Source organism: Mucilaginibacter terrae (assembly GCF_042679325.1).
Lineage (GTDB): Bacteria > Bacteroidota > Bacteroidia > Sphingobacteriales > Sphingobacteriaceae > Mucilaginibacter > Mucilaginibacter terrae.
Genome location: NZ_JBHTMJ010000018.1, coordinates 230,687 through 288,357, shown reverse-complemented (window position 1 = coordinate 288,357; position 57,671 = coordinate 230,687). Strand labels below are relative to the sequence as shown.

General features: G+C 44.0%; 47 protein-coding genes and 1 tRNA gene (2 of these 48 running past the window's edge). 9 read left to right on the top strand and 39 right to left on the bottom strand.

Annotation, left to right across the window (positions count from 1 at the left end):
• Nucleotides 1-2,396, top strand: the 3' portion of a protein-coding gene (locus tag ACFQ3S_RS18855) for a DUF5686 and carboxypeptidase regulatory-like domain-containing protein (RefSeq protein ID WP_377167422.1). 55 nt of this gene lie to the left of the window's left edge; 2,396 of the gene's 2,451 nt are visible here — the last part of the coding sequence; its start codon lies beyond the left edge, outside the window; its stop codon occupies nucleotides 2,394-2,396.
• Nucleotides 2,397-2,498: 102 nt separating this feature from the next.
• Nucleotides 2,499-3,380, top strand: coding sequence for a 4-hydroxy-tetrahydrodipicolinate synthase (gene dapA / locus ACFQ3S_RS18850; RefSeq protein WP_377167419.1), 882 nt, complete (start codon nucleotides 2,499-2,501; stop codon nucleotides 3,378-3,380).
• Nucleotides 3,381-3,668: 288 nt separating this feature from the next.
• Here dapA and ACFQ3S_RS18845 read toward each other — a convergent pair whose 3' ends face one another.
• From ACFQ3S_RS18845 to mraZ, 17 genes are all read right to left on the bottom strand, one after another.
• A complete protein-coding gene (locus tag ACFQ3S_RS18845; RefSeq protein ID WP_377167416.1) occupies nucleotides 3,669-3,851 on the bottom strand; it encodes a histone H1 in 183 nt (60 codons plus the stop codon).
• A 366-nt stretch (nucleotides 3,852-4,217) separates the two neighbouring features.
• Nucleotides 4,218-5,462 (bottom strand): aminotransferase class I/II-fold pyridoxal phosphate-dependent enzyme, encoded by a 1,245-nt coding sequence (locus ACFQ3S_RS18840; RefSeq protein WP_377167413.1) that lies wholly within the window; start codon nucleotides 5,460-5,462, stop codon nucleotides 4,218-4,220.
• A 298-nt stretch (nucleotides 5,463-5,760) separates the two neighbouring features.
• Nucleotides 5,761-6,381, bottom strand: a complete 621-nt coding sequence (locus tag ACFQ3S_RS18835) for a DUF3667 domain-containing protein (RefSeq protein WP_377167410.1) — start codon at nucleotides 6,379-6,381, stop codon at nucleotides 5,761-5,763.
• Between the two features lie 128 nt (nucleotides 6,382-6,509).
• The gene (locus tag ACFQ3S_RS18830; RefSeq protein ID WP_377167407.1) at nucleotides 6,510-6,710 is read right to left on the bottom strand and encodes a hypothetical protein; all 201 of its coding nucleotides are present in this window, start codon (nucleotides 6,708-6,710) and stop codon (nucleotides 6,510-6,512) included.
• A 440-nt stretch (nucleotides 6,711-7,150) separates the two neighbouring features.
• Nucleotides 7,151-8,785 carry a cell division protein FtsZ gene (gene ftsZ, locus ACFQ3S_RS18825; protein WP_377167404.1) on the bottom strand — a complete coding sequence of 545 codons (1,635 nt, stop codon included), beginning with the start codon at nucleotides 8,783-8,785 and terminating at the stop codon, nucleotides 7,151-7,153.
• A gap of 223 nt (nucleotides 8,786-9,008) precedes the next feature.
• Entirely contained in the window at nucleotides 9,009-10,355 is a 1,347-nt protein-coding gene (gene ftsA / locus ACFQ3S_RS18820; RefSeq protein WP_377167401.1) for a cell division protein FtsA, read from the bottom strand.
• A 7-nt stretch (nucleotides 10,356-10,362) separates the two neighbouring features.
• On the bottom strand, nucleotides 10,363-11,241 hold the full coding sequence (locus ACFQ3S_RS18815) for a cell division protein FtsQ/DivIB (RefSeq protein WP_377167398.1): 879 nt from the start codon (nucleotides 11,239-11,241) through the stop codon (nucleotides 10,363-10,365).
• Nucleotides 11,231-12,595: a UDP-N-acetylmuramate--L-alanine ligase gene (murC, locus tag ACFQ3S_RS18810; protein ID WP_377167449.1), complete on the bottom strand. Its 1,365-nt coding sequence runs from the start codon at nucleotides 12,593-12,595 to the stop codon at nucleotides 11,231-11,233. Before murC ends, ACFQ3S_RS18815 begins: the two co-directional genes overlap by 11 nt.
• 63 nt (nucleotides 12,596-12,658) lie before the next feature.
• On the bottom strand, nucleotides 12,659-13,834 hold the full coding sequence (murG, locus tag ACFQ3S_RS18805; RefSeq protein WP_377167395.1) for an undecaprenyldiphospho-muramoylpentapeptide beta-N-acetylglucosaminyltransferase: 1,176 nt from the start codon (nucleotides 13,832-13,834) through the stop codon (nucleotides 12,659-12,661).
• A gap of 91 nt (nucleotides 13,835-13,925) precedes the next feature.
• Nucleotides 13,926-15,089 (bottom strand): FtsW/RodA/SpoVE family cell cycle protein, encoded by a 1,164-nt coding sequence (locus ACFQ3S_RS18800; RefSeq protein ID WP_377167392.1) that lies wholly within the window; start codon nucleotides 15,087-15,089, stop codon nucleotides 13,926-13,928.
• A gap of 145 nt (nucleotides 15,090-15,234) precedes the next feature.
• Nucleotides 15,235-16,629 (bottom strand): UDP-N-acetylmuramoyl-L-alanine--D-glutamate ligase, encoded by a 1,395-nt coding sequence (gene murD / locus ACFQ3S_RS18795; protein ID WP_377167389.1) that lies wholly within the window; start codon nucleotides 16,627-16,629, stop codon nucleotides 15,235-15,237.
• 67 nt (nucleotides 16,630-16,696) lie between these two features.
• Nucleotides 16,697-17,938, bottom strand: a complete 1,242-nt coding sequence (mraY, locus tag ACFQ3S_RS18790; RefSeq protein ID WP_377167386.1) for a phospho-N-acetylmuramoyl-pentapeptide-transferase — start codon at nucleotides 17,936-17,938, stop codon at nucleotides 16,697-16,699.
• A gap of 153 nt (nucleotides 17,939-18,091) precedes the next feature.
• Nucleotides 18,092-19,555 carry a UDP-N-acetylmuramoyl-L-alanyl-D-glutamate--2,6-diaminopimelate ligase gene (locus tag ACFQ3S_RS18785; protein WP_377167383.1) on the bottom strand — a complete coding sequence of 488 codons (1,464 nt, stop codon included), beginning with the start codon at nucleotides 19,553-19,555 and terminating at the stop codon, nucleotides 18,092-18,094.
• Complete coding sequence (locus ACFQ3S_RS18780; protein ID WP_377167380.1) at nucleotides 19,555-21,648, bottom strand: penicillin-binding protein; 2,094 nt, start codon at nucleotides 21,646-21,648, stop codon at nucleotides 19,555-19,557. The genes ACFQ3S_RS18785 and ACFQ3S_RS18780 overlap by 1 nt, the downstream gene beginning before the upstream one ends.
• Entirely contained in the window at nucleotides 21,645-22,049 is a 405-nt protein-coding gene (locus ACFQ3S_RS18775; protein WP_377167377.1) for an FtsL-like putative cell division protein, read from the bottom strand. Before ACFQ3S_RS18775 ends, ACFQ3S_RS18780 begins: the two co-directional genes overlap by 4 nt.
• Nucleotides 22,046-22,948, bottom strand: a complete 903-nt coding sequence (gene rsmH / locus ACFQ3S_RS18770; RefSeq protein WP_377167374.1) for a 16S rRNA (cytosine(1402)-N(4))-methyltransferase RsmH — start codon at nucleotides 22,946-22,948, stop codon at nucleotides 22,046-22,048. Before rsmH ends, ACFQ3S_RS18775 begins: the two co-directional genes overlap by 4 nt.
• The gene (gene mraZ / locus ACFQ3S_RS18765) at nucleotides 22,941-23,405 is read right to left on the bottom strand and encodes a division/cell wall cluster transcriptional repressor MraZ (RefSeq protein ID WP_377167371.1); all 465 of its coding nucleotides are present in this window, start codon (nucleotides 23,403-23,405) and stop codon (nucleotides 22,941-22,943) included. The genes rsmH and mraZ overlap by 8 nt, the downstream gene beginning before the upstream one ends.
• Nucleotides 23,406-23,842: 437 nt before the next feature.
• Here mraZ and purU point away from each other — a divergent pair, with 437 nt between their 5' ends.
• The 3 genes from purU to ACFQ3S_RS18750 all read left to right on the top strand — a co-directional run bounded on the left by purU (nucleotide 23,843) and on the right by ACFQ3S_RS18750 (nucleotide 25,849).
• Nucleotides 23,843-24,670 carry a formyltetrahydrofolate deformylase gene (gene purU, locus ACFQ3S_RS18760; protein WP_377167368.1) on the top strand — a complete coding sequence of 276 codons (828 nt, stop codon included), beginning with the start codon at nucleotides 23,843-23,845 and terminating at the stop codon, nucleotides 24,668-24,670.
• Nucleotides 24,671-24,736: 66 nt separating this feature from the next.
• Entirely contained in the window at nucleotides 24,737-25,159 is a 423-nt protein-coding gene (locus tag ACFQ3S_RS18755) for a hypothetical protein (protein ID WP_377167365.1), read from the top strand.
• Between the two features lie 27 nt (nucleotides 25,160-25,186).
• Nucleotides 25,187-25,849, top strand: coding sequence for a YceH family protein (locus tag ACFQ3S_RS18750; RefSeq protein ID WP_377167362.1), 663 nt, complete (start codon nucleotides 25,187-25,189; stop codon nucleotides 25,847-25,849).
• A 159-nt stretch (nucleotides 25,850-26,008) separates the two neighbouring features.
• Here the strand turns inward: ACFQ3S_RS18750 and ACFQ3S_RS18745 are convergent, their stop codons facing one another.
• The 8 genes from ACFQ3S_RS18745 to ACFQ3S_RS18710 all read right to left on the bottom strand — a co-directional run bounded on the left by ACFQ3S_RS18745 (nucleotide 26,009) and on the right by ACFQ3S_RS18710 (nucleotide 34,074).
• On the bottom strand, nucleotides 26,009-27,052 hold the full coding sequence (locus ACFQ3S_RS18745) for a hypothetical protein (protein WP_377167359.1): 1,044 nt from the start codon (nucleotides 27,050-27,052) through the stop codon (nucleotides 26,009-26,011).
• An 801-nt stretch (nucleotides 27,053-27,853) separates the two neighbouring features.
• Entirely contained in the window at nucleotides 27,854-28,315 is a 462-nt protein-coding gene (locus tag ACFQ3S_RS18740) for a carboxypeptidase-like regulatory domain-containing protein (protein WP_377167356.1), read from the bottom strand.
• A 170-nt stretch (nucleotides 28,316-28,485) separates the two neighbouring features.
• Nucleotides 28,486-28,920: a hypothetical protein gene (locus ACFQ3S_RS18735; RefSeq protein ID WP_377167353.1), complete on the bottom strand. Its 435-nt coding sequence runs from the start codon at nucleotides 28,918-28,920 to the stop codon at nucleotides 28,486-28,488.
• Between the two features lie 69 nt (nucleotides 28,921-28,989).
• A complete protein-coding gene (locus ACFQ3S_RS18730) occupies nucleotides 28,990-30,849 on the bottom strand; it encodes a CocE/NonD family hydrolase (protein ID WP_377167350.1) in 1,860 nt (619 codons plus the stop codon).
• A gap of 74 nt (nucleotides 30,850-30,923) precedes the next feature.
• Nucleotides 30,924-32,120, bottom strand: a complete 1,197-nt coding sequence (locus ACFQ3S_RS18725; RefSeq protein WP_377167347.1) for a DUF2264 domain-containing protein — start codon at nucleotides 32,118-32,120, stop codon at nucleotides 30,924-30,926.
• Between the two features lie 15 nt (nucleotides 32,121-32,135).
• Nucleotides 32,136-32,537 (bottom strand): type II toxin-antitoxin system VapC family toxin, encoded by a 402-nt coding sequence (locus ACFQ3S_RS18720; RefSeq protein WP_377167344.1) that lies wholly within the window; start codon nucleotides 32,535-32,537, stop codon nucleotides 32,136-32,138.
• Nucleotides 32,519-32,797, bottom strand: coding sequence for a hypothetical protein (locus tag ACFQ3S_RS18715; protein ID WP_377167341.1), 279 nt, complete (start codon nucleotides 32,795-32,797; stop codon nucleotides 32,519-32,521). The genes ACFQ3S_RS18720 and ACFQ3S_RS18715 overlap by 19 nt, the downstream gene beginning before the upstream one ends.
• Before the next feature lie 86 nt (nucleotides 32,798-32,883).
• The gene (locus ACFQ3S_RS18710) at nucleotides 32,884-34,074 is read right to left on the bottom strand and encodes a phosphoglycerate kinase (protein WP_377167338.1); all 1,191 of its coding nucleotides are present in this window, start codon (nucleotides 34,072-34,074) and stop codon (nucleotides 32,884-32,886) included.
• Between the two features lie 328 nt (nucleotides 34,075-34,402).
• Between ACFQ3S_RS18710 and ACFQ3S_RS18705 the strand changes: the two genes are divergently transcribed.
• Nucleotides 34,403-34,909, top strand: coding sequence for a glycine zipper domain-containing protein (locus ACFQ3S_RS18705; protein WP_377167336.1), 507 nt, complete (start codon nucleotides 34,403-34,405; stop codon nucleotides 34,907-34,909).
• A gap of 113 nt (nucleotides 34,910-35,022) precedes the next feature.
• Here ACFQ3S_RS18705 and ACFQ3S_RS18700 read toward each other — a convergent pair whose 3' ends face one another.
• Together ACFQ3S_RS18700 and gap are read right to left on the bottom strand one after the other, a co-directional pair.
• Entirely contained in the window at nucleotides 35,023-35,457 is a 435-nt protein-coding gene (locus ACFQ3S_RS18700; protein WP_377167334.1) for a GNAT family N-acetyltransferase, read from the bottom strand.
• Between the two features lie 177 nt (nucleotides 35,458-35,634).
• Entirely contained in the window at nucleotides 35,635-36,633 is a 999-nt protein-coding gene (gene gap / locus ACFQ3S_RS18695; protein ID WP_377167332.1) for a type I glyceraldehyde-3-phosphate dehydrogenase, read from the bottom strand.
• Between the two features lie 136 nt (nucleotides 36,634-36,769).
• Here gap and ACFQ3S_RS18690 point away from each other — a divergent pair, with 136 nt between their 5' ends.
• Entirely contained in the window at nucleotides 36,770-38,344 is a 1,575-nt protein-coding gene (locus tag ACFQ3S_RS18690) for a hypothetical protein (RefSeq protein WP_377167330.1), read from the top strand.
• 239 nt (nucleotides 38,345-38,583) lie between these two features.
• Here the strand turns inward: ACFQ3S_RS18690 and obgE are convergent, their stop codons facing one another.
• The 12 genes from obgE to ACFQ3S_RS18630 form a co-directional block, all read right to left on the bottom strand.
• Nucleotides 38,584-39,588 carry a GTPase ObgE gene (obgE, locus tag ACFQ3S_RS18685; protein ID WP_377167328.1) on the bottom strand — a complete coding sequence of 335 codons (1,005 nt, stop codon included), beginning with the start codon at nucleotides 39,586-39,588 and terminating at the stop codon, nucleotides 38,584-38,586.
• 260 nt (nucleotides 39,589-39,848) lie between these two features.
• A complete protein-coding gene (locus ACFQ3S_RS18680; protein ID WP_377167326.1) occupies nucleotides 39,849-40,421 on the bottom strand; it encodes an adenylate kinase in 573 nt (190 codons plus the stop codon).
• Between the two features lie 70 nt (nucleotides 40,422-40,491).
• Nucleotides 40,492-40,565: transfer RNA gene (locus ACFQ3S_RS18675), tRNA-Arg, on the bottom strand.
• A 299-nt stretch (nucleotides 40,566-40,864) separates the two neighbouring features.
• A complete protein-coding gene (locus ACFQ3S_RS18670) occupies nucleotides 40,865-41,881 on the bottom strand; it encodes a PorP/SprF family type IX secretion system membrane protein (RefSeq protein WP_377167324.1) in 1,017 nt (338 codons plus the stop codon).
• A gap of 7 nt (nucleotides 41,882-41,888) precedes the next feature.
• Nucleotides 41,889-45,464, bottom strand: coding sequence for a gliding motility-associated C-terminal domain-containing protein (locus ACFQ3S_RS18665; protein WP_377167322.1), 3,576 nt, complete (start codon nucleotides 45,462-45,464; stop codon nucleotides 41,889-41,891).
• Nucleotides 45,465-45,739: 275 nt separating this feature from the next.
• On the bottom strand, nucleotides 45,740-46,897 hold the full coding sequence (locus tag ACFQ3S_RS18660; protein WP_377167320.1) for an efflux RND transporter periplasmic adaptor subunit: 1,158 nt from the start codon (nucleotides 46,895-46,897) through the stop codon (nucleotides 45,740-45,742).
• Nucleotides 46,898-47,174: 277 nt separating this feature from the next.
• Nucleotides 47,175-50,420: an efflux RND transporter permease subunit gene (locus ACFQ3S_RS18655; RefSeq protein ID WP_377167318.1), complete on the bottom strand. Its 3,246-nt coding sequence runs from the start codon at nucleotides 50,418-50,420 to the stop codon at nucleotides 47,175-47,177.
• A gap of 23 nt (nucleotides 50,421-50,443) precedes the next feature.
• A complete protein-coding gene (locus ACFQ3S_RS18650) occupies nucleotides 50,444-51,766 on the bottom strand; it encodes a TolC family protein (RefSeq protein ID WP_377167316.1) in 1,323 nt (440 codons plus the stop codon).
• Nucleotides 51,767-52,060: 294 nt separating this feature from the next.
• On the bottom strand, nucleotides 52,061-53,368 hold the full coding sequence (locus tag ACFQ3S_RS18645) for a flavin monoamine oxidase family protein (protein WP_377167314.1): 1,308 nt from the start codon (nucleotides 53,366-53,368) through the stop codon (nucleotides 52,061-52,063).
• Nucleotides 53,369-53,584: 216 nt separating this feature from the next.
• Entirely contained in the window at nucleotides 53,585-53,857 is a 273-nt protein-coding gene (locus tag ACFQ3S_RS18640) for a hypothetical protein (RefSeq protein WP_377167312.1), read from the bottom strand.
• 69 nt (nucleotides 53,858-53,926) lie between these two features.
• Nucleotides 53,927-54,688, bottom strand: a complete 762-nt coding sequence (locus tag ACFQ3S_RS18635) for an MBL fold metallo-hydrolase (RefSeq protein ID WP_377167310.1) — start codon at nucleotides 54,686-54,688, stop codon at nucleotides 53,927-53,929.
• Nucleotides 54,685-54,957, bottom strand: coding sequence for a hypothetical protein (locus ACFQ3S_RS18630; protein WP_377167308.1), 273 nt, complete (start codon nucleotides 54,955-54,957; stop codon nucleotides 54,685-54,687). The genes ACFQ3S_RS18635 and ACFQ3S_RS18630 overlap by 4 nt, the downstream gene beginning before the upstream one ends.
• A gap of 136 nt (nucleotides 54,958-55,093) precedes the next feature.
• On the opposite strand from ACFQ3S_RS18630, the gene ACFQ3S_RS18625 reads away from it, so the two are divergent.
• The gene (locus ACFQ3S_RS18625) at nucleotides 55,094-55,978 is read left to right on the top strand and encodes a TraB/GumN family protein (RefSeq protein WP_377167306.1); all 885 of its coding nucleotides are present in this window, start codon (nucleotides 55,094-55,096) and stop codon (nucleotides 55,976-55,978) included.
• A 159-nt stretch (nucleotides 55,979-56,137) separates the two neighbouring features.
• On the top strand, nucleotides 56,138-57,671 hold the 5' portion of the coding sequence (locus ACFQ3S_RS18620; RefSeq protein ID WP_377167304.1) for an ABC transporter permease. Its footprint extends 920 nt past the window's final position; 1,534 of the gene's 2,454 nt are visible here — the first part of the coding sequence; it begins with the start codon at nucleotides 56,138-56,140; the stop codon falls past the right edge of the window.

Genomic DNA, 57,671 nt, shown 5'->3' with positions numbered 1-57,671 from the left:
CGCAAACTTATACGCTGAGTGGTACCGTTAAAGATAACACCGGCAATCCTATTCCGTTTGCTACTATAATGGTTAAAAACACCAGCAAGGGTTCGTCGGCTAATAGTGATGGGCAGTATAGTTTATCGGTGGCCTCAGGCTCGTATGATATCCTGTTTAAAGCTATTGGCTACAAGCAGGAAACACGACAAGTGAACCTCAAAACCAATCAGGTACTCAACATCCAACTGGCTCCCGAATCGTACCAGCTGCAAAACGTAGTGATTAGGGCCGGGCGTGAAGATCCGGCTTACGAGATTATCCGTAACGCCATCCGCAAGCGTAAAACCTACCTTAACGAGGTTAAAAGCTATACAGCCGATACTTATATAAAGGGATTACAAAAATTACTGGCCGCCCCCAAAAAGTTTATGGGCCGCGATATTAATCAAATTGGCCGCGAACTGGGCCTCGACTCCAACCGTAAAGGTATCCTCTACCTATCCGAATCAGAGTCGAAACTGAGCTACATGCAGCCTAACCTATACCACGAGGAAATGATCTCCTCCAAGGTATCGGGCAGTAACCGGGCGTTCAGCTTCAACCGGGCATCCGATCTGCGAGTAGACCTGTACCAGAACCTGCAAAACTGGGAGGGTTTGGGTAATCGCCCGCTGATATCCCCTATTGCCGACAATGCCTTATCGTACTATAATTACAAGTTTATGGGCCTCACCAACGAAAACGGTGAAACCATCAACCGCATTCGTGTAACCCCCAAACGCCAGTATGAGCCAACATTTGAGGGCTACATCTATATTTTAGATGACAGCTGGCGCATACATAGCATCGACCTGTTTCTAACCAAATCATCTGGCATTAATTTTCTGGATACCATAGCTATTAAGCAACAATACATCCCCTTAAATAATAAAACCTGGATGCCTTCATTGCTTAAGTTTGAGTTTAACGGCGGCTTTTTTGGCTTTAAGTTTGGCGGTTACTTTGTGGCGGTTTACAAAAACTACGATACCGATCCTCAACTCAATAAAAAGAGTTTTATGGAAGTAATGAAAGTGACAGCCGGTGTTAACAAAAAAGATTCGACCTACTGGGAACAGGCCCGCCCTATCCCGCTAACAGATGAAGAAAAGATAGACTATCAAAAGAAGGCCGTGCTGGCTAAAAAGCGGGAATCAAAACCTTATTTAGACTCTATTGATAAGGTTTTTAATAAGGTTACGCTTACTAAATTCTTAATGTCGGGCATTACTATCCGTAACAGGTACGAGAAATCATACCTGCGTGCCGAATCCGTTTTAGGATCGGTTTTATATAATACGGTTGAAGGTTTCGCCATTAATTATGGTGTTACTTATGCTAAACAAATTGATAGCCTTAATAATAAGTACCTGCGTTTAGGTGGTAGGGTACGCTATGGTTTTAGTAATAAATTATTGCATGGCAGCGTAAGTGCTACTATACCCGTTAAAGATTTCACCTTTGGTTTTAATGCCGGTTCGGATGTGGTTGACCTTAACAACCTGCAGCCCATGACTAATTTTTCCAACACTACATCCAGTTTGTTTTTCAGACGTAATTTCCAAAAGCTGTACGATAAACATTTTGTTTCGGCCTCCGTTGCGCACCGTATAGCCGGTGGCTGGACGGCCTCCGTAAGTGCCGAAGTTGCCGACCGTAAATGGCTCGATAACACTTCCTACTTCAGCTTTTTCAATAAACAACGCAGCTATACCTCTAACAACCCCTTTGTACCAGGTGCCGATGTGCCAATATTTGCCAACAACCAATCATTTAAAATCAATGTACGTACCACCTATAATTTCAGCAATAAATACGTAACCTACCCCAGCGGGCGTTATTACCTGCCATCGGCGTATCCGCGTTTAGATGTAGGGTACACTAAAGGTATCAAAAGCGCATTCGGATCTGACGTAGATTACGATTTGCTCACGGCTAGTTTATTTAAAGATGATATAAGCTTAGGCTTGTACGGAACGCTATCTTTCCACGTTGGGGCAGGTAAGTTTCTGAACAACAATAAAGTGTTTTACACCGATTATAAGCACTTTTTAGGTAACGAGACCATTTTGTATAATAGGGCTTTAAATGCTTTTTTAATGCTCGATTATTACGATGCCAGCACAGGTAACCAATACCTGGAGGGTCACCTCGAACACAATTTTGGCGGAGTATTGCTAAGTAAAGTTCCCCTGATACGCAAGTTTAAACTACAGGAACTGCTGGAAGTAAATTACCTGACTACCCCCGCCATGAAAAATTACACCGAACTGGGTGTCGGCTTTAAATACCTGGCCTTTAGGGTACTGTATGGCTGGTCGTTTAATAATGCTAACAATTCCAAATCAGCATTCAGGATAGATATTGGCTTTTAGTGATATGGCTTTGATGTGTTCCTAATGTTATTATTATGTGAATTTATTTAATCCATGATAGCTACTAAAATATTATCTTAGCAACCCTTTTAAAAAGATAAGATGGATATGTTTCACGGAACCGGAGTTGCTATGGTTACCCCGTTTGATGCCCAGGGCCAGGTTGACTACGCCGGACTGGAAAATTTGATTAACTACCTGATAAATAATGGTGTAAATTACCTGGTATCATTAGGTACAACCGGCGAGAGCGCAACCTTAAATAAGGAAGAGAAGAAAAAGGTATGGGCATTTACCGCACAGGTAGTAAACAAACGTGTGAACCTGGTTGCCGGCATTGGCGGCAACAACACTTACGAAGTAGTAGAAGCCGTAAAAGAGTTTGACACTATCGGCTACGATGCTATTTTATCGGCCAGCCCTCATTATAATAAACCTATACAAGAGGGCATATACCAGCACTACAAGGCCATTGCCGAAGCATCAACACTACCTATTATCCTCTACAATGTTCCAGGCCGTACCGGTAGTAACATGAGTGCCGAAACAACCGTTAGGCTGGCGCATGATTTTAAGAATATTATTGGCATTAAGGAAGCATCGGGCAACTTCGACCAGTTTAACCAGATCATGCGCGATAAGCCAGCCGGTTTCCTCTTTATATCGGGCGATGACCCAGTTACCCTGCCTATGATGGCGCTGGGTGCTGTAGGTGTAATTTCGGTAGTGGGCAATGCTGTACCACGCCAATTTTCCAATATGATAAACACCTGCCTCACAGGCAACTTTAAAGCAGCCCAACAAGCCCATTACCAACTCATTGAATTTACCCGTTTAATGTTTGCTGAAGGAAGCCCGGGGGGTGTTAAAACCGCTTTAAAGCAATTAGGTATTTGCGGCGATAAACTGCGTTTGCCTTTAGTACAAGTGAGTACTCCAATAGCCGATAAAATTATGGAGGAATTAAAAAATATCGTAGAATAATTCTTTCTATTAATTTTAGATATGGATTAAGCAACTTGCCGTTCTCACCGGCTGCTTGCTTAATTTCTATACTTTTCTATGCTTTTTAAATCCGTCATATTTCAAACCAGTTAAAAAAAGCATCTACAACTTCGCATTTTAAGTTAAGTATTTTATGGTAAGGGGTTATAGATATGCATTGCGCCAAACACTGAAAATACAGTAAGCATAGTACTGGTGTAAAATGCTTTACAAAAAAAGCTCTGATCAGTTGGACCGGAGCTTTTTTTATAGAATACAAAGTAGAAATTATTTCTCTTCTTTGTTTTTAGATTCCTGAACTTCTAAACGGATAGCCTGCGCTAAGTTTTTCAGATCTTGCATACCTTTACGTACACGGGTTCCGGCAGCACTATTGCCTTTAACATAAAATTTGTCAGCATCGCTTTCTAATGATGCAATAAGTTCTTTTACCTGGTTAAATTTTTCCATTTTAATTTACTCCTTTAAAGATTAAGGTTTATTGTTAACTATGGCTAATCTAACGGCTTTTTTTGAATAAAAAAAAAATTAAATCCCAAAATATGTGTTTAAAGCTCTTTTTAAGCACTTTTTCATTGATGTGTTCAATTTTATTTAATTATAATATTTATTATAGCATATAAATTAAAATTTGATAACAATACAATTTATCAATTACTATATTTTTGTTGTTTAAAATCTTTTATCGGGTGTCAAAACAGCTATTTAAAGCATATTAAAGCCATTTACAGCATATTATACTTTAAAACTAAATAAGGCATAAAAAAACCTCTTGCTTTATATGTCAAAAGGTTTTTTATTGGTAGTACTATTAATTTAGGCCAAAGCCAGGTTATTTTCTTTATATACGCCTTCTTTGAGTTTCTGGGCTACTTCGCTATAAGCATCCAGCGTGCGCTGCACGTCTGCTAATGAGTGTGTTGCAGTTGGTATTAACCGTAGTACAATCAACCCTTTAGGAATAACCGGGTACACTACTATAGAACAAAATATACTGTAATTCTCGCGCAGGTCGCGTGTTAGGCTGGTGGCTTCGTACAAATCGCCCTTTAAAAACACCGGTGTAACCATGGTATTGGTTACACCAATATCAAAACCACGCTCTTTTAAACCAGCTTGCAAAGTACGGGCAATAGTCCATAATTTTTCGCGAAGCTCGGGTTGAGCTTTCAGCAGTTCAAAGCGTTTGTGCAAACCCATTACCATGGGCATAGGCAAAGCCTTTGCAAAGGTTTGCGAACGCATGTTATAACGTAAGTACGCCACAATATTGGTTTTGGCAGCCACAAAAGCACCTATACCAGCCATTGATTTGGCAAATGTGCCGAAATAAACGTCCACCCCTTCAATGCAATCCTGCTCTTCGTGCGTACCGGCACCGGTTGAGCCCATGGTACCAAAACCATGCGCATCGTCTATCAATAAACGAAAGTTGTATTTATCTTTTAAAGCTACTATTTGTTTTAATTTACCTTGCGCCCCCGACATGCCGAACACGCCTTCGGTAATTACCAGGATACCGCCTCCGGTTTGCTCGGTTAGCTTGGTAGCACGCTCCAGTTGTTTTTCAAAGCTTACCATATCATTATGCTGATACACGTAGCGCTTGCCCATGTGCAGGCGTACCCCATCAATAATGCAAGCGTGCGATTCGGCATCGTACACAATTACATCGTTACGGTCTACCAGCGTGTCAATAATGCTTACCATACCCTGGTAGCCATAGTTCAGCAAAAAGCCGGCTTCCATGCCTACAAACTCGGCCAGGCCTTGCTCTAAAGACTCATGGTGTTTGGTATTGCCCGACATCATACGGGCACCCATAGGGTAGGCCATACCGTAATCGGCAGCGGCCTGGGCATCGGCTTTACGCACCTCGGGGTGGTTAGCTAATCCCAAATAGTTGTTCAGGCTCCAAACCAAATGTTCTTTGCCGTTAAACATCATGTGCGCCGAAATTTCCCCTTCCAGTCTTGGAAAAGAAAAATAACCATGCGACCATTTCTGGTGCTGACCCAAAGGTCCACCTAAGTTCTTCGATATCTTGTCAAATAAATCCAATGTGCTTCTAATCTTTAAATATCTACACAAATATAGTGCTAAAACCGTACTCTAACAATCAGTATAACTTTTTATGATAGCTTATAACAGCGTTTGTAAAGGTAAGGGGGTTAAACCATTCGCGTTAATTATATTATCAGCAATATATTTAAATAAGCCATTGTTGTACTGTTGCTCACTTACACGCAACTACCATTACGCCAAAACTGTCCTAACTCGGAAGTTAATATAAAAAGAGGTAACAAGATGCTTTACTGTAGTTAATTCGGCATTATTGCATAAGCAATAAATTAATTCCTTAGTGCTTAACAATATTTACAATTCCCACAATTATACCTATTATTAAAGAAAGCAGCCAAATAGACATGGTTGCCATTATACTTTTAACAATAAGAGAAACTTTGGAAAATGCGGATTTTGAAAAGAACTGGTAGTAAAACCAAAAACCATATACAATCATAATGAGTTGCAAACCCAAGTAATAAATGATTGTTAAGCCTTTTATGTTTGTGTAAAAGATGGTGATTACGGAAAACAACAAACCTATTAACAATTCTACCGATGCTTTATAGGAGTTAAGTACCAAATGCTCGGAATAGTTAAACTTTGCTTTTTTGAACCAGATGAAACTGAAGAATGCAGTTATAGGTATTTGAATAAGTAATACAAATTTTGGATATTTTGTAGTGAACTTTTCAAAATCGTTTAACGTATTTTTAGTGCTTTCGGACATCAAATCGCTCACTCTAAAATGAGTGTACTGACTAAGGAGACTGTTTACACCTACTATTAATAATATGAGCGTAATAAAGTTGTAATAGTTGGCTCTTCTACCTTGAACAAATTCCCGAACACTGTTTCCGGGGTTTGTTAACAGTTCTTTTAGTGTAAATAAAATACCTTTGTCTACGTGCCACACACCGTGTATAAAATCGTGCTCAATAAAATGTTTTAATGAATACCGATGAATACTGGAGCTTTGCCCGCAATTTCCGCAATATTTTTCTATAATATGATTTCCGCAGTTTAAACAATTTGCCGACATACTTACTTTAATGTATGGGTATGGTTACGTTTCTTTATTTCGTTATCAATTGCACTTATACTTACAAAACCTGGTAACATGGTAATCGAACTGCCCATGGCTACTGCAATTAAAGCATAGTTTTTAGTCTTTACAGATAGATAAACAAGTGTGAGGCAGGCTATAACCATGGGGATAGCAATGCTTATAACTGTGTTTTTCAACTTCTTTTTTTTCTCCAATAATTCTCCAATTGATTAAGCACTCAGCTCGTCAGTTTTTTTCATGTTTTTGATAATTCACAGCCTTGTTGAACTTTACGGCAAATTACAAAAATTACATTTTGTTTTATTTAATTGAAATAATTTAATTTATGCCCGGGTTGGTATTAGCACTTGTGCGGGTGCGAGCGCAATATCATTAAGTTAAGAATCCAAACCGATATACACTCAATGTTTTAATATAGAATATTGAATGTTAACCTTGTGCTGGCGCAAGCGCGCCGCTCGTGACCTATTCAATTATAACGAGTTTGCACATGTAAATAATCTTATAATAATTTATCACCCAAAAAAAGCCCCTACTCACGTAAGGGCTTCCTTATATATCTACTTACTCAACCTCCGCAAAGCTTGCTTAATGCCTTGCAATGACGTGCGTTAAATTAATCTACATTATCGTGCAAGAACGAATTGTTCTTGCGGATTTCGGTGGTGCCGTCGTTTTCGGACAGGGAGAACTTAGAGATCTGGCTTTCGTTGGAAGCCGGGGTTTGTTGCAGGGAAATTTCCTTGCGTTTGTAGGCCGGCACGTTTTCCAGTTCCTGGATGTTACCGTTACGTAGCTTCATACTCAGATCTTTTAAACGCATAATGCGTTCACGCGATTTACGCAGCTGCTCTTCTATCGACTCGTTGGTTTTGCTATCATCGGCTCCAACAGCGGGCTCCGGCTCGGGTTGTGCCTGGGGAGCTTGCTGGGCCTGTGGTTGCGGTTGTGGCTGCACAGGTGCCGCTTCCCTAAGCGGCTGCTCAAAACTCATTACCGTTTCGGTTACCTTAAACACCAAACCATCCGGTTCCTGTTCTGCTTCCGGCTCAGCTTCGGGCTCCTCCATCATCAGGTTATGCCTAACTACATCGCTATGGGTTTCTTCATCGGCCTGGGCAAGTATATCGAACAAACCATTTTGCTTTTGCTGCGAAGTAACCACTTTAACGGTAATATCTTCTTTAACAGATGGCTTTACAAATTCGTTAACCGGGGTTACCAATGGTACGTTTTCGGGCATCAGCATCGAAACTACCTTCTTATTGTTTTGCTCTTTCTCGCGCTCGTCTTTAGTTTGAAAACCGGTAGCGATGATAGTCACCGATATTTTGTTACCCAGGCTTTCATCAATACAGTTACCCCAAATCAGGTCGGCGGCTAAACCGGCTTCTTCCTGTATATAATCGGTAATAATGCTCACCTCATCCATGGTAACTTCCTGCTCGGTACCCGAGCTGATGTTCAACAGGATATAACGGGCACCCTCAATCTGGTTGTCTTTCAACAACGGAGATGACAAGGCACCTACTACCGCTTTAGCGGCACGGTTATCGCCCTCGGCAGCAAAGCTACCCATAATGGCTACGCCGCTGTCTTTCATAACGGTGCGCACATCCTTAAAGTCAACGTTAATGTAACCCGGATGCGTAATAATTTCGGCAATACCTTTGGCAGCCGTGGTTAAAATATCATCGGCCTGGGCAAATGCCGATCCTAAGGTTAAGTTACCAAATATCTGGCGCATTTTATCGTTAGAGATCACCAGGAACGAATCCACATATTTTTTCAGTTCTTCCAAACCCTCTTCGGCCTGCATTTTACGACGCTTACCCTCAAAAGAGAAGGGCGTAGTAATAATACCTACCGTTAAAATATCCATTTCGCGTGCGGCTTTGGCAATAATAGGGCTTGCACCGGTACCGGTACCACCACCCATACCCGCGGTAATAAAAAGCATTTTGGTATTACTACCCAGCATCAGTTTCACATCCTCAATATTTTCAATGGCCGAGTTTTTACCCACCTCGGGGATAGAACCGGCACCCATACCCTCGGTTAAACTGGCACCCAGTTGTACTTTATTAGGAATAGGGCTAAGCTCAAGAGCTTGCGCGTCTGTGTTGCAAATTATAAAATCAACACCGGTAATTCCTTGCTTGTACATGTGATTTACAGCATTGCCGCCGCCACCTCCAACACCAACTACCTTGATGATGGACGATTTTTCTTTTAACATCTCGAACTGCATGATACTTATTTTCAGGGGTATGTGAATCGATGGATATTTTATTTTCCGCTATGTAATATTAAACTTTTAAAGTTAAACTTTATTAACAATTTACATTTGTTAATAAATAACCTCACCTAAATTCTCTCCGAAGGAAGCCCCCTCAAAAGTCTCCCCCGGGAGGGGAGACTTTTGAATGGTAGCTTTAAAAAGCCCTCCCTCCCGGAGAAGGTTGGGAGGGGCTCTATTTCAAAAAGTCCTCGTCTTTAATGTCGTCTTTAATAAACTTTTTACCGGTTTCTAAAATCTTGCCCAACAGGCCGAATTTACGGTCGTCTGTATATTTAGCTTTCTCTACTTTAGCAGCCGGCTGGTGGCTTACCGCCATGTTATTGTACTCCATTTTTTGAATACCTTTAATGAGCAAACCAATACCGGTGGCATACATCGGGCTTTGCAGTTCTTCGTAAGTAGCCTTGGGCAACACCTCGTTTTTGGCCAGGTGCTCGTTAGGGTAACCAATGCGGCAATCTAACCCGGTTACGTATTCAACCAGTTGCGATAAGTGCTTTAACTGGGCTCCACCACCGGTTATTACAATACCGGCAATCAGTTTCTTTTCGTAACCCGATGATTTGATTTCGTAGTACACGTGCTCAATAATTTCTTCGATACGGGCCTGGATAATGTAAGCCAGGTTTTTTACGGAGATTTCCTTAGCATCGCGGCCACGCAGGCCCGGTACGCAAACAATTTCGTTCTCTTTATTCTCATCGGCCAGGGCCGAACCAAATCTCACCTTCAATTGCTCGGCTATGTTGCGCATTACAGAACAACCCTCGCGAATATCCTCCGTAATGCTGTTACCGCCGAAAGGGATAACCGCAGTATGGCGGATAATACCTTCGTGGAAAATAGCCACATCAGTAGTACCACCACCTATATCAACCAAAACAACACCGGCTTCCTTTTCCTCATCGCTCAAAACCGACTCGGACGAAGCCAATGGCTCCAGTATGAGTTCCTGGCTTTCTAACTGTGCTTTAGTTACGCATTTTACAATATTTTTGATAGCCGTAACCTGGCCCGATATGATATGGAAGTTGGCCTCAAGCCTCACACCCGACATCCCGATCGGATCTTTAATTCCCGGCTCATTATCTACCGTAAACTCCTGTGGTAATACGTGGATGATTTCCTCGCCCGGAGGCATTACCAGGTTATACATGTCCTCAATCAGCTTATCGATATCCTTACGGCCAATTTCGGTATTCAGATCTCTGCGGGTAATTAAACCGCGGTGCTGTAAGCTTTTGATATGCTGACCGGCTATGCCCACGTTCACAATGCGTATTTCTACGTTGGATTGTGAACCGGCTACGTCAACGGCGGCATTAATGCCTTGTACGGTTTTGTCAATGTTCGATACCATCCCACGGGTTACACCGGCCGATTCGGCCTTACCGATACCCAACACTTCTATCTTTCCGTTTTTGCTCCTGCGTCCAACAATGACACAGATCTTGGTTGTACCAATGTCCAATCCAACTACAATTGGCGAACTTTTTTCCTGCGGTATGCTTTTTTCCATAATCTACTTAAAATTGGGATGTTGTATCTTTTAACTGCTGTTGCTTTTTTAATGTTGTATCGGCCTTTGCAGGCTTTGATTTTTTTGCGATAACGCTATCGGGCTGATAACCCTCGGCCTTAATACCTATTACCTGGTTGGCGTATTTGATGTTTATAACCCGGTATTTATCCCAGCCCACTTGCGGCAGGGCCTGTTTGTAAAAAATCTCGAGGTTGTGAAACTTATTGGCCAACGAATCGGCATTGCCCAGTAAGATCTTATGATTGCCCACACGAGGTACCAGTTCAATTTCGTGGCTTTGATTAACGTAGATTTGCGCTATCTGAGCGTTCCATAAGGTATCCCTGCGAATAAAATCGGCGGTTTTAAATACATCTTTAGCCAAACGGGTATGTAGGGTATCTATACGATTCACAAACGTTTCGTCGATATTGCCATTGGCCGCCAAAACCTGTGCGGTAAAGTTATTTGACAAGGGAATTTTAAAGCCATGCTCATCCACGTAATAATCCTGGTCGAAACGGTTCATGATGCGTAGTATGGGATGGCGCTGGGCAACTTCCACCCTAATTAAACCGTCCATATCTGCAAACACTTTCGCCGATTCTATAAATGGGTTCGACTGTAATTTGTTTTCGAGTTCGTGAATATTGATGTTTACCATCTTTCGGCCTACCAGCGTATGACTGCTTACCTGTAAAATGTTATCCACTTCGTTTTGGTCTATAAAATATTCGTTACCCGGAATGTACACCTTAACCCCGGTGCACACTACACCCGATTCCTTTACACCAATAAAACTCATGAGCACAATTAACCCACTTAAGCTGGCTAACCAGCAAAAAGCAATCCCTATCCGTTTCCAGGCAATGTTATTCCACATGTTGCAATGCTTGTTTTAGGGGGTTAACTAATTGGTCAATATCTCCGGCACCTACGGTTAGCAATAGCTGCGGCTGCTGCGCTTGTACGTGTTCTATTACTTGTTGTTTGTTTAACAGGTGTTTATCCTGCAATTTCATGCGGTTTAATATGGTATGGGCATCCACCCCTTCCATAGGCAGCTCGCGTGCCGGGTAAATATCCAGCATCAGCAGTTCATCGGTCATATCCAGTGCTTCGGCAAAACCATCGGCAAAATCGCGCGTACGGCTGTACAAGTGCGGTTGAAATACGGTGGTGAGCTTATGGTTAGGGTACAGTTTTTTTACCGATGCTATGCAGGCTTTCAATTCCTCGGGGTGATGAGCATAATCATCAATATAAACATTACGCTCGTTACGTATCACATACTCAAAACGCCGTTTTACGCCCTGAAAAGAAGCCAAGGCCGCTTTAATAGCATCAGCTTCCACATCCATATACAAGGCTACCTGTATGGCGGCCACCGCATTTTCTATGTTGTGCATACCGGGTATGCCCATTTCAATATTGTTGATGGTTACTTCGCCATTTTCAAAGTCGAAATAGAAACTACCCTCCTGCACCCTCATGTTGTGAGCTATGGCATCGGCAGCTTCGGTATTGATGGTGTAGCTGGTAAACGTGTGCGCTAAAGGCAAGCCTTGTTTAGCGATCAGCTTCCCTCCTGCTTTAACCTGCGAGGCAAACAACTGAAACGATTCGGTTAACTGCTCATGGCTGCCGTATATATCCAAATGATCGGCATCCATAGAGGTGATTACCGCAATATCGGGCTGCAGGGTCAAAAACGAACGGTCATACTCATCGGCTTCTACCACAACAATATTGGAGTTACCGTACAATATATTACTGTTATAGTTAGTGGCTATGCCTCCTAAAAATGCGCTGCAATCTTTACCGGCTTCAGTCAGCACATGCGTAATAAGGCTCGACGTAGTAGTTTTACCATGCGTACCGGCTACGGCCACGGTGAACAAGCTCTCACTGATAATACCCAGCACCTGCGACCGCTTGAAAAGCTCGAACCCGGCTGCCTTAAAATAATTCAGGATAGCCGAATCTTTTGGAATAGCCGGGGTAAAAATGATCAACGTACGCTCGTTAGGCTCAGCAAATAGTGCCGGAATTAATGCGGCATCATCGGCGAAGATCACCTCCATTCCTTCTACCTTCAAGGCATCAGTTAGCGGAGTTTCAGTTTTATCGTAACCGAACACAGCACAGCCTAAGTGATTGAAATAGCGGGCCAGGCCACTCATGCCTATCCCTCCTATACCAACCAGGTAAACCTGTTTTATGCTGTGTAAATTCATCATTATATGTCTAATTCAAGCCCCTCCCCAGCCCTCCCCGGTAGGGAGGGAGTTTTTTATATTTTATTTTCTACTACTATTAATAATATCAATTACATGCTGCGCTATCACCTCATCGGCATTGGGCAAAGCCAATTTGCTAATGTTAGCACTCAATTTAGCTTGTTGTTTCTTATCTTTCAGTAACTCTAATGCTTTGGGTATTAAAGTAATTTCGGCATCCCTATCGGCCACAAAAAAAGCGGCATCGGTTTGCACCAGGGCCAGCGCGTTTTTAGTTTGATGATCTTCGGCCACGTTGGGCGAAGGCACCAGGATAACCGGTTTACCTATAATACACAATTCGGCAATAGTGCCCGCACCGGCACGCGATATAATGATATCGGCAGCTGCATAGGCCAGGTCCATGCGGTTTAAAAACTCCAGTATGCACACATTAGGATGATAATCCATTCCCAGTTTTTCTATAATGCCGGCATAGTAAACTTTGCCGGTTTGCCAAATCAGCTGCACATCGGCAGCTATCAGTTTATCTAAACCAGCCAGTACACTTTGGTTGAGGGTACGTGCACCCAAGCTGCCGCCGGTAACCAAAATGGTCTTTTTATTGGGCGACAGGTTAAACTCCTTTAAAGCTTCATTTAATTTGCCCGCCGTATCAACCGATTGCTTGCGCACCGGGTTACCTGTCTTCACAATTTTATCGGCCGGGAAAAACTTGTCCATTTCATCAAAGGCCACGCATATCTTTTTTGCCTTTTTACTCAGCCACTTGTTGGTGATACCCGCATAAGAGTTTTGCTCTTGTATTAAGGTAGGCACACCTTTTAATGCAGCTGCATACAATAACGGTCCCGAGGCATAGCCGCCCACGCCTACCGCGGCATCGGGTTTAAAATCTTTGATGATACCGGCTGCCTTGTTTAAACTGGCTAACAGTTTAACGGGGAACAGCAGGTTTTTCCATACCGCCTTGCGCTGTATGCCTTGAATATCTAACCCTATAATTTTATAACCGGCCTGTGGAACTTTGTCCATTTCCATACGACCATTAGCACCCACGAACAAGATCTCGATAGCCGGGTCCAGTTTCTTCAGCGCATTGGCAATAGCCACCGCCGGGAAAATATGCCCACCCGTACCACCACCACTAATGATGATGCGTGGTGCGGGCGCAGCCCCCCCCGCCCCCTTAAGGGGGAGCTTTTGATTGGGGTTATTTGCTTGTCCGTTTGGCATCTTGTCTTTATCTCTTATGTCTTGACTCTTGATTCTATACTCTTTATTCTCTTCTACTCCCCCTTCAGGAGGCTGGGGGGCTACCTGCGGCCTATGCTACTTCCAATATCTGTCCTACCACTACTTTCTTAGCCTTGGTAGCCACCTCGTTCTCATCAATATGACGACTAACCGACAGGATAATACCAAAAGCTACACTGGTAAACAAAATTGAAGTACCACCCATACTCACCAATGGCATAGGCACGCCCGTTACCGGACCCAAACCCACAGCCACGGCCATATTAGCAAAAGCCTGTATAGTTAAACTAAAACTTAACCCCGCCGCTAATAACGCACCAAATGCTTTAGGTGCTTTGGTCACTATTTTAATGCATCTATACAATAAAAATAAATACATTACAATGATAAAAGCACCGCCGAACAAGCCATATTCTTCAATTATAGTTGCATACACAAAGTCAGAATATGGATGAGGTAAGAAATTACGCTCGGTACTGTTACCTGGCCCTTTACCAAAGATACCACCGGTTGCAATGGCAATTTTTGAATGATCTGATTGAAAAGATTTATCGCGATCTACTTTTTCTGGGTGCATAAAAGTCTCAACCCGCGATGTCCATGTAGAGCTACGCTTTGCAAAAACCAAAACACAAACTAAAAGTACAGCACCGGCTACACCTACTACCGCTATTTGCTTTACACTAATCCTACCAATAATCAGCAATAAAATGCTTACACCAAAAAGCATTACTGCGGTTGAGAGATTAGCTAAAGCAATTAAAACAAATACAATACAAACCGAACTCATTATTGGCAGAAATGATTGCTTTACATCTTTTATATTTTCCTGCTTACGCGATAGCGTACGTGCCAGGTAAGTAATTAACGCAAGCTTAGCTAAATCGGAAGTTTGAAATGTAAGTCCACCAGGAAGAGCGACCCACCGGCTTGCACCATTAATGTGGCTACCGAAGATGAGTGTGTATAATAACAAAGGTATCGTAACTACCATCAGTAATTTTGATATTCCAGCGTAATAACGGTAGTCTAACTTATGAGATACATACATCAGCACTCCGCCTCCAATCATCATGAAAAAATGCTTTAACAAAATGGATTCATTAGTTACACCACGCTTGTAAGCCAGCGTACCGGTTGAACTGTACACAGCCAACAATGATATGATGGATAGCATAATTACTATCAGCCAAATCCACCTGTCGCCTTTGGTTTTATCTAAAAGTCTGTACATCGTACCGTTGCCGTTGATTAATATTGATTGTATTGATTACGCTGATTTTCTTTGTCTGAATCAGAATTTGCTGAATTATATAATTTTCTGAATTTATGTTTAGCTATATATTATTCCGTTCATTCTTAAATTCAGGAAATTCTGATCACAGTTCCATTACCGCTTTTTTAAATTGCTCGCCGCGCTCTTCGTAATTTTTGAACAGGTCGAAGCTGGCACAGGCCGGTGATAACAAAACGGTATCGCCTTTGGTAGCCAGCTTGTAAGCTGCGTTAACAGCATCGTAAGCCGAGACGGTATCTACCATAGTTTTTACGTCATCTTCAAAAGCACCATGGATGCGGCTATTATCAACACCCATGCAAACAATCGCTTTCACTTTCTTTTTTATCAGGTTGGTTAGTTCGTTATAGTTGTTGCCTTTATCTGTTCCACCCAAAATCAAAACCACTTTACCATCGGGCATACCTTCGAGGGCATACCATGTAGAGTTTACGTTAGTCGCCTTGGAGTCGTTTATAAAGCGGATTCCCGAAATATCGGCCACGTGCTCCAAACGGTGGGCTACGTTCTTAAAGTCGCCCATGCTATCACGGATAGTTTCGTTCCGCAATTCAAGTACTTTCGACACAATTCCAGACGCCATTGAATTGTAGATGTTGTGTTTGCCCTGTAAGGCAAGTTTGGTGATAGTCATTTGGAAATGATTATTATGAGGTGTATTTATGGTTAGTTCTTCACCATTGAGGTAAGCCCCCAGCGGCAATGTTTTTTGTATGGTAAAAGGCAGCAATTGAGCTGCAAAAGTTCGGTCGGCCATCCCTTTTAAGGTTTCAGCATCATCGGCACAGTAAATAAAATAATCGTTGGCCGTTTGGTTCTGCGTAATGCGAAACTTACTGGCGGCATAATTTTCCAGTTTATAATCATACCGGTCTAAATGATCGGGCGTAATATTCAGCAACACGGCAATGTGTGCTTTGAACGTGTACATATCATCCAGCATAAAGCTGCTTAGCTCCAGCACGTAATAATCGAACTTTTGCGTAGCCACCTGGTAAGCGAAACTTTTGCCAATGTTTCCCGCCAAACCCACATTCAACCCTGCATTTTTCAGGATGTGATAAGTTAAACCCGTTGTGGTAGTTTTGCCGTTAGAGCCCGTAATGGCGATGATTTGAGCATCGGTGTAACGTCTGGCAAACTCGATCTCCGAAATAACCGGAATACCTTTTGCACGTAAAACCTTCACTATAGGTGCCTTTTCAGGTATGCCCGGACTCTTTACCACTTCAACCGCGTTCAATATCTCGCTTTCGGTATGCTGTTTTTCTTCAAAGCGGATATTCCAATCCATCAGTTGAGTTTTATATTTATCGACAATAGCTCCAAAATCCGAAACAAACACCTCATACCCCTGCTGCCGGGCCAGGTAAGCCGCACCCACACCGCTTTCGCCGGCGCCTAAAACCACAAGAAGCCCCCCAGCCCCCTGAAGGGGGAGCTTTTGATTGGGGTTATGTGATTGTTCGTTTGGCATGTGCTATTCTTGTATCTTGTTTCTTATCTCTTGTTTCTATTGTCCACCTTTAGGGGGTCGGGGGAGGCTACCTCAATTTCAAAGTAATCACCGTTATAATAGCCAGCAAAATCCCTAAGATCCAAAACCTGGTTACAATTTTGGCTTCGTGGAAACCCCGCTTTTGGTAATGGTGATGCAGCGGCGCCATCAGAAAAACCCGGCGACCATCGCCAAACCGTTTCTTGGTAAACTTAAACCAGCCCACCTGTATAATAACCGACGCGTTTTCTACCACAAATATGCCGCAAAGCAAAGGCAACATCAGTTCTTTACGGATTAGGATAGCGAAAACGGCTATGATACCGCCTATGGCTAAACTGCCCGTATCGCCCATAAATACCTGCGCCGGGAACGAGTTGTACCACAAAAAGCCAACGCAAGCCCCTACAAACGCACCGGCAAAAATCACCAGTTCACCCGAATTAGGCAGGTACATAATGTTCAGGTAATCGGCAATAACGATATTACCCGACACATAAGCCAGCACAGCAAGCGTTACCCCTATAATGGCCGATGTACCCGTAGCAAGTCCGTCTATACCATCGGTTATATTAGCACCGTTGGAAATAAAGGTGATGATCATAATCGTAAAGAACATGAACACCATGAGTGCGTAACGCTCGTAATTACCACCTAAAAACTTCAATACCTTACCGTAATCGAACTCGTTGTTCTTGTAAAAAGGCATGGTGGTCTTAGTAGATTTGATGTCCTGCGTGTAAACCGGCGAACCATTTTTTAAGTGATAACTTACCGGGGCATCATACTTAACCGGCAGCTTTACTTCCTGGCGCATTTTAATATCGCTACTGAAATACATGGTCCACCCTATAATAAGCGCCAAACCAACCTGACCTGTAATTTTGAACCTTCCGGCTAATCCTTCTTTGTTCTTTTTAAATACCTTGATGTAATCATCTAAAAACCCGATAGCACCCAACCAAACGGTGGTCACCAGCATCAGGATGATGTATATATTATCTAACCGGGCAAACAACAAGGTAGGCACCAAAATGCCTAACAAGATAATTAAACCACCCATCGTTGGCGTACCAGCCTTTTGCATTTGACCTTCCAAACCCAGGTTACGTACGGTTTCGCCCACCTGCTTAAAGCGCAAATAATCGATTAGCCTGCGGCCCCAAACGGTAGTCACCAACAACGAAACGATTACCGCCATAGCCATGCGGAACGTCAGATACTGGAACACCCCCGCACCAGGGATATTATAGTTGCGATCCAGAAAGCTAAATAGGTAGTAGAGCATTTGTTAGTTGTTTGGTTATTGAGTTATTGGTTGTTAGTTGTTTTATTTATTAACCCGTCATTGCGAGGTACGAAGCAATCTCTGAACTGATAGAGTCTCTTATGCCTCCGCAGGGATTGCTTCGCTATCGCTCGCAATGACGTTTATAGTTATTTATGCATTCAATTTGCCAAAGGCATTCAACAATTCTTCCTTGTCGTCGAAATGATTCTTTACTCCGTTGATCTCCTGGTATTTTTCGTGCCCCTTTCCTGCCAGTACGATGATGTCACCAGGCTGGGATAAGTGAACTGCGGTTTTAATAGCCTCGCGACGATCTACTATACTAATTGTTTTACGCTGATTCGATGGATCTACACCAGCTTCCATATCGCGGATAATTTGCGCCGGGTCTTCCGTGCGTGGATTATCAGAGGTCAGGATCACCTTGTCGCTCCAATCACACGCGGTTTTAGCCATTATTGGGCGCTTGGTTTTATCGCGGTCGCCGCCACAGCCTATAACGGTAATTACCTTTTCGGTCCCCTTGCGGATGTCATGCACGGTACTCAATACGTTCTGAACGGCATCGGGCGTGTGGGCGTAATCCACAATACCTATTACCTTGTTTGGGGCAATAGTATAATCGAATCGGCCCTCGGCACCGCTTAGTTTGCTCAAGCTGGTTAATACGGCCGACCTTTCCTGACCTAATAATGTGGCAGCCGCATAAACTGCTAACAGGTTATAAGCGTTAAAACTGCCTACCATTTTAAACCAAACTTCTTCGCCATCAACGGTAAGCAACAAGCCGCCAAACTGGTTTTCCAGTATCTTTACCTTAAAATCGGCCATGTTTTTAAGGCCGTAAGTTTTTTTGGTGGCCTTGGTGTTTTGCAGCATCACGTTACCGTTTTTATCGTCGATGTTGGTTAATGCAAATGCACCTTTAGGCAGCGCGTCAAAGAAGCCCTTTTTGGCTTTTAAGTAGCTGTCGAATGTTTTATGATAATCTAAATGATCGTGTGTTAAATTGGAAAAAATACCACCTGCAAAGGTCAGCCCATCAATACGATGCTGGGCGACAGCGTGAGAGCTTACTTCCATAAAGCAATAATCGCAGCCCTTGGCTACCATATCGGCCAGCAATTCATTCAGTGCAACCGGATCGGGTGTGGTATGAGTAGAGGGTATAATTTGTCCGTTAATTTGATTTTCAACCGTAGACAATAAACCACATTTGTAACCCAGATCGCAGAACAATTGATATAATAAGGTAGCCGTGGTAGTTTTACCATTGGTACCAGTTACCCCTACCAGCTTTAGCTGCTGCGATGGATTTCCGTAAAAATTAGCAGCAATAATACCTAAAGCTTCGGCCGAATTTTTAACCATGATGAAATCCGTTTCGCCTACGGTATGGCCGGGCAAATCCTCACATATAATGGCAGCTGCACCATCCTGGGCGGCCTTTTCCATATAATCGTGACCATCGACCATGGTACCGCGTACGGCCACAAAAAGCGACCCCGGCACCACCTTGCGCGAGTCGAAAACCACGCTGGTGATCTCCACATCGGCGCTGCCCTGAAGTTCGGTAAAGGCCAGGCCTTCCAGTAAGTCGCTTAAATATCTCATTATTCCAGTTCTAATGTTATGCGTGAACCCTTAGGTATCAGGCTGCCACCCGTTACCGATTGGCGCGCCACCATGCCGCTGCCGCGCACAGTTGTTTTATAACCGGCGTTACCCATTACATACAGGGCATCGCTTAAACCCATACCGGTAACCGATGGCACCGCACCGCGTTTATATTTTATTTCCTGTGGAGCAATGCCATTGCTCGTATCAACCGAGCGGGGAGCGTTTGAAGCGTATAAAGGCTTTACTCCTAATTTGCTGTACACTTGCTGCAGCGCTTTTACGTTACCGGTTTTAATCTGCGGCATCTGCGTGTTACCTACCAAACGGGTTGGTACGTTTTGCTGCATTTCCAAATCGCTTGAATATACTTTATCAGCAATTTCCCTGAAAACCGGACCAGCAACTGCCGCACCGTAATAACCGTTCTTAGGATCGTTGATAACAACGATTAATGAATACTTGGGCTTATTGGCCGGGAAATAACCCGCGAATGATGCCTGATATTGCCTTTTACCTTTATAACCCTTGTTGGCATCGGCTACCTGTGCCGTACCCGATTTACCTGCAATACGGTATAGCGGATTATAAATGATGTTTTTACCGGTTCCTTCGGTAATTACACCCTCCATCATTTCCTGCATTTTTTTCAAGGCAACGTCTGAGCAAATTTTGTTATTAATTACGCGGGCTTTAAATTGCTCAACCGGGTTACCCAAGCGCCTGATCTCCTTTACAAAAATGGGCGCTATGTATTTCCCGTTATTGGCAATAGCGTTATAGAACGATAGCATTTTCAGTGGCGTTAACTGCATTTCGTAACCGTAAGCCATTTGCGGCAATGTCATGTTCTTGTTCCAGCTGGTGTTTTTGGGGCTTTTAACCACCGGTTGGGCCTCACCCGGTATTTGCAAAATCATTTTTTCGTTCAGGTGCCAATCGTACAGATGATCGGTAAATTTGGAAGGGTTACTTTTATAATTTTTATTTACTAAGTAGGCAACCGCGGCGTTTGATGACTCTTCAAACGCCCTTTTTACGGTTACCACTCCAATACTGCCATGTGAATCTGTAATAGTATGACCGGGAATAGGATAGGTACCAGTAGCTACCATGGTATTGGTATCCACCAATTTATCTTCTAACAAAGCCAAATATGATGCAATTTTAAAAGTTGAACCAGGATCCTGGTTACCGGCTATAGCATAGTTAAATTTTTCCTGATACTCGCCCGGCGCTACTTTCGAATAGTTGGCTACCGCACGAATCTCGCCGGTATTAACCTCCATTAATATAGCCGCGCCATGATCGGCATTGCTTATAATGAGTTGTTTTAACAATGCACTTTGCGTAACATCCTGAAAATTAACATCAATGGTCGATATAATATCGGCACCCTCTTTAGGCGCGATCTCTTCTTCCTGGTTAACTGGCATCCAAACCCCACCTGCAATACGCTGCATTAAACGTTTGCCACTTTCACCTTTAATATAGCCGGCGTAAGCACCCTCTAAACCTACCGGATTTTTAACGTTTAAGTTACTGTAACCAATGGTACGGGCAGCCAGCGAACGAAACGGCAAAATGCGTTTGTTTTGCTGAACAATGATCAGCCCGCCTTTGTAACGACCTAAGTTGAAAATAGGGAATTTGCGGATCTTTTTCAGGTCCTGGTATGAAACCTTACGACGGATCAGCTGGTAACGCAGGCTATCCTTACGGGCCTCACGTAAGATCCTCGAATACTCACTGGCAGGCCTATCGCCAAAAAACTGCGACATTTTCATGGCCAATGAATCTACCTTTTCGTAAAAAACCTCTTTATCGGCAATACCACCGGCCAGCATATCCATGTGCAGTTCGTATTCGGGAACTGATGTAGCCAGCAAGCTACCATCGTTGGCAAAAATATTACCACGGGCGGCATCAATATTCACGTATTTGGTCGATAGGCTATCGGCCATGGCTTTCCACTTGGCACCCTGTACAAATTGCAGGTGACAAAGTTTAAAGAACACGGCAAACGCCAGCACCACAATTAACCCAAAGGCCAGGTACACGCGTAGTAATATGTTAGTCCTGATATTCATTTTACCACCTCCACATCTGCTAATTTTTGAGGCGGCTCTACAGGCGCGGCAATACCTAAAGTATCCACACGCTTAGCCACCTCGGTTTGAGTGCTCTTATAAGCCATTTCGGCTTTGGTAGTCTTAAAATCCCAGCTCAACTCTTTTACTTCCTTACTCACTTTATCAATATCACGTATAGTATTTTCGGCCAGTTGACGGTTAGCAATATAAACCATAGCCAAAAACACCAAAAAGAACACAAATGGTAAAGCCCGTGTAACCGAATCAGTAGTTACAATACCCTTGCTCATGAGGTTGGTTATAAAGTTCTCCGGGTTTTCGGGCACCGGGCGCTCTTCAACCAAAAGCTCTTTTTCAGCTTCCTCTTCCTGAATTTCTGTACGTAAACGGTTGCTCATCTTTTTACAGCTATCCTTAACTTGGCACTGCGTGCCCTATTGTTCTCTTGTATCTCCTCTTCGGTAGCGTTAATTGCGCCACGGCTTACAGCCTCCAGCGGTTTTTGGTCGTTACCATAAAAATCTTTTTCTACCTCGCCGCTAAACTTGCCTTTAGCAATGAAGTTTTTAACCAGCCTGTCTTCCAGCGAATGGTAAGACATCACCACCAACCTGCCGCCGGTACCCAGTACTTCCACCGTTTGGGTTAAAAAATCCTTTAAAGATTCCAGTTCCTGATTAACCTCAATGCGTAAGGCCTGGAACACTTGCGCCAGGTATTTATTTTCTTTACCACGCGGTATTAAACCGGCAATAGCATTTTTCAAATCGGCAATGGTATTCAGCGGACCATTCAACCTCGCGGTTGCCACGGTACGTGCCAGCGATTTTGCATTCTGTATTTCGCCGTAAATACCAAAAATACGGTGCAGTTCAGCTTCAGTATAAGTATTCACCACTTGCTTGGCCGTTAGCTCCGATGACTGGTTCATCCGCATATCCAGCTCGGCATCAAAACGAATAGAAAAACCTCTATCAGCCTGATCGAACTGGTAAGACGATACACCTAAATCGGCAAGAATACCATCGACCGGCAAAGCACCATGCAAGCGGCAAAAGTTTTTGAGGTAACGAAAGTTCTGATCTACAAACTCAAACCTGTCATCCTCAATTATATTCTGCTGCGCATCGGCATCTTGGTCAAAGGCAATCAAACGACCCTCTTTACCCAGGTGCTTCATAATTTCGCGCGAATGACCGCCGCCACCAAAGGTTACATCTACATAAGTTCCACCAGGCTTAATATTTAAAGCCTCGATGCACTCCTGCAGCATTACCGGGTTATGATAGCTACTCATTGCCTCCCCTTCCTAAACCACCCATTACCTCTTCGGCCAGGTTAGCAAAATTTTCGGGAGCGCTATCCATTTGCGCGTCGTATGCTGCCTGATCCCAAACCTCTATTTTGTTAAACTGGCAACTTAATACCACATCGGCACCAATTCCTGCATATTCCAGCAAAGCCTTAGGCAGCAACACCCTATTTGAGGCATCTAACGACAACTCGCTTGCACCACGGGTAAAGTAGCGGATAAATTCGCGCGTACGTTTCTCGTATTGGTTCAGCTTACTCAGGTCGTCAACTATTTTATCCCACTCTTTACGGGTGTAGATCACCAGGTGTTTTTCAAAGCCACGATTGATCACAAGACCCTCCCTTTCAGCTTCTGGAAGCTGTTTTTTGAGGCCTGTAGGGATCATCATCCGCCCTTTAGCATCCAGTTTACAATCAAATTCACCTAAAAAGTGGGACATGCCTACTACTATTCTAATATTTGTTATGTAAAAGTAACATAGAATTTCCACTTTCCTCCACTTTTTCCCACTAAAAAGTTATTAACACCTATCGTTCATAACTTTATCCCCACTAACGCCAAGTAAGCGTGTAACTAACTCACGCTGAATATTTTACTTTAAATTAATTTTACGATAAAATATTTCATATAAATAAAATAACGGGTTGATTTTGAGTGGCATGAGTGCGAAACAGACAAATATTTTTTAGCTGCTCTTGAGCTTAAATGGCAGTAGATAATTAAATAAATTTCGGATAACGGCCTTTTTTAGTATGTATATAATTAAGATTTTTAATTAGTACTTATTAAATGCGACTTTAATAACCGCTTAACCATTAGATTTTAGGCATATAATTGCAGGTCGGCAATCAAATAATTACTTATCTTTCCCGCCTTATGATCGTTATAATTCAGTGCCGAGACCAGGTGGGTTTGGTATCGGCCATTTCGGGAGTGCTTACTAAGGCTGGGCTCAACATCATATCAATGGATGAGTATGTAGATAAAGCCGAGAACCGTTTTTTTATCCGACTCAATGTGGAACAGCCGGCAGGTCAGAACCTGCTTGAAACAGAATTAAAACCCTTGTTGCCCCAAGATGCTATTATCACCATTAATCCAACTCCTGAAAAAAAGATAGTAGTACTGGTGACCAAAGAGTACCATTGCCTGGCCGATATTTTGGTGCGTAACTATTTTAAAACCCTGGGCGCCAGTGTACAGGCCGTAGTTGGCAACCATGCCGTATTGCAGGATATTTGCGAGCGCTTTGGCATTCCGTTCCACCATATAAGTCACGAGCAGGAAAGTAAGCAGCATTTTGAAGAGTACGTTGCTGAAACTATTCAGCAGTATAACCCCGATTTTGTGGTGCTGGCTAAATTTATGCGCATCCTTTCGCCAGCGTTTGTGGCCAGGTTTGCCATGCGGTTAATCAATATTCATCATTCGTTTTTACCGGCTTTTGTGGGAGCCAACCCTTACCGGCAAGCTTACGAGCGCGGCGTAAAATTGATAGGTGCTACTGCTCACTTCGTTACCAACGATTTGGACGATGGCCCCATAATAGCCCAGCAAACTATCCATGTTAATCATACCTTTACCGCACCCGATATGGTAAAAGCCGGTCGTGAAATTGAAACCGCCGTGTTAGCTAAAGCCCTGCAACTGGTATTGAACGATAGGGTGTTTGTTTATAAGAATAAAACGGTGGTGTTTGAGTAAGCCCCTCCCAAACCCTCCCCGGGAGGGAGGGCTTAAAGATTAATAATCATCTTATCTAAAATAAATATGTTGAAAAAAATTAAAAGGATTTTAAAAGCCCTCCCCTCCGGGGAGGGTTGGGGTGGGGTTCTTTTAGTCTTCGCCTTTGCAGCTTGTACCACACAAAAGACCAGCACTACTACACCCACATTAGTAGGCAAATGGAAAATGACCGAAACCCTGGCCGATATTGGCGATGGCAAAGCTAAATGGGCTGCGGTTAGTAAAGACAGTTCGTTGATATCCGAATTTAAAACCGATGGCAGCATTACTGGTAACGCTATGCCAGGCACTACGCATTATGCCATTGCCGATAGTTTACATTTGAACATGACCATAGAACATAATGCCGATCTGATAGACTATCGTTACAAGGTTTCCAAAGACACCTTGCTGCTGAACCCGCCATGCCGTGAGGCTTGCGGTATGAAATTTATCCGCTTGAAATAACTGCCCGCTTTCCCTAATTGCTAAACAATGGATTACTCTATAAACCTCCCTAAGCTTTCATCCGAAGAGATTCGCGTATTAGGTTCGCTGATGGAAAAGAGCCGCACCACGCCCGACTATTACCCCATGACCATCAACAGTTTAACGGCTGCCTGTAACCAGAAATCGGCCCGCAAACCGGTAGTGCAGTATGACGAGGATACGGTGGTACGCACGCTGGATACCTTGAAAAGAAAAGGATTGATTTCAACGGCAACGGGTGGCAGCAGCAGGGCCGTTAAATACAAACACAACTTTGCTATTGTGTTCCCCGTGGTGCCTGCCGAAGTAGCGTTGATTTGCCTGCTGTTTTTACGCGGACCGCAAACCCCTGGCGAACTCAATACTAACTCGGGCCGTTTATATGAGTTTGAATCGTTAGATGATTTGCAGAAAACACTGGAGAAGCTAAGCACCGGCGAGCTGGCTTACCTCACCCAGCTGCCTCGTAAATCTGGCCAAAAAGAAACCCGTTATATGCACCTTTTGGGCGAAAGCCTGGAGATTCCTGAAGATGATGAACCGGAGGTTAGTACCGGCGGATCGGGTTCAGCAACTTCAGATTTGGAAGCCCGTGTTACCAAGCTTGAGGAAGAACTGGCTACTATACGAATAGAGTTTGATAAGCTGATGAAGGAGTTGATGGGGTAAGTTCGGGTGTCTGTTTTCGGTTGACAGTTGTCAGAGACCGGTTGACTGTATTAAGCTGCTGGTGATAATTTGCACTGATTTTCAACAAGCACCTAATATGTAGACGATTGCAGCCTAATGCCTTCACAAATCATAAACAATTAGGTAAGAGAAGGCTGCTTAATAAGTATAATCGTAAGACGAGGCTGGCGTTGTGTTGGGTATTTCGAGCAGCCTGATGAAGCCGCCGTTAACATGGTCTATCTTCATCTCGAAAGTAGACTCGGCGCCGCCCGAAGCCATTAAACCGCCTAACATACCGAAAAACACACTGGCCATTACAACCTCGCCGGTGTTGGCGGCAACCGCGGCCTTGCCTGTAAATATAAAGTCGTTCCCGGTTTTAGTAACCGGATAAAAGTCGTCTCTTGAAGTAACGTAAGGCTGCCCGTTATAAACTATTGCATAAACTTTTTGCGGCTTTACCCGTTGTGGCTTACCCTTATCGTTAATTGTGGTTACATTACCCATATTGCTTACCATTCCCTTAACGGTTACCGGCTTATCGGGTACCTGGCTGGCAAATGATCGATAAGTTAAGTACAGTCCGTCGGTGTAGTTTGTAGCGGTGTAAAGTTTTAATTTTTGCTTTTCCAGTTCATCTATGTTTACCAGATCCTGATAGCTATACAAAGTACTATCTATAGGGCGGCTTAACATACCGTGGGTTATAAAATCGGTTAGCGCTTCGCTCCCTTTGCGCAGCAACGGCTGTGTAACATCAATCGAACTCAAATATATAACGGTGTCGATAAACTTTATTTTTTGATATTGACCGGCTTTTTGGCTGTATAGCCCGGCACGGAGGTAGCAATAGCCCTTTTCGCTCATAGACGCGGTTATTTCGGCAAAACTAAACTGGCGTAATTGCAGCAGCATAGTACCCTTAACCGTTGTGAATTGAGAAAGCAAACCGAACATGCGTACCAGGTTAGGACCTAATGGCTTATTAGTAATCACTTTTGCTTTACGGTTGAAAGCGCCCGTTTGTACAATCCCTAACTGGGTGGTATCGGTACGCGAATCTAAGACTTGAAGCTTGTTGTATAAGCCGTTACTAAACGGAAGTTCGGGGTAGATTAAATTAAAGGTTTCGGTATGCTGGGCATATAAGCCCACACAACTTAATAGCACCGCCAAGAAAATAACTGAAAATTTATACATGATAAAGATGTGTGTGGTAAATTTAATAAATACGTTTTACCATTATACTAACCGTATGAAACAGACACTTGCTAATAGCACCATAGTATAATTCTCCAAGACCAGCATTTTATTATAAATTTTCGTGTTTTATGTAAACAAAACATCGAATATGTACGTATAGTTGACGACCGATTAGTGAAAGAGATATGAACAAACCATTTTTGTATTGTTATAAATGTAAACGCCCTTTCCATTACCGGTTGCAAACACCTATTTTGCTAAGAACTTTACTGTTCTTCATCCCTATACAAAGCTTTTTTTGCGCTAAATGTGTTACCGCACGGTACCAGGTGATGAGCAAGCAGGAAGCGATGAAATATCATGTGTAGCGGTCGATCGCTTACGTTGTTAATGTCTTGAGAAACTCTCCATTTGGGTGTGTTGGAGATAAATCCAATTTAACATCAACTATCTCGATCAGGCCAAAGTGTTTACTTTGAAAGTGCTCCTTTTTGCTTACCAAACTTCAAAAAACTTCATTTTTCCGTATTCAAGCAGCTTTTTCACTCCAACTCAAGGGTGTAATTTGGGGAAAATCGTTTTAACACTTTGTCTCATTTTTAAGCGACTTAAGACAGACTAAAGTCTGCGGGTATAGTCGCCCGTCGGAGACTTGGACAACGATTGATGCGGCCTTCATTACCGTAGTAGTTGACCGATAAGAGTTTGGTAATAATAGTTATAAACTACAGCTATAGCTGTTCTAAGTCGGAGACATTCGAACAGCGGGAGACTGCGCACTATAGAGTACGATTCATATTACTTTTGTATTTTCTTGTGATAAGAAATAAACTCTTGTGTATAACAAGCCTTATCCGTTTTAAAAATCCCTTTCTCAAATGCTTCTCTATGCAATTCCGGTAGCTTCTTAAATATTTTCATTCGAAGTTTATCCGCCTTCTTGAGCGTTATAAAATCGTAAGTACCGCTTAACATCATCACAAGCTCTACTTCATCACATTTGTCTACAAGCCTTACAGTTGCTGGATTTAATCCAACAGACTCAAATGATATTTTTTTAACAGAAATAGGGATATCTATTTGGAAAAAGCCATTTAAATCTGTTCGATCAACTTTAATTGTGTCATTAATGACAACTGATACGTATGGCAAAGTTTCCAAATTATCGTCAACTACCCTTCCTTTAATTATTTTATTCAGAGCATAAATAATACTTGTTGAAGCACATATCAAAATACAAATAATTAATAATCTCTTCACGTCCTAATATTTTATGGCCTTAATTGTAGGTATAAACATATTCATCTGGCTTTACCTCACCTGAAGTTCTATACAATATAATAAAACTTGCGTTGGGTGCAGAATAAAGTCTGCGGGCATAGTAACCCGTAGTTAGGTGACCATGGATAGCGGACTTTGTTGTACCTAAGTTAATTTTCTTGAACTCCTAATGTGTCGAATAGTTGAAGATGAATATTAATCAACAATATAAACAGCAGAATACTAAATGCTTTAATCCAATTAGTGGAGTTTTTATCCCGAACGACACTTACAAGTAACATTATAAAGGAAGGAACTAATCCAATAAAGAGCAACATATGTATCCAACCCATTCCTTCTGTGTCATGTATGCCTCCGGAAAATAGCTTAATACCAATATCATTCAGCCCGATGAACAGATAAGTAAGGATTGATTTTACTATAACATTGAAACTATTGTCGCTAAACATAATCAGTCCTGCTATTATTGATATTACAATTGGAGAAGTTAAAATTCCTGTTGGTGGCAAAAAATGACCAATTACAGTACTTATTAATAGTAAAAGTGTTAGTAAGCCGATTAGTATTATCTTTTGTAGTTTCATATTACTTACGGTTTTGGTTTTTTATCGGCTGAAATGGTGGATCATAAACGCGCGCCATAATCATATCGCCTACATCACCCTCACCTTCAAAAAGCTCGGATGTACTTTCGACGTGTACACCCGGTGAGTAGCCTTTTTGAAGTCATCGTCCTTAGCTTTCATAATATCCTGGAACTGCTGGGTGTTGCGGTCAATTAACGGAAACCAGCTGCTTTGCAGTTGCACCATAATGCGGTGACCTTTTTTAAAGGTGTGCAGCACATCCTGCAGTTCAAAATTTACAGGACTCACCTGTCCGGGTTTAAAGGCGGTTGGCTTATCAAAGCCCGTGCGGTACTTGCCGCGCATGGCCTCGCTGCGTACCATTTGCTGGTAGCCTGCCATCTGTACCTCTTTGCGGGTGAACTTGTTATTGGTGGCGGTATCGGGGTAAACGTCTATTACTTTCACCACCCAATCGGCATCGGTACCGGCGGTGCTTACTTTGAGGTTAGCCCAAATATTGCCGGCCAGGGTAACGTCACCGGTAAGTACATCGGTTTGGTAAGTCAGCACATCGGGCATTTTGGCGGTAAAGCGCTGGTCGGCGGTCATGTACTCGCGGTCCATGTCCATGGTTTTGTTGTTGACGAAAGGCACCGGTTTGTTAGGGTCCGATACAAATTCGTTATAGCTATCTTTGGCTGCGGCAGGTGCGGTGAACGACAGCTTGCCACCCGGTAAAAAGTACAGGTTCTTTTCCTTAGCCGGGGCTGGCGGCCAGGTATTGTACGTTTTCCATTGATTTGCACCGGTTTGAAAAGCAGATACTTTAGGCAGATTCAGCGGTGTCCCCTTCAGGTAATGACTGAAGAAAGCGAACTCTATCTTTTCGCGGTAGAAAGGCGCGGATGGTCCGCCAAAATCAACATCGCCTAAATGGTCGCCGGCACCACGTGCCCAGCCACCGTGTACCCACGGACCCATAGCAAAGTACACCGGGGTATTAGGGTTTTTAGCGGCTAAAACTTTGTAAGTATTAATGGCACCGTACAGGTCTTCGGCATCGTACCATCCTCCCGTAACCAGCGTAGCGGTTTTAATATCGTGCAGGTGGGTTAACACGTTGCGGTCTTTCCAGTGCTGGTCATAATCGGGGTGGTCCATCATTTCGTTCCACAGGCGTATGGTATCTTTAAAATATTTGACGTTGGTATTGCGCATGCTGCCCATCTTCAAAAAGAAATCGTAGCCATCTTCGCTGCCCGGGTCGAAACGCGGACCACGGCGTTGCGTTGGTTTATCGTCCTGGCGGTTGGTAAAACCCGGATAAAAGCCAAAGTTGGCCACCAGCATAAAGCCGCCGTTATGGAAAGCATCATCGCGATACAAGTCGGCAATGGGTGCCTGCGGCGATGCGGCCACCAACGCGGGGTGACGGCTCAGCAAAGCAGTAGTGGTATAAAAGCCGGGATACGAAATACCCCACACCCCTACCTTGCCATTGTTGTTGGCTACATTTTTCAGTAACCAATCGATGGTATCGTAAGTATCGGTACCCTCGTCCACATCCTTGTTGGTTTTATGTACCTCCAGTTCGGGGGTCATTTCCTCGTAAATGCCTTCGCTCATCCAGCGGCCACGCACATCCTGGTAAACAAAAATGTAGCCATCCTGCATGTACTGCGGCGACGGGCCCAGGCTTGTTTTGTAAGCATCGGCACCATAAGGCGCAACGCTGTAACAGGTGCGGTCCATCATAAACGGATATTTCTTACTTTGATCCTTTGGCACATACACCGAAGTAAACAGCTTTTTACCATCGCGCATGGGAATCTGGTATTCGTACTTGGTATAGTTATTTTTTACCGCGGCGGCATCAGGTGCACCGGGCTGTGCAAAGGCAGAAACAGAAGTAAGAAAAAGGAAAAAATACAAGAGGAGTTTCATATCGTTATTTGAAAAACTAAACATACAAAAAAGGCCGCTTACGAAAAGCAGCCATTATAAAATTAGATCGAACGTTAATTTACAGCATGATCGGCCTGCACGTCCAAGCCTTTCCAAACTTGTTTGGCGGTCCAGTCGGCATCTGGCCCTTGCCAAAATTCATCCGTTGCAGGTAAGCCTAATACCAAAAAGGCTTCCGAACATAAATACAGACTTCCGGTAGAAATATAGGTTTCGCCAATACCGGGCTGATGACCATACAAACCAATTTGCAGCCAGCCCTTGGCATCGAACGTACCGGGCGCTTCCGTTTGACGCTTGATAACGGTGTACAAGGCTGCCCTCACCTGCTGCGGCTTTAAATCGGCTGGCAAAGCTTTGAGTTGCGCTATTTGTGCTAATAACTGAAAAGCTCCGTAACGGTAAGCAAGTGAGCGGCCAATGGGCGGATAAGTGCCTTCGGGCGATATTAATCTTTCCTGCACGGCGGCATAACGCTGTGCCCTTTTTAAGGCTTGTTCGTAATTACTGCGCTGTGCTTTATCAACGCTGGCTAAGGTTTGCAGCACCTCAAGCAGCATGGGTTGTATCACAAAACTATTATAGTAGTCCCAGTGAAAATCGGGACCATCGCCATAGGCACCGTCACCTTTGTACCATAACTGGTGCTGCTTTACGGCGTAATCTATCCGCATCCTGTCGCCATAACCATCAAATTTGAGCAGGGCAGCTTCAATTTCGGCACTGAACAAAAGCCAGTTACTATAATAGGGTGTAATTACACGGGTCGATTTTAAGGCGTTGATGATATTGGTTTTGGTTTGCCCATCCAACGGTTTCCACAATTGTTTAGGTGCACGTAATAAAGCCTGGGCCAAAAACGCGGCATCCACCAGCGGCTGACCACCCTTGTTAAAATTCATAAAATCGGGGCCTTGCGGATCGGTAGCATTATGCAGGCACTGTTGCGCCAGCACGATATATTTTTTGCGTAACTGACCTTCGGCGGTTTCATCGGCACCTAATTCAAGCCAGGGGGCCATGCCCGCCAGCAAACGGCCAAAAGCTTCGAGGTAACAATACTGCGCGCGGTCGTTAGCTTTGGCCTCTATAGGCATTTGCTTTTTGAGTTCGTTTTTGCTGAGGGAAATTAAAACCGGATCGGCAATGCGGGTGAGTGTTTTAACGAGGTAGGCACGCTCTTGTAAGCCGGGCTGTGCCAAGGCGGTGGCAGAGGAAAGAGCAAAGATAAACAGGATTAGGGTTTTCATAGGAATGATCTTCACCTACTCCGTGTAAATCGATAGCTGGGTGATAAATTTGTAATCTTTAATGTTATGTGTAAATAATCTTAAATTAGCATTTAAGGCTGTAGCAGCAATTAAAGCGTCAGGAATAGCAAGTCCATGGCTTAAATTATAATCTTGCAATAACTGCAAAGCAATTGAGCTGACTCTCTCGTCAATTAGCGATATATTCAGACGATGTAATTTTTTGTCGATGGTTTTTAGGTCTTCTTTATTATTTGCTCCAACTAACAGCTCCATCTTAGTCATTGCAGAAATGATAACATTATCTAAACCAATTAAACTTTCAAGAATGCGTTGTGTGAACTTATGGCGTTGGTTGTTAGCATTCCAATAGTCGATAATGACATCTGTATCGCAAACTACTTGTTCCTTTCCCACGCTTTTTTCCTTAGTTGAGCGGCATCTATATTGTTCCGGGTGAATATTTCACCTAAATCAGTAGTATCTATAGATCTATCTCCACGGATAACAGTGGCATTCCCTATTTTATAAGTTTCTTGTTCTGGAACTTCTGTAGCGGCAATTGCTTCAACAGGGGTTTTCTTTTTAGTCGACACAATAAAATCCAGGTATTTTCCTAACCCTTTTAATATCTTCAAGGTTTCGGGCTTTTTATATTTAATGGTTACTTCGGGCATAACACTCCTTTTTATAAAATTACGCTTTAAAACAAATAAAGGCAAGTAAAATACTCGCCTTTATGTTAATAATTTATGCTGCGCTTTTACTCGTTTATAGCTTTCACACCCGGCAACTCCTTACCTTCCATATACTCTAATAAGGCACCACCACCGGTCGACACATAACTTACCTCATCGCTAAAACCGAATTTGGCTACCGCAGCGGCTGAATCGCCACCACCAATTAGGGTGAACGCGCCATTTTTGGTGGCTTCTACCACAGCCTCGGCAACGGCCCTGGTACCTTTTTCAAATTTTTCCATTTCAAAAACACCCATTGGCCCGTTCCATAATACGGTTTTCGATTCAGCTACCACTTTGGTAAATGCGGCTATAGAATCGGGACCAATGTCCAAGCCCATCCAGCCTTCTTTAATATCACCGTTAGGCGCAGTATCGGTATTGGCATCAGCAGCAAACGCATCGGCGATAATAGAATCGGTTGGTAATAACAGGTTCACGCCTTTGGCTTTCGCTTTTTTAATCAGCTCCAAAGCCAGTTCTTGCTTGTCATCTTCCACTAACGATTTACCAATGTTGCCGCCTTGCGCTTTGGCAAAGGTATAAGCCATACCGCCGCCAATGATCAGGTTATCCACCTTATCCAGCATGCTTTCTATCAGTAATAACTTATCGCTTACTTTAGCGCCGCCCATAATAGCGGTAAACGGTTTGGCAGCACCGTTCAGTACCTTTTCGGCATTTTCCAGCTCAGCAGCCATCAAATAGCCAAAGTATTTGGCCTCCGGGAAAAACTGCGCGATTACCGCGGTAGACGCGTGGGCACGGTGAGCTGTACCAAAGGCATCGTTCACATATACATCACCTAATTTGGATAACTTTTCGGCAAAATCCTTATCGCCCTTTTCTTCTTCTTTATAAAAGCGAAGGTTTTCCAGCAATAACACTTCACCACCTTTTAATGCACCGGCTTTATCGGTAGCCTGTGCGCCAATGCAATCATCGGCAAACTGCACTTCGGTACCCAGCAATTTTGACAGGTGTGGGATGATGTGTTTAAGCGAATATTTTTCGGTCGGACCATCTTTTGGTCGGCCCAGGTGCGACATCAGGATTAGCGAACCACCATCGGCCAGGATTTTTTTCAAGGTTGGCAGGGCGGCGGTAATGCGGTTATCGTCGGTTATGTTATAGTCTTTATCCAAAGGAACGTTAAAATCAACCCGTATCAGGGCCTTCTTTCCGGAAAAATTTAAAAGGTCTATTGTTTTCATGAAGAGTACAAGTCAAATGAGCTGCCAAATTCAGAAATTAAATTCATATAGCACAAAGGAATTACAAAAAAGTGTGAGTAATACACTAAGTTATCTTGCAAACTACTAAAAGCTTATTTATTCGTTTAATAATTTCATAAAAATACCATATATAAACCAAGGGTTAAAATTTTAACAGGTAGTTGTAAAACAGCGTGTTACCCTAATAATTAATACGGTTAGTTAAAAAATTTGGCAACGAAATTGCTTGTATAGAATTGACTTTCGGTGTTTTCCTAAGTCACACATTAAATCACACTACTTAAAAACAGTTATTATGATACAAGCAATGCGTTTATTAATAGTTACAGGTATATCGGTTGGTATGGTGGCCTGCCACTCAAACCCTAATACCACTACAGCTACCTCCCCTGTGGTGGTTAAAGTGGACAGTCCGGTAGTTGCCAATGCAGATACCGCAGGACTTGCTGCTTTTAAAGCAGAAAAAAAGGCTCGTTATGAAGATAGCTTAAAAAATGTTGGTATTCTGCGTGAGCGGGAACGTACACAAGCATCTTATGCTGCATCACGCCCAAAATCATCTTATACTTCATCAGGTTCCAGATCATCGTCTGCTGCTTCAGGATATGCAAGCAGTGCAAATCCTGCTGCTACAAAGAAAAGCCATGCAGCACGTAACGGTGCGCTGATTGGTGCAGGTGCAGGTGCTTTAACAGGTGCATTAGTTACCAAAAAGAACAGAGGTGTAGGCGCGCTTATTGGCGGTGTAGCTGGTGGAGCCGCCGGTTTCGGTGTTGGTAAAATTGTAGAGAACAAACAAAAGAAAAATCAGTAATCAATAGTTTTTAAAATACAGAAAGCAACCTCATTGGGGTTGCTTTTTTTGTTTGTATATGTTTTATATCAAGTTTGTAAATACTATACTATTCCAGCAATTCACTATAGCTCCTATTGTATTTTCACATACATGGCATAATGCGGACCGATGCCCGGTATATCAAACTCTTTACTTACTACCTCAAAGCCCACGTTCATATAAAAACTTACGGCCACTTTGCGGGCGTTGCACCATACGTAATTTACTTTCTGTCCGCGCAGGTACACAATGGCAAAGTTAACCAGTTGCGTACCCACCCCCTTCCCCTGCTGACCGTTTAACGTAGCCATACCACGCAACTGATAACCCTTACCGGCAAACTCGCCATAGCCCTGCGGGTGAAACGAGGCCACGCATACCAGTTCCTCGTTCACAAAATAACCGAGATGAAAACTTGCCGGATCATCGTCACCGACAAAACGGCATTGGTCCAGTTCCAGTTTACCTTCTCTTAAAATTTCGTTACGGATAGGCAGGACATCATCTGCAGTTATAAATTTTACCATTTGGGGTTATTGGTTATTGAGTTATATTATTGGGATTTTACTACAATTTCACTGCTATAGCGTGGCAATCACTCTTTGACAGGCATGCAACAGGATTGCCACGTCTCTATCTTTCCTCGCAAATGATGTCGTGAGCAGATCATTTTTTTCTGGACTCAGAACTCCTGCCTTCCGACTTTACACTCTCGACTCTCCAGCTATCTTCTCCACCAAATCGGCCAAACGGCTACTGTAACCCATTTCGTTATCGTACCAGCCTACTACTTTTACCATATCGCCTACTATGGAGGTAAGTTGCGCATCAAAGATACAACTATGCGGATTATCTAAAATATCGGTAGACACAATAGGGTCTTCGGTATATTCCAAAATATTTTTCATGGAGCCTTCGGCGGCTTGTTTAAAGGCCAGGTTAATAGTTTCTACGGTGGCAGGCTTTTTCAGCAAGCAGGTAAAATCGGTTAAAGAACCATTGAGTACCGGCACACGGATACCAGCCCCACCTAACTTGCCTTCTAAATGCGGAAAGATGGAGGTGATCGCTTTAGCAGCTCCTGTAGTAGTGGGAATAATGGAGGCTGAAGCAGCACGCGCACGGCGCAAATCTTTATGGGGGGCATCGTGCAGGTTTTGGTCGCCCGTCATGGAGTGTATGGTGGTAATATAACCTTCTACAATACCCCAGTTATCCTCTAACACTTTAACCATAGCGGCCACATTGTTGGTTGTACACGAGGCGTTACTTATAACAGGCGACTTCAAGTCTATCTCACCATCGTTAACCCCCAAAACCACAGTGGGTACTTTTCCCGCAGCAGGGGCCGATATAATTACTTGTTTGGCACCTGCTGCCAAGTGCTGCTGAGCACCCGTTAGGGAGGCAAATTTACCGGTAGATTCTATCACCAGGTCAATAGCTAACTCGGTCCAGGGCAGGTTAACAGGTATGGTTTCGGCCAGCACTTTAATGGTTTTGCCATTGATGTACAGGTGCTGTTCATCGTACGTAACCTCGCCCTTAAAACCCCGGTGTACCGAATCGTATTTAAACAGGTGGGCCAGCGTTTGAGTATCGGCAATATCATTTATAGCTACCACCTCAATACCCGGGCGGGTTAAAATATTACGTAAAAATATGCGGCCTATGCGGCCAAATCCGTTAATGGCAATCCTCATAGTTGGGCAGGTAAATTAGCTGCAAATCTATAAAATATAAGGGGTTAGCCTATACCTGCAATAGCATACCGTTGTCATAAATATACGGTTTGCACGTTATAATTCTTAATTTAGCATTGGCATTTACCTATCAGTAATGATCAAAAATAACAAATTAGCGCATCTGATTTTAGGTTTAACCTTATTGGTTACCCTTATAACAGGGGTATTTAGCTATGTAGCCCCTCCTGCCATTTTCCCCGACCCCAGCTGGGGTTTCCAGGTAATGCGCTCAATGGAAATGGGCGGCGGGTTTAACCAGTTGGTTAGCCCGAGCCAAAACAATATTGCACAAAACACGTCCATGTTTTTAACGTGGTGGTCACCAGGACAATACCTGTTGCCTTACTTATTTAAAACTTTGTTGCATGTATCTACCGGCCACGCAGCCGTTATTACTAGTGTTTTTTGCGAACTGTTAGGCTTGCTGGGCTTTTTTGCTTTTTTTAAGAAAATTGGCTTTACACCTTTATTAGCTGCTTGCAGTGTTGCCTTTATTACTTGCCAGCAATTTTTTTTTATACCCTACTCGTTTTATAATGGCGGCGAAGTGCTGATGTTCGCATACCTGGGCTGGTTTTTATACGGTTGCTTTCATTTTAAAAAGGTAAGTGCAGGTATGCTGCTTTTTGTACTGGTTGCTGGCTGGCTCGGCTTTTTCAGCAAATCATCCATGATGCTCATCTACGCTTCGGGTTTACTTTGCATGTGGATAAACATATCGCCGCCACGAAAAAATTATGGTGTGTGGATTAAAAACGGGTTGGCTATTGCTATTCCTTTCGTACTATCAGTAGCTGGCATATATATATTCTTTTTAAGCAAGGGTGCTAATCCGGCTTCTGAAAGTGCAGGTAGCTGGCGTGTAATATGGGAAACGTTTACCTTCCCGCTGGCTTCGCCCCTGCTGGCCGGTTTCTCGGTTGATGATTTAACCAAAGGATTAGTGTACTCACCCGACGGGCAAATATTTAATCATTTTTGGACGGTGGTTATTTTACTGCTGCTGGCTGCAGTAAGTGTATGGCTCATCATAAGCATTGTTAAGCATGTGCCTTACCGTCAGTATAAATTATTGGTGATCGTTTTTTACGTAGCATCGGTGCTGTTTTTCAGCTACGCGTTTGTAAGGCAATTGGCTATTTCGTACGAAGGACGGCACTTTAGGACTGTTGGCTTGGTGGTTATTCCGGGTACGCTTTACCTCATTAGCCGTAGCAAAGCTGTGTTTAAAGTGTTATTTGGTTTTTTGTGGCTGTTTATTGCTTACAGTACGTTCATCCGTATTCATTCGGACTATAGCTATAATAAAGATGAAGCAACGCGCGGCAACAGCGATTTAGCTCAGCAGTTCATTGATCAGCCCACCATGAATTACCTGTTAAAGCTTGATAGTGAACAACGCAATGCCATATTTGCTTTTGTTAGCGCCGATTTGGGTTTAGAGATACAACACAACCGCATGATTACCATTGAACCCATTGGGCTCAATGTAAAAGTAAAATTTGAAGATTATACCTATAAGGGTCACGCTGGTCCGCTACATATTATGCTTCCGGCAGATTATGAAAAAAATGGCCGGGCTAAATTCCTGCTGAAATGCTTTCCGGGCTACAAAGATTTTAAGGTTGTGAAGCTGACGAAGGATTACACAGTTTATTCGGCGAAGTAAGCCCCTCCCCAACCCTCCCCGGGAGGGAGGGAGCCATAAAAGCTTGTTATTAGTTAAAAGTCCTTTTGCACTGCCCTCGCTCGGCTCAAGCCGAGTGAGTATTATTATGCGGCCTCCGGCCGCCCGATGTCTTATTTAATCAAGCAAAATGCATCGGCCAAAGGCCGGTTTATAGTAACCACACGGCTGGAGCCGAGCGGCGGCGGTTGTGTTCTTAAGTCCTCCCTCCCGGGGAGGATTTAGGAGGGGCTGTTTATCTCTTTCCACAGCAAATCCTTTAACGGATCTAAACCTTGCTGTGCTACAGCCGATATAAATATAGCAGGGATGCCTTCAGGTAGTTCGGCCTTCATTTCCTGCTGGAGTTCATCATCGAGCAAATCGCTTTTGGTGATGGCCAATACGCGTGGCTTGTGCATCAGCTCGGGGTTGTACTCGGCCAGTTCGTTCAGTAATATATCATATTCCTCTTTAATACTGCGGTTGGTATCGGCGGGTATCATGAACAACAACACCGAGTTGCGCTCAATATGGCGTAAAAAGCGGAAGCCTAAGCCCTTGCCTTTGGATGCGCCTTCAATAATCCCCGGAATATCGGCCATTACAAAAGATTTGTTGCCACGATAGGCTACAATGCCCAAGTTGGGCACCAGGGTGGTAAAAGCATAATCGGCAATTTCGGGCTTGGCAGCCGATACTACCGATAGCAAAGTTGATTTACCCGCGTTAGGGAATCCTACCAATCCTACATCGGCCAGTAATTTCAATTCTAAAATATTCCAGTGTTCCTGGCCGGGTTCGCCTGGCTGAGCATAACGGGGGGTTTGCTGAGTTGCTGTTTTAAAGTGCCAGTTACCTAAACCACCACGACCGCCATTGGTCAAAATTTTGGTTTCACCATCTTTAGTGATCTCAAACAGCACCTCGCCGGTTTCGGCATCTTTGGCAATAGTACCCATAGGTACTTCCAAAATTTCATCGCGACCGGTTTTGCCGGTGCTTAAACCACTGCTTCCGCTATCACCATCGCCGGCCATAACGTGCTTGCGAAATTTAAGGTGTAGCAAAGTCCACAACTGCGCGTTACCTTTTACAATAACGTGCCCGCCACGACCACCATCGCCGCCATCGGGTCCTCCTTTTGCTGTATGCTTATCACGGTGCAAATGGGTAGAACCTGCCCCTCCTTTGCCCGAGCGGCAGCATATTTTTACGTAATCAACAAAATTGGATCCTTGGCTCATGTGCTTGTCTTTTCGGCTATCAATGTTCGATAGCGAATTTGTATTTTTTTAACTAACTGTCATTTCGAGTGCTAACGAGAAATCTTTTCAAGGTACCTTTAAGCGGTAAGTGTGTTCGAAAAGATCTCTCACTACCGTTCGAGATGACATAGAACTTTGCATTCCTGCTGTATTAGTCCTATAAAACAACAATTTCGGATTTAAACAAGCCTTTGCAGGTTTTGCTTAAATCCGAAATGATAATATAATATCTGTATTGATTAATATCCTTCTGTCACTGCGCTGATCTCAGTAAAAATTTCATCAATACTACCTACACCGTTGATGCTGGTAAATTTGTTCTGATTTTTGTAGAACTCAGCCACAGGTGTAGTTTTGGTATTGTACTCATTAATACGTTTGCGAATAATTTCGGGGTTGGCATCATCGGGGCGTCCTGAAGTTTTGCCACGCTCTAATAAACGTTTTTCCAATTCCTCATCATCAACTACCAGGGCTATCATACCCGAAATAGCTGTACTTTTTTCTTCCAGTAGCGTATCAAGTGCGGTGGCTTGTGCTACCGTACGCGGAAAGCCGTCAAAAATAAAACCTTTGGCATCGGGGTTGGCATCCAACTTATTACTAATCATCCCTATCACTACTTCGTCAGGAACGAGTTTACCATCATCCATTAGTTTTTTAGCTTCGAGGCCTAAGGTAGTACCTTGTGTAATTTCACCACGCAAAATATCTCCGGTTGAAAGATGAATTAAGCCGTATTTTTCAATCAGTTTTTGAGATTGTGTACCCTTGCCTGCGCCGGGTGGACCAAACAAAACTAAGTTCAGCATCCTGTGATTTTAAGTTGTAAATAAAAAAAGCCTTTCAGCAATAATACGGAAAGGCTTTTATATAAAAAAGTGCACTCGAAGGGAGTCGAACCCCTAACCTTCTGATCCGTAGTCAGACGCTCTATCCAATTGAGCTACGAGTGCATAAAGTATGGTTTCAGAAATTTTAACTTCGTAAACCAAAGCCTTTCCTGAAATGGAATGCAAAGATAGTATTTGATTTGAAATAGCTGAAATATATTTTAAAAATATACCAAAGCGTTTAGCTTATGGTGTTTTGAAGACTAATAATCAGCAAATTAGATCCCCGAACTAAACTCGCAAATATGTTTTATGCGTTTTGCAAACCGGGCCACGCCGTACTATTCTCCAATATTACGTTATTTCACTTACAGAGACTAACTACAGGATTTAAAAACCGCATAAATTAAAATTAAATCTTGCTACCAAACCCGTTGTGGGTTAAGTACTTTATAACGGTTATTCAGCAGCAGCGATAACACGATTTCGTGGGTGCCGTTGCTTACAGTGCGCAGGTTGGAATTGGTAAAATCGTACGAGTAGCCTAAATTAATAGCCGGGTTAATGTTTACACCTAACATAGCCGATTTTGAATCGTTATGGCGATAGGCACCGCCCACCCAAATGCGGTTACTAAAGGCCAGTTTCAAATTAATATCATAGCTGGGCGGTGCTGGGTTTACCACTTTAAACAGTACCGAGGGAATCAGGGTTATATCCTCATCTAAAAACACCTTAAACCCACCGGTTATAAAATAATGCGGCACGGTTTTGCCCTGGTTATATACCGATTTGTTGCCAAAAGTTAGTGTTTGCTTAATTAATTGTTGTACCGATGCACCAAAATAGTAATTGGCCGAGTATGCCCATACACCCACGCCCAAATCGGGTTTAAACTGGCTGGTATTACCGTTGGATATGGCCGGATCATTTGGGTTTTCGAGAACTATCTGGCTCACATCTAAACTAATGCGGTTAATGCCCGCCATTACCCCTACCGATAGGTTTAGTCTGTCGGTTAAACCCAAATGATAGGCGTAAGTACCGCTGATTGTGGTTTGCGTTATTGGCCCCGCCCTATCGGTCACTATCATACCGCCTACACCGTGGTGGGGTTCGGCCGACATATAATCGCGGTAATACTGGCGGCCAAGGGAGTTTACGTTTTCGCCGCCGCTCATGCTGGTAGGGTCGCCGTTTAAAAAGTTTTCACCTATGGGCGCGTGTACCGAAATATAGCTGGTTACCGGTGATCCTTCCAGGCCCGTCCACTGGCTGCGGTAGCCCGCTTTTAAATCAGTATAGTTTTCAATACCCGTAACAGCCGGGTTAAGCAGGTAATTGTTAAACACATATTGCGTGTACTGTGGCTTTTGCTGGGCCCTTAATTGAGCACAACAGGCAAATAACACCAATAAGGTATATAGTTGTTTCTTCATTAAATAATTACCTGATAATAGTTACAGAACCCGATAACAGCGGCTTTCCATTTTTAAGATCAATAACGTAATAATATACACCCGCCGGCAGGGTAGCACCGTTGTAACGCCCATCCCAAGGAACCGGGTAGCCAATTGACCTGAATACTTTTTCTCCGTTGCGGTTAAACACCTCTACCGTTGCTTTGGGAAAATACTCCATATTCGGGATTTTCCAGGTATCGTTGTAACTATCACCGTTAGGGGTAAAAGTATTGTATATTACCGGCCCAACCAAAACACTTACATTAAAAATACCTTTTGCCACGCAGCCATTAGCCGAGGTAACGGTTAGCAAATATTGCGTATCGCTGGCAGGGCTTACAACCGGGCTGGGCACATCACTGCGGTTAAGGCCGCTTTGAGGGGTCCAGGCGTAAGTTAACGCGGTACCGTTTAACGACACGGCCAATGGCTCGAGCGTTACCTGGCTTCCCGCGTTAATGGTTACATCGCGTTTACCTGTTATAATAGGGGTTGGATAAACGATAATATTAAACCTTTCTACATAGGTACATGCATTATAGGCGGTGAATATGTAGGTAATTTCATGCGTACCCGGACCGGCCTTTTTAGGGTTAAATTCGCCATCGGTACTTACACCAGCGCCGGTGAAAACCCCCGTCCCGGTAAAGTTGAACTGAACCTGCTGTCCAAATTGTATAGGGCTGTTTTCCTGGCAAATTTCGAATGCGTGGGTGAGTGTAACTATAGGATTGGCTTTTACACTAATGGTTTCATCATATACCGCACTGCAATTGGCCGAACTGCCGGAGTAAACAATAATTTTTATATGGTACGGCTTACTTACGGGCGTATTAAACAGACCGTAATTATGTTTAAAAAGCTTATCGGTGGGTATGGGCAGGTTATCGCGGTCATAAACTTCTACCAGTTCGGGATGATTATCATAATCATAATATACCTCATATTTGGTAATTACACCTGGCAATACGGTGCTCTCGTCTTCAATAACCAAATCTTCGCTGCTGCAAATGGTACCGGGTATATTAAACTTAGCTACAGGGAAGGCACCGTTTAAAAAAAATGGTAATATTTTTTCGTCGGTACAGCCGTATTTGGAGGTTACTTTTAAGGTGATGTTATAACTACCGGCCTGCGTGTACAAATGCACCCCATTTTTAGCATACGATTTGTTGCCAGCAACTGTAGCGTTAGGATCACCAAAGTTCCACTCGTAGGTAAACTCGCTTTCGGTACCATCGGCAATAGTGCTGGTACTGGTAAATTTGGCTACATCGGTTATACAGGCATCTGGTAAAACAAAGCTGACTACCGGTGGCGGGCTCACTATAACCGGCATTGTTTTGGTATTAACGCACCCATTGCTATTAGTTACTGTTAAGGTAACGTTGTAACTGTTAACAGCGCCATAAGTGTGATTGAGCGAAGTAAAACTGGTATAAGTTTCTATAGGGCTACCGTCGCCAAAGTCCCATTTCCATTCGGTAAGTGTACCCTCGTTAGCTACCGACTGATCGGTAAACGTAACCGCCCCACCCGAGCAACCGTTGGAGGCTACAAATTTAGACGTGGGATTTTTATTGATGTGTACGATATGACTGCTTACCGTCTTCGATTCGCAATCGTTTTCATTAAAAACGGTTAGCTTAACGGTATAATTACCACCTACAGCATAAGTATGCTGTGGTTTTTGCAATGTGGATGTGTTGGGATTTGCCGATGTACTGCCCGCGGCATCGCCAAAATCCCAACTCCATCGGGTAACCACACTACCCACCGGGTCCGAGCCATCGGTGAATTGTACAGGGCTACCAGCACAGGTACCAGTTGGTGGAGTAAATTGAGCAATGGGATACTCGGTAATGTAAAAACTGAAATCGATAATCTTTTCGGCACCGCAATCGGCACCGGATATAACGGGTTGGGTAATGGTTGCTGTGGCGTTGTAGTAACCGACGGGGTATTGCACTTCTGTTGGATACCTATACGTGTATAATATAGTTGCATTAGCCAGCGTATCTGTTTTTAATGGTGCAGGGTTAGCAATTGTAACTGGTGCCGACCCGTTATTAGGGTCCCAGATAATTTGTGTTGGCTGATAAGGTACCGTAAGCTGCAAATAATAAGGCACATTAACACACCCGTTAAGCTGTGTAGTGGTACTATTTACACCGGCTAATACTATTTGTTCGTTTAAATTAAGCAGGTTGGTACCGGCCGCATAACCATACGATTCGGTTTGGGCAAAGCCGTAAGCAATTGCCGTAAAATTTTCAGCTGCGGCAATAGTGTGCGAACCACGCCCTACCGATAGCTGTGCATAAGAATACGGCGTACCAGCAACAGGGGTAAAAGTACCACTGATTACACCATCGAGTGTAAAAGTACCTGCCGCAATGGTTGGTATAACCACATTAATAAAGCTGTTGTCCTGAATATTATAAAATGGTGATGCGTAGAGCGTTACCCTTCTCAAACCCTGTTCAACCGGTGGCAAAAATATCATTTCCGGGTCTCCGTCACCTTCACTAAATACGCTGCCACCAAAACCATTACCCATAGTTACCGCATACTGTGCAACCTGTATAGGTTTATCAGAGGTAATTATATTAGCAGCACCGCTGCCGTTAGGCGTGGCAAACTCATAGTAACCAATGCCCCCTGTTAGTTGCGACGGACTAACTTCCACACCGTTAACTTTTACAACAGCGCTAATATCACTATAAATGATCCTGAACACATCATAGGCACGCCCCAATAAAGGCACGGTTACAAAGCTTTTCCCCCATACCGATGTGGGGTAAACTTGCTGAAATAAGTTATCGGAGGAATTTCTTGGACTACCTATGTAAATTTTGCTACTGCCCGAAAAAACTGCTATCTTTTTACATAAATTAGCACCAACCGCTATAGATTCGATGTGGGTACCGGTAAGGTCGGTAAGTGAAGCACCCTGGTACACCTCGCCCTTATCTAAGGTAATATTATATGCTGTACCTGCGGGATGAGTAACCGAATTGCCGCCGCTCGTTATATTCTGGGTTGGTGTAATACGTACGTTTGTAGCATTTTCGGTAGCGATTACCGCAAATGTTGAATACGAAGGATTCATGTTGGATAACTGCCTGTAATTAATAGAATAGTAATCTTTGCTCATAGAGCTTACCGGCAATAGCAAGGTAGCGCCCGACACATTACTATCGTAAATGTGAGCATACACCGCTATGGGGCGGTTAGCGGTAATGTGAATGCCTTTTTTGTTAGCAGGATTAGGGGTTACCTCGGCTAAACCTAAATAGGCGCTTGATGGAATATCAACAGGTACCGAGTTATTAGCGGTGATTGTTCCTGCGGCAATAAGTGTTCCGTCGGCAAACTCTACCCGGTAATCGGCATTTACATCCGACGCGATGTACAGGCTCATTTTACTATTAGCACCGTTAATGTGCGACATGAAGGCTGTCCAAAACTCCGTCCCTTTGTTGCTTTGTGCAAAACCCGAAACCCCACAGCACAAAAGCCCTACAGAGAACAATAAACTAAAAATAAGCCTTTTCACGCTAACAACAGTATTAATTGGAGGATTGTACCGCGCAAAAAAACTTGACGGTAAAACGTTTTTAAAAATACATAAATAATTGAATGTTATAATATTGAATGGATAAAAACAGCAAATGTACTGGTAAACAGGTGTTTTTCAATAACGAGGGCGTTTCCTGTTCAAAAACGCCCTCGTCATTATATTATAATATGCTGCCCACCTAATTGTGCAATATCGATATGCATCGGCATTAAGGAGTAGTAATTCACTCTCCGCTCCTGTTAATCCTTCTTCTACTCCTCTTTTTTAGCAGGCTGATCTTTTACCGGCTGGCCATCGCGAATTTCATCGGTAGCTGTTTTCACCAGTTTATCACCGATGTGGAGTTCTTTACTGTACACCTCTACCCCATCCTGGTTCTGGATTCCTTTTTGCACATCCACCCATTGCGCACGGTGGTTTTTATCTATGCGAACCACAAATACCTTTTCGGTGGATTGTACCAGCGCAGTTTTAGGCACCACAAAGGTACTATCGTGCGATTTCAACGGAACCTTTACCTCGGCATACATACCCGGCAGTAACAATTTTTTAGGGTTTTCCACGTCCATCTCTAAACGCTCCGAACGCAGTTTGGCATCCAGCGAACCGGCAGAACGTGTAATTTTGGCAGTAAACTCCTGGTTAGGCAGGGCGCGTACGGTGAAACCCACCTCGCTTTTATCACTCAACGAACCGGTACTGATCTCGGGGACAGATATCACCAAACGTAATTTTTTTTGCTGCTGCACTACAAATAAAGGCAGTTGCGCACCACCCCCACCCGGACCTACATAAGCGCCCATGCTGGCATTCCGCTCGCTCACCACGCCATCAAAAGGGGCATGTATTTGCAGGTATTGAAGGTTCGAACTCACTTCCTGGTAAGCGGCTTTGGCGGCATCCACGTTGGCATAGTCGGCCTTGCGGCGGGCATCGGCCTGGTCAATATCATTTTGGGCAATGGTACCCGGAGTTTTGGCAGTGTTAAAAAGACGGTCGTAGTTGGCTTTGCTGGCTAAATAAATGGCTTCCTGCTGCTTAACACGGGCCCGTGCCGATGCCAGCTGCGAATTCATTTCCGGCGCTTCCAACACGATCATGAGCTGGCCTTTTTTTACTTCCGAACCCACATCAACCAAATATTTTTTTACATAGCTGTTGATCTTAGCAAACAGGCTCACCTGCTGGTAAGGCATCAATTCGCCGGGTACGTTCAGGGTGGATACCAGTTTGCTTTTCTGCAGTTCAACCGTTTCCACTGGCGGCACTTCAATATCGGCCTGTTCCTGCTGCGCACGTTCCTTTTCCGCCTTTTCTTTTTCGTCCGAATGGCAGGCGCTTAAACTTAGTACAGCCGTTAAGCTCAGGAGTGACAAGGCAGCAGTAATATTACTTTTCAGATCTTTCATCTTATTATAAGTAGCAATTTATTCAATATCTATCAGCAAAGGCAAACGCCTCATATTTCTAATTCTTATCCTGTAGAGCAAGGTAACCAAGTTAAGGTTTCATGCCCCATTAGGGGCTACCTGTTTATAGAAATTTGATTCACCTTGATTATTTGCGCCGTAGGTGCTACCCTTCATAACTATTAGGGGTAACCTCTACGAGGCATAAAAAACACATCTATTTTTCTATAAACAGGTAGCTCCTACGGAGCATTTTCATAATTCTAAAATCAAAACTCTATACTCCCGACTCTGAACTCTCTCCCCTATGGTGCAACGGCACATAAAACTTACTCTCCTCATCCTCCGGATCCAGCGATACCGATTCGGTAGTGGTTTTACCCTGAACCCATGCAAATACCAAGGGTAGGATCAGCAAAGAGGCAAACGTAGAGAAGAACAAGCCGCCGATTACCGCACGACCTAAAGGTGAGGTTTGATCGCCGCCCTCACCCAGCCCCGATGCCATGGGAATCATCCCTACGATCATGGCCATACTGGTCATTAATATAGGGCGAATACGTAAGGCTACTGATTCGCGGGCCGATTTCAGCGCGTCGCCATTAATCATCCGTAATTCTTCGGCATTGGTAATAAGCAGCACCGAGTTAGAGATAGCCACCCCAACCGACATGATCATGCCCATGTACGACTGCAGGTTGAGCGTTGCCCCCGTTAGTTTCACCAACAGTAACGACCCGAAGATAACCGCCGGCACCGTACTCAACACTACTAAGGACACTTTAAATGATTGAAAATTAGCTGCCAACATTAAAAATATCACAATAATGGCTATTAATAACCCACTTTGTAGGCTTCCCAGCGTATCACTCAAAGTTTGGGTTAAACCACGTGCCTCAATACTTAATCCGCGGGGCAGTTCCCCTAACGATTTAATGGCTTCCTGCACGGCATCGCTGGCCGTACCTAAATCCATTTTGTGCAAGTTGCCCGTAACCGATATGGTAGGTATAGCACCAATATTATCGTTTTCGCCGTAAGTAGTATCCATTTTAATGCTGGCTACATCGCTCAGTACCGGCCTGCGCTGGTTAGCCATAATGGGGATCTCCTTAATATCGTTTATGCTCGACATCTGATACTCGGGCACCTGCACCTGTACATTGTAACTCAAGCCCACCTTTTCATCAAGCCATACGTTCTTTTCGGTAAAGCGGGAAGATGAGGTGGAGGCTATAAGCGAACGGGAAATATCGCCCACGCTAACCCCTAACTGCGCCGCACGTACACGGTCCAAATTAATATTGATGGATGGGTACTTGAAAGATTGCCCGATCTGCACATCGCGCATGTACTTAATTTCGTTAAGCTTGCGCAATACTTTGTAGGCGTATATAACGTTTTGCTTTTTGTTTTTACTGGTAATAGCCACCTCAATAGGCGTTGGAGATCCCTGGCTCAAGATCTTATCGGTCAGGTCAATAGGCTCAAACGACACCTTGATGTTGGGCATTTCCTTTTTAACGGCCAGCCTGAACTCTTCTTTCACATCGTCAAGGCTGCCTTCGTAATCTTCGGTTAAAGCAGCTTGTATAACACCCTCTTGCGGGCCTGCCATAAACAGATAAATAGGACTGGTTGAAAACTGCGAGGGGTGCGTACCCACAAAGGCCGATGTAATGGCGATCTTATCTTTACCAACCACCTTGCCTAATATTTTAAGCGCGTGAACGGTGATGGCTTCAGTACGCTCTAAACGGGTGCCATCGGGCGCACGCAACCTCACCTGGAACGTGCCCGAATCCACCTTGGGCAGCACATCGCGGCCTATAGTGGTGAATAGTAGAAAAGCCAGGGCAAGCGAGGCAACCACGTAGATACTTACAATTAACTTTCTGCGGGGCAGCATGCTATCCATCCAGCCCATAAAACGGTGGCGAAACTTATCAAAGCGGGTTTCATCTTTACCGTGATCTTCTATGGCGTGGCGTGCCGATTCTTCTTTTAGGTCATGGTCGTCGTCCATCACAAAATCTTTCTTTTCGTGATCATTCTTCATAATCCAGTTAGCCAAAATAGGCACAAACGTTTGCGATAACAGGTAGGAGGTAATCATGGAGAAACCAATAGCCAAAGCCAGCGGCAAAAACAGCGAACCCGGGATGCCTTTCATGGTAAAGGCCGGTGCGAACACCGCCAAAATACAAAACAGGATGAGCAACTTAGGGAAAGCGATCTCCTTACAGGCATCCCAAATAGCCAGGGCTTTGGGTTTACCCATGGCAAAGTGCTGGTGTATATTTTCAATGGTCACGGTCGATTCATCCACCAAAATACCTATAGCCAGCGACAAGCCGCTCAGCGTCATGATGTTAATGGTTTGATGAAACAGCGACAAGAACAAAATCCCCGATACGATACAGGTAGGTATGGTGAGGATCACGATGAGCGCCCCTCGCCTGTCGCCCAAAAACAGCAACACCATTAAACCGGTGAGCACGGCACCAATAGCGCCTTCTTCGGCCAAACTTTTTACGGCGTTTATTACATAAGTAGATTGATCGAACACGTACGACAGCTTCACATCCTCGGGCAGCAGGCTTTGAAAGCGCGGAATGGCCTTCTTTAGGTTTTGCACCACTTCCCAGGTTGATGCGTCGGACGATTTGGTAATAGGCAGGTAAACCGATCGTTTGCCGTTCACCAAAGCATAACTGCTGGTAATATCGGCACCGTCTTCTACCGTGGCCACATCGTGCATAAATACGGTTTGTATGCCGTTACGATATAGCGGAATATCGCCAAAATCCTGCACCTTTTTCATGGAGGTGTTGGCGGGGGTTAAATAGTTCAGGTCGCCTATACGCACGTTACCGGCGGGAGAGTTCAGGTTGTTTTCACGGATGGCGGTAACGATCTGGTCGGGCGTTAGGTTATGGGAGCGCAGCAAGCTTGGGTCTACCTTAATTAATACCGAACGGGTATTTCCCCCGAACGGTGCGGGAGAAACCAAACCGGGTACCGAGGTAAACGATGAACGTACGTACACGTTAGCCAGATCGAGCAGTTCGTTATTACTGCGGGTAGGGCTGGTTAGTACCAACTGCCCCACCGGCAAAGTAGAAGCATCGAACCTTAAAATGAACGGCGGCTGCGTACCCGGCGGAAAAATAGCCTGAGCCCGGTTGGTATAACTGGATACCTCTGCTGCAGCCTGCGCCATATTGGTACCTTCGTAAAACGATAATTTTATTAGGGTTAAACCCTGAATGTTACGGGTTTCTATGCTTTTTACACCCGATACGTAGAGCAGTAAGTTCACGTATTGCTTACCAAAATACGATTCCATTTGAGTAGGCGTGTAACCACCGTAGGGGTGCGAAACGTAAATTACTGGCAAGTTCAAGTCGGGAAAAATGTCGATCTTGATATTGCGGATAGCATTGAGCCCGAAGAAGAACAATCCGGCTACAAAAACCAGGATGGTGATGGGTTTACGGAGTGCAAATTTAATTAGTCCCATTTATGTTGCAGCGGATAAGTAGCTTAAAAATTATTAATAAACAGATCAAAATCACCAGTGGAGGCAGCTTTGAACAGCAGCGCCTGCCAAACGTTATTGTAGGCTATATAAGTATTGGTTTCGGCCCGGTATAATAAATATAACGCTTGCTGAAAATCGGTAATGGTGGCCAGTCCGTTTTTGTACAGCGTTACCTTTTGTATGTAAGCGTCGTTAGCCGATTTTATTTGTCCCGGCGCTTCCTGCGCGTTTTTGAGGGCGTTGCCTATGCGGGTTTCGGCCAGTGCCTGCTGGTTTTTCAATTGCTGATCTACCAGGTTATACTCGTCTTTGTACTGTAACGACAGGTATTTTTGCGATTGCACCTGGTACTTGGTACGAAACAAACTCGAGAGGTTCCAGGAAGTAGCGAGGCCTATTAAGTAATTAAAACGTGTGGGATTAAGTGCATCGAAATAGTTGGTGTTATAAGCAACCGGCGTATTAATGGCGGGTGCCAGTGTAAAACCCGAACCCCTGCCCTGGAATGTACCTACCAATGAAAAAGTAGGCAGCGCGAAGGTTTTTTGATACTTCACCTGCTCATCGCTCACCTGTATGCGGTCTTTATAAAACTGCAGTACGGGGTGATTTTCCTGCGGCTGTTTGGAGGCCGCATTGGGCATTACCGGGTTTTTAACTACAAAGGTGTTATCGAGCACAAAATCGGCTGGTGGCGTGGAATAACCCAGGTATTGCGAAAGCTGATTGACCTGCTCCTGCTCGTTTTGCTGGGCGTTAGTCAGCTGTATTTTAGCGTTAGACACCTCAGTGTTGGCAAATGACGAATCAACACCCGGATTCAAGCCATTTTTTACACGGGCTACAATTACCCGCCGAATCTCCTGCGTGCGGCTCAGATTATCTTGCTGAACTTTAACCAACCGCTGGGCGGCCAGTACGTTGAGGTAAGCTGCTGCAACCCTTACCTTATGCTGAAACTCTTGCTGACCCAAATCAGCTTCATCGCGGTTCACTACCCGTTGCTGTACCTTGATCCTTTCTGATGCACGGCCAAAGGCGAAGAAATCCCAGTTGACATTGGTGAGGTATAAGGAACCGAAAGCTGCATTCCAGCTTTGTTCGCGCAGTGCAGGGCCCGATGAAGATACGGCCAGCCCGCGGTAGCCTATTAACGGCCCATTTTGCCCGTTGATGGTACCAAAAGAGTTTTGTGCCGAAAAGTTAAAATCGGGCAGGTACTCGGTACGGGTTTCTTTCAGGTAAGATTTAGATGAATTCAGCTGATTCTTTTTGGCTTGAATGGCCGGATAATTATCCATCCCTACCTGAATAGCCTCTTTCATACTGAGCGCTTTTACCTCCTGTGCCCTAACAGACGAAGATATGATGAGAAATGCAATTGCCAGGCTAGTGTAAATTAAAATTCTGTTAAGCATCAGGAAGAATAATTACGATTGACAATAGCAAATGTAGCATCAATTGAAAAAAATCAAAATCATTACGTGTTTTCGCTGCTATTGTAATGGGAATGTTGCCTTGCGCAGACTATAGCATGACATTTCTACTTATATAACAATTTATTATACCGTTAGTACTTTTATAAGCACTTACATAGTATTTAAAATCCAGTCTGACTTTTAAATGCTTACCAGCTTTAAAGCTGCATCTTTCCCTGAAGTTAATGCAGCTTCAACCGTACCCATGGCGGTACCTTGGTACATAAATTCACCGGCAAAGTAAATTGTGTTTTCAACCGGCTGATGGAGCAGTTCTAACACCTCGGTGGTGTGCACGGTATCGTACGCGTAAGAACCGTAAACATAAGGTTCGGCGGTCCAGTTGGCTACGTACCAGGCCACCAGTTTGCTTTTGAGCCAGTCGGCACTACGGTTAAATATGTTGGCTAACGATTGCAGCGAGATCTGCAAAATTTCCTGCTCAGTTTTAGTAGCCCAATCGGCAGCGGCTGGTCCGCCCCGCCAGCCGATTAGTAAAGGCGCGTGGTTGGGTGCCTGGGTCCACCAGGTGGGCATAGCTTCGTCCGATAGCAGGAAAGCCATGTCTTTCATGCTTTTACCGGCCAGTTCTTCGGTTACCGCATCTTCCCAAAAAACATCATCAAACTGCAGCAGCACTTTAATAACGGCTCCAAAACCCAACTTCTGTAAAGCATCCGTTTGCGCCGGGATAGCCGGTTCAAACACTATAGCACCCTTAGCAGTAGCAGGTGCCTGCCAAACCCCTAACGGAATGGCAAAGATCACTTTAGCGGCTTCGTAAGTTTCGCCATCGGCTGTGGTGGCTTTAACCTGACTGGGCTGCCAGTGAAGTTGGGTAACCGCGGCGTTCAGGTACACCATGCCTCCTGCTTTTTTGAACCCGGTAACCAGGTACTGTATCAGTCGGCAATAACCACCTTCAATGCGGTGCTGGGCGTCTTCATCCTCATTTTGCCATTCGCGGCGCAGGGCTAAGGCGCTTACGCGTTTGGGGTCGCTGGTATCGTAACCGGCGGCATACTGGCGTACGGATTCTTTCAATTCATCAAACTTTACGTCGGTGAAATGCTGTTCCAGGAAATCGTTGAGGGTCATATCCTGTTGCAGGGAGTTAAGCTTTTTCATGAGCAGGTGCCACCCCTCGAACATGCCTGCACCGGCTGTAAAGGTACCGTTACTGTAATGCAACATATTGCCCCCGGCTGCATGATATTCAATACCGGCCTCTTTAAGCAAGTCCAACGTTACCGGCAAATTGCCGTGTACAAACTCGGCCCCTAACTCGGCCTGGTTAAAAAACAAGGCGTTATCAATGGTACGAATGCGGCCCCCCGTACGGTTACAGGCCTCTAAAACGGTCACCTTTTTACCGGCCTTAGCCAGCGTATAAGCCGCCATTAACCCCGCCGCACCAGCGCCAATGATCAGTACGTCTGCGTTTTCCATAATTAATTAGATGATGCAAGGTAGAGAAATTATTGATAGTTGGAGGTTTGGTTGTGGTTGCTCTTCTTCCTGATAATTTGTCTGAACCGGAATTTACTGAATTGAAGAATTTGCAGAATTCATATCAAATTGATTTAGGGCATGCACTTAGGCTAAGGCCGCGTCGGCCGGAGGCCGCATAATAGTTGCCACTCGGCTGGAGCCGAGCGGCGGCAATTAGAATTTAAGCCCCTCCCTCCCGGGGAGGGTTTGGGGGGGGGGCTTCTTCTTCGTCGCCTCCCAGCTTCGGGCGAAAGCGGGCAGCACTCGGTGGCCGGTGCGCAAAGGCAGGGGCCTTTTAGATTTTGCCTGATGAGCAATACCAGCAGAAAATTTGCTAAGGGCAAAATATAAAAAGCCCATGGTGCTGACCAGCTTTGCAGGGTAAAAGCCTTGTGCGGCAAAAGAAGCATAGGGAGGTGACTTGAATTTTTGCTTCTTTTGTTTCAAGACAAAAGAAGTAGCCCTCCGCGGCAATGAGCGGACGGAACCGTTTATTAGCACTAACCTAAGTTTATACTACAACTCCAACCTCAACCCATCATACGCCAGCTCAACCCCCTCCGGCAGCTCCAGGGAAACATCGGCATGTTTACCCAGGCGGTGGCTGATATGGGTTAAATAAGTTTTTTCGGCACCTATTTGTTGGGCCAGGGCAATGGCTTCGTTAAAGGTAAAATGTGAAACGTGCGGCTCTTTTTGCAGGGCGTTGATCACCAAAATTTTACTGCCTTTAATCTTTTCCACTTCGGCGGGCGAAATGGTTTTGGCATCGGTAATATAGGTAAAATCTTTAATGCGGAAGCCCAGTACCGGCAGGCGGTAATGCAGCACCTGTATGGGCGTAAACTGAACCGGGCCTACCAAAAAAGGTTCATCTCCTATAGTATGCATATTAAGTTGCGGGATGCCGGGATATTTATAGTCAGCAAAAATATAGAAGAATTCACGCTTGAGTGCATCCTGCACACGCAAACTCGCATATACATCCATAGCTTCCTGCTGAAAGTAATTGAATGCCCGTACATCATCCAGTCCTGCTATATGGTCTTTATGTTCGTGGGTGAACACCACGGCATCCAAGTGTTTTACACCGGCACGCAGCATTTGGTATCTAAAATCGGGGCCGCTATCAATGGCTATCACCTTACCATCAACTTCCACTAAAACAGAGGTACGCAGCCGCCTGTCATGATGATGGGGCGAGGTACACACCTCGCAACCACAGGCTATAACGGGTACACCCTGCGAAGTTCCGGTTCCTAAAAATGTAATGATCACAGCTGCAGTTCGGTTTGTTTAATCTGATGTAAAAAAGCCAGGTGCTTTTCGTCGAGCAGTTTAGGATCAACCTCTAACTGCCTGATGAGTTCCATAACAGATTGGATCTTACTTTCCAGGTTCGAGAATTTGTTAACTACAATCATGCGACTGCTTTGCAGCAGACAGGCACCGGTTTTAAAGTTTCCCTTTTCGTACCGAACCCTGTAACCAGCCGCCTTCAGCAGGTTCTCCAGTTTTTCGAGTGTATGGTTAGTCAAAGGTAGCATTCTTTCAAAAGTAATAAAACTATTGTTAGGCGGTCATCATTTTGTGTACTTTGTAACTTTAAATGGAAAACACGGTTACGGATTATTCGGTTTCAATTCGGGCCAACCACTCGTTTCATTAATACAGATCCAATACATGAAAAAACTCATTCGCATTACCCTAATCTGCATCGGCTTAGTATTAACCGGCACTACCCTGCTGCAAGCACAAACCAAAGGACTGCTTTGGCAAATTAGCGGCAAAGGAATTCAACAGCCCACTTACCTGTACGGCACCGTCCACCTGTTCGATACCTCGCTTTACCGCATACCTCAACCGGTTATAGATAAGTTGGCGCAAACCAAACAGGTGTATTTTGAACTGGATTTCGGCAAGCTGAACCCCATGGAAATGCTGGGCTATGCCATGGTGAAAGACAGCACGCAATACCTGGATAAATTACTGGATAGTTCATCATTACGTAAGCTGAAAGAACTGGTAAAAACCTCACCCATGATGCAAATGATGGGACCTGCCCTATACCGTTTAAAGCCTTTGTTTTTAACTTCTTTATTGCTCAATAACGGTAAAGCGGTAACCATTGATATGGAAATGTACAAGCAGGCCAAAGAGCTGAAAGACAGCGTAGGCGGACTGGAAACCGTAGCCGAGCAGATGCAGGCGCTGAATGCCATTAGCATAACCAGCCAGGCCAAAATGATGCAGGACTATTTAAAGACCTACACCAGCGCCGATGCAACCATTAAAAAACTGACCGAAATTTATGTGAAACAGGATATTGAGCACCTGTTAGAACAAATGAACGACGACGCCCCGCTGGATGCCGCTTTCAACGAAGCATTGCTGATAAAACGCAATGTAGTTATGGCTAACCGCATTGATAGTTTAGTGGGTAAAACCAGTACCATGATAGCCGTAGGTGCCGGTCACCTGGGCGGGCCAAAAGGGTTGATTGCTTTATTGAAACAAAAAGGCTATCAAATTAAAAATGTGCCTTTTACATTTACCAAAGCGCATTGATGGCATAACTCCAAAATTGTAATACAGCCGTACAATAAGTGTACGGATACGTACGGTTACAAAAGAACTAACAACTCAATAACTTAATAACCAATAAATTACAAACTGGCATAATCTTATCAGTACTTAACGTGTACAATAACCTTAACACCGGTAAGCATGCTTAAAAATTACTTCAAAACCGCTTTTCGCAGCTTGTTAAAAAACAAGGCATTTACTGCAATTAATATTATTGGATTGGCCATTGGCATTAGCGCGGCTATGGTTATTTACCTGATAGTGCGGTATGATTTCAGTTTCGATAAGCAGCATCCTGAGGCCGACCGCATATTCCGGGTGGTATCTGATTTTAGTTACCAGGGACAGCCCTCTTATACATCGGGCGTACCGGCCAACCTGGGCGCCGCGGTTAAAAACGAAGTAACCGGCCTGCAAGTGGTTGCTCCATTTTTTGGATACGGGTATGATGTTAAAGTCACCATTCCAAACGGCACTAATGTTCCGCATGAAATTAAAAAGCAAAATAAGCTTATTGTAACCGATGGTTCCTATGTTGACCTGTTAAGCCTGAAGTGGCTGGCCGGATCGCGCAAACAGGCGTTTAAAAACCCTAACCAGGTAGTGCTAACGGCTAAACAGGCTAATCTATACTTTCCGGGTATAAGCTACGCGGAGATGATGGGCAGGCAGGTGGTTTATGAAGATACGCTGAGCACCACGGTATCGGGCATTGTAGAAGACATTAAAGGCCATACCGATTTCACCTTTCACGATTTTATAAGCCTGGCCACTGCCAATGCTAAAAAAGGGGTGATCCCCGATTATGATAACCCAAGTTGGACGAGTACCAACTCGGCCAACCAGTTACTCATTAAGCTAAACCCAAACACTCCTGTAAGCCATATTAAAAAGCAGGTTAACACATTGTATCATAAGTATCAAAAAACAGATAGCAAAACCGAAACGCACGAGTTTACCATACAACCGCTTAACGATATTCACTTTAACAGCCGGTACGATAATTTTGACCAGCGCCAAGCTAACAAAACCGTGCTGTATAGCTTACTTGGTATAGCTGCGTTTTTACTGCTTTTAGGCTGTATTAACTTTATTAACCTAACCACGGCACAATCTATACAGCGCGCCCGCGAAATTGGCGTACGCAAAACCATTGGTGGAACCCGTAGTCAGCTAATAGGTCAGTTTTTAACCGAAACTTTTGTGCTTGCTTTTGCGGCTACGCTAATTTCGGGGTTGCTTGCCTTTTACCTGCTCAAAGTATTCGCCGATTTTATCCCCGAAGGCATCACATACCAAATGATGTTTACCGGGCAAATGCTGGCGTTTAATATGGTTTTGATCATAGTAATTACACTGGCATCGGGCTTGTATCCAGCTATTATGCTTTCGTCGTACAAACCTATCCAGGTGATGAAAGGCTTGGATACCTCGGGCAAAAGCAGCGGACAATACCTGCGCAAAACGCTTACAGTCACCCAGTTTATTATAGCCCAGTTTTTTGTAATGGCTACGTTGCTGGTGGGCAGCCAAATTAACTTTGCGCTAAATAAAGACCTTGGTTTTAGTAAAGATGCTATTTTATACATTAGCACTCCTTACAAACAGGTAAACAGCAATCGCCAGCAGGTGTATTTAAACAAACTGAAAGCTATTCCGCAAATTGCGCGGATTG

Coding starts and splice junctions, on each gene's coding strand:
- ACFQ3S_RS18845 (WP_377167416.1), bottom strand. CDS start 3,851: ATGGAAAAATTTAACCAGGTAAAAGAACTTATTGCATCATTAGAAAGC.
- dapA (WP_377167419.1), top strand. CDS start 2,499: ATGGATATGTTTCACGGAACCGGAGTTGCTATGGTTACCCCGTTTGAT.
- ACFQ3S_RS18710 (WP_377167338.1), bottom strand. CDS start 34,074: ATGAAAACAATAGACCTTTTAAATTTTTCCGGAAAGAAGGCCCTGATA.
- murD (WP_377167389.1), bottom strand. CDS start 16,629: ATGCCAAACGAACAATCACATAACCCCAATCAAAAGCTCCCCCTTCAG.
- ACFQ3S_RS18780 (WP_377167380.1), bottom strand. CDS start 21,648: ATGAATATCAGGACTAACATATTACTACGCGTGTACCTGGCCTTTGGG.
- murC (WP_377167449.1), bottom strand. CDS start 12,595: ATGAATTTACACAGCATAAAACAGGTTTACCTGGTTGGTATAGGAGGG.
- obgE (WP_377167328.1), bottom strand. CDS start 39,588: ATGAGCCAAGGATCCAATTTTGTTGATTACGTAAAAATATGCTGCCGC.
- ftsA (WP_377167401.1), bottom strand. CDS start 10,355: ATGGAAAAAAGCATACCGCAGGAAAAAAGTTCGCCAATTGTAGTTGGA.
- rsmH (WP_377167374.1), bottom strand. CDS start 22,948: ATGAGTAGCTATCATAACCCGGTAATGCTGCAGGAGTGCATCGAGGCT.
- gap (WP_377167332.1), bottom strand. CDS start 36,633: ATGAGGATTGCCATTAACGGATTTGGCCGCATAGGCCGCATATTTTTA.
- ACFQ3S_RS18735 (WP_377167353.1), bottom strand. CDS start 28,920: ATGAAACTACAAAAGATAATACTAATCGGCTTACTAACACTTTTACTA.
- ACFQ3S_RS18690 (WP_377167330.1), top strand. CDS start 36,770: ATGATCAAAAATAACAAATTAGCGCATCTGATTTTAGGTTTAACCTTA.
- ACFQ3S_RS18715 (WP_377167341.1), bottom strand. CDS start 32,797: ATGCCCGAAGTAACCATTAAATATAAAAAGCCCGAAACCTTGAAGATA.
- mraZ (WP_377167371.1), bottom strand. CDS start 23,405: ATGTCCCACTTTTTAGGTGAATTTGATTGTAAACTGGATGCTAAAGGG.
- ACFQ3S_RS18730 (WP_377167350.1), bottom strand. CDS start 30,849: ATGAAACTCCTCTTGTATTTTTTCCTTTTTCTTACTTCTGTTTCTGCC.
- ACFQ3S_RS18660 (WP_377167320.1), bottom strand. CDS start 46,897: ATGAAAGATCTGAAAAGTAATATTACTGCTGCCTTGTCACTCCTGAGC.
- ACFQ3S_RS18725 (WP_377167347.1), bottom strand. CDS start 32,120: ATGAAAACCCTAATCCTGTTTATCTTTGCTCTTTCCTCTGCCACCGCC.
- ACFQ3S_RS18645 (WP_377167314.1), bottom strand. CDS start 53,368: ATGGAAAACGCAGACGTACTGATCATTGGCGCTGGTGCGGCGGGGTTA.
- purU (WP_377167368.1), top strand. CDS start 23,843: ATGATCGTTATAATTCAGTGCCGAGACCAGGTGGGTTTGGTATCGGCC.
- ACFQ3S_RS18755 (WP_377167365.1), top strand. CDS start 24,737: ATGTTGAAAAAAATTAAAAGGATTTTAAAAGCCCTCCCCTCCGGGGAG.
- ACFQ3S_RS18650 (WP_377167316.1), bottom strand. CDS start 51,766: ATGAAAGAGGCTATTCAGGTAGGGATGGATAATTATCCGGCCATTCAA.
- ACFQ3S_RS18630 (WP_377167308.1), bottom strand. CDS start 54,957: ATGCTACCTTTGACTAACCATACACTCGAAAAACTGGAGAACCTGCTG.
- ftsZ (WP_377167404.1), bottom strand. CDS start 8,785: ATGCAGTTCGAGATGTTAAAAGAAAAATCGTCCATCATCAAGGTAGTT.
- ACFQ3S_RS18815 (WP_377167398.1), bottom strand. CDS start 11,241: ATGTGGAATAACATTGCCTGGAAACGGATAGGGATTGCTTTTTGCTGG.
- ACFQ3S_RS18750 (WP_377167362.1), top strand. CDS start 25,187: ATGGATTACTCTATAAACCTCCCTAAGCTTTCATCCGAAGAGATTCGC.
- ACFQ3S_RS18785 (WP_377167383.1), bottom strand. CDS start 19,555: ATGAGATATTTAAGCGACTTACTGGAAGGCCTGGCCTTTACCGAACTT.
- murG (WP_377167395.1), bottom strand. CDS start 13,834: ATGCCAAACGGACAAGCAAATAACCCCAATCAAAAGCTCCCCCTTAAG.
- ACFQ3S_RS18625 (WP_377167306.1), top strand. CDS start 55,094: ATGAAAAAACTCATTCGCATTACCCTAATCTGCATCGGCTTAGTATTA.
- ACFQ3S_RS18700 (WP_377167334.1), bottom strand. CDS start 35,457: ATGGTAAAATTTATAACTGCAGATGATGTCCTGCCTATCCGTAACGAA.
- ACFQ3S_RS18745 (WP_377167359.1), bottom strand. CDS start 27,052: ATGTATAAATTTTCAGTTATTTTCTTGGCGGTGCTATTAAGTTGTGTG.
- ACFQ3S_RS18670 (WP_377167324.1), bottom strand. CDS start 41,881: ATGAAGAAACAACTATATACCTTATTGGTGTTATTTGCCTGTTGTGCT.
- ACFQ3S_RS18655 (WP_377167318.1), bottom strand. CDS start 50,420: ATGGGACTAATTAAATTTGCACTCCGTAAACCCATCACCATCCTGGTT.
- ACFQ3S_RS18705 (WP_377167336.1), top strand. CDS start 34,403: ATGCGTTTATTAATAGTTACAGGTATATCGGTTGGTATGGTGGCCTGC.
- ACFQ3S_RS18800 (WP_377167392.1), bottom strand. CDS start 15,089: ATGTACAGACTTTTAGATAAAACCAAAGGCGACAGGTGGATTTGGCTG.
- ACFQ3S_RS18680 (WP_377167326.1), bottom strand. CDS start 40,421: ATGCTGAACTTAGTTTTGTTTGGTCCACCCGGCGCAGGCAAGGGTACA.
- mraY (WP_377167386.1), bottom strand. CDS start 17,938: ATGCTCTACTACCTATTTAGCTTTCTGGATCGCAACTATAATATCCCT.
- ACFQ3S_RS18775 (WP_377167377.1), bottom strand. CDS start 22,049: ATGAGCAACCGTTTACGTACAGAAATTCAGGAAGAGGAAGCTGAAAAA.